Annotated in this window: 60 protein-coding genes (2 of these 60 running past the window's edge); 35 read left to right on the forward strand and 25 right to left on the reverse strand. The window is 68.7% G+C overall.

What is annotated here, in order from left to right; genetic code table 11:
- From Q0581_RS12760 to Q0581_RS12815, 12 genes are all read left to right on the forward strand, one after another.
- Positions 1-460, forward strand: the final stretch of a protein-coding gene (locus tag Q0581_RS12760; RefSeq protein ID WP_298700826.1) for a glycosyltransferase family 9 protein. The gene continues 506 nt to the left of window position 1, outside the view; 460 of the gene's 966 nt are visible here — the last part of the coding sequence; the start codon falls outside the window, past its left edge; it ends in the stop codon at positions 458-460.
- A gap of 113 nt (positions 461-573) precedes the next feature.
- Entirely contained in the window at positions 574-1,095 is a 522-nt protein-coding gene (gene infC / locus Q0581_RS12765; protein WP_298700827.1) for a translation initiation factor IF-3, read from the forward strand.
- Positions 1,096-1,191: 96 nt separating this feature from the next.
- On the forward strand, positions 1,192-2,487 hold the full coding sequence (locus Q0581_RS12770; RefSeq protein WP_298700828.1) for an MFS transporter: 1,296 nt from the start codon (positions 1,192-1,194) through the stop codon (positions 2,485-2,487).
- A gap of 43 nt (positions 2,488-2,530) precedes the next feature.
- Complete coding sequence (locus tag Q0581_RS12775) at positions 2,531-4,471, forward strand: S9 family peptidase (protein ID WP_298700829.1); 1,941 nt, start codon at positions 2,531-2,533, stop codon at positions 4,469-4,471.
- 158 nt (positions 4,472-4,629) lie between these two features.
- Positions 4,630-4,827 carry a 50S ribosomal protein L35 gene (rpmI, locus tag Q0581_RS12780; protein ID WP_029416075.1) on the forward strand — a complete coding sequence of 66 codons (198 nt, stop codon included), beginning with the start codon at positions 4,630-4,632 and terminating at the stop codon, positions 4,825-4,827.
- Positions 4,828-4,933: 106 nt separating this feature from the next.
- Positions 4,934-5,287, forward strand: coding sequence for a 50S ribosomal protein L20 (gene rplT, locus Q0581_RS12785; protein ID WP_298700838.1), 354 nt, complete (start codon positions 4,934-4,936; stop codon positions 5,285-5,287).
- 161 nt (positions 5,288-5,448) lie between these two features.
- Positions 5,449-6,387: a polysaccharide deacetylase family protein gene (locus Q0581_RS12790; RefSeq protein ID WP_298700839.1), complete on the forward strand. Its 939-nt coding sequence runs from the start codon at positions 5,449-5,451 to the stop codon at positions 6,385-6,387.
- Positions 6,388-6,438: 51 nt separating this feature from the next.
- The gene (gene pheS, locus Q0581_RS12795) at positions 6,439-7,515 is read left to right on the forward strand and encodes a phenylalanine--tRNA ligase subunit alpha (RefSeq protein WP_298700840.1); all 1,077 of its coding nucleotides are present in this window, start codon (positions 6,439-6,441) and stop codon (positions 7,513-7,515) included.
- Positions 7,516-7,540: 25 nt separating this feature from the next.
- Positions 7,541-7,942, forward strand: coding sequence for a hypothetical protein (locus tag Q0581_RS12800; protein WP_298700841.1), 402 nt, complete (start codon positions 7,541-7,543; stop codon positions 7,940-7,942).
- Positions 7,939-10,362 (forward strand): phenylalanine--tRNA ligase subunit beta, encoded by a 2,424-nt coding sequence (gene pheT / locus Q0581_RS12805; protein ID WP_298700842.1) that lies wholly within the window; start codon positions 7,939-7,941, stop codon positions 10,360-10,362. The genes Q0581_RS12800 and pheT overlap by 4 nt, the downstream gene beginning before the upstream one ends.
- A 5-nt stretch (positions 10,363-10,367) precedes the next feature.
- Positions 10,368-10,910: a TIGR00645 family protein gene (locus tag Q0581_RS12810; RefSeq protein ID WP_298700843.1), complete on the forward strand. Its 543-nt coding sequence runs from the start codon at positions 10,368-10,370 to the stop codon at positions 10,908-10,910.
- Positions 10,911-11,166: 256 nt separating this feature from the next.
- On the forward strand, positions 11,167-11,772 hold the full coding sequence (locus Q0581_RS12815; protein ID WP_298700844.1) for an EipA family protein: 606 nt from the start codon (positions 11,167-11,169) through the stop codon (positions 11,770-11,772).
- 55 nt (positions 11,773-11,827) lie between these two features.
- Here the strand turns inward: Q0581_RS12815 and Q0581_RS12820 are convergent, their stop codons facing one another.
- From Q0581_RS12820 to Q0581_RS12840, 5 genes are all read right to left on the reverse strand, one after another.
- Positions 11,828-12,151, reverse strand: coding sequence for a hypothetical protein (locus Q0581_RS12820; RefSeq protein ID WP_298700845.1), 324 nt, complete (start codon positions 12,149-12,151; stop codon positions 11,828-11,830).
- Between the two features lie 68 nt (positions 12,152-12,219).
- Positions 12,220-13,074: an NAD-dependent epimerase/dehydratase family protein gene (locus Q0581_RS12825; protein WP_298700846.1), complete on the reverse strand. Its 855-nt coding sequence runs from the start codon at positions 13,072-13,074 to the stop codon at positions 12,220-12,222.
- Between the two features lie 8 nt (positions 13,075-13,082).
- Positions 13,083-14,303 carry an NAD-dependent epimerase/dehydratase family protein gene (locus Q0581_RS12830; protein WP_298700847.1) on the reverse strand — a complete coding sequence of 407 codons (1,221 nt, stop codon included), beginning with the start codon at positions 14,301-14,303 and terminating at the stop codon, positions 13,083-13,085.
- An 81-nt stretch (positions 14,304-14,384) separates the two neighbouring features.
- Complete coding sequence (locus Q0581_RS12835; protein WP_298700909.1) at positions 14,385-15,281, reverse strand: alpha/beta hydrolase; 897 nt, start codon at positions 15,279-15,281, stop codon at positions 14,385-14,387.
- Positions 15,278-15,763: a Fur family transcriptional regulator gene (locus Q0581_RS12840; protein WP_298700848.1), complete on the reverse strand. Its 486-nt coding sequence runs from the start codon at positions 15,761-15,763 to the stop codon at positions 15,278-15,280. Before Q0581_RS12840 ends, Q0581_RS12835 begins: the two co-directional genes overlap by 4 nt.
- A gap of 121 nt (positions 15,764-15,884) precedes the next feature.
- Between Q0581_RS12840 and Q0581_RS12845 the strand changes: the two genes are divergently transcribed.
- Positions 15,885-16,679, forward strand: a complete 795-nt coding sequence (locus tag Q0581_RS12845) for a SapC family protein (RefSeq protein WP_298700849.1) — start codon at positions 15,885-15,887, stop codon at positions 16,677-16,679.
- A gap of 133 nt (positions 16,680-16,812) precedes the next feature.
- On the forward strand, positions 16,813-18,678 hold the full coding sequence (gene recQ / locus Q0581_RS12850) for a DNA helicase RecQ (protein ID WP_298700850.1): 1,866 nt from the start codon (positions 16,813-16,815) through the stop codon (positions 18,676-18,678).
- Here the strand turns inward: recQ and Q0581_RS12855 are convergent.
- Positions 18,675-19,562 carry an alpha/beta hydrolase gene (locus tag Q0581_RS12855; RefSeq protein WP_298700851.1) on the reverse strand — a complete coding sequence of 296 codons (888 nt, stop codon included), beginning with the start codon at positions 19,560-19,562 and terminating at the stop codon, positions 18,675-18,677. The two genes, recQ and Q0581_RS12855, sit on opposite strands and share 4 nt — an antisense overlap.
- Before the next feature lie 116 nt (positions 19,563-19,678).
- Here Q0581_RS12855 and Q0581_RS12860 point away from each other — a divergent pair, with 116 nt between their 5' ends.
- Positions 19,679-20,098: a surface-adhesin E family protein gene (locus Q0581_RS12860; protein WP_298700852.1), complete on the forward strand. Its 420-nt coding sequence runs from the start codon at positions 19,679-19,681 to the stop codon at positions 20,096-20,098.
- A gap of 15 nt (positions 20,099-20,113) precedes the next feature.
- Here Q0581_RS12860 and gyrB read toward each other — a convergent pair whose 3' ends face one another.
- The 12 genes from gyrB to mutM all read right to left on the reverse strand — a co-directional run bounded on the left by gyrB (position 20,114) and on the right by mutM (position 31,092).
- On the reverse strand, positions 20,114-22,540 hold the full coding sequence (gene gyrB / locus Q0581_RS12865) for a DNA topoisomerase (ATP-hydrolyzing) subunit B (protein WP_298700853.1): 2,427 nt from the start codon (positions 22,538-22,540) through the stop codon (positions 20,114-20,116).
- 138 nt (positions 22,541-22,678) lie between these two features.
- Complete coding sequence (locus Q0581_RS12870; RefSeq protein ID WP_298700854.1) at positions 22,679-23,062, reverse strand: type II toxin-antitoxin system RelE/ParE family toxin; 384 nt, start codon at positions 23,060-23,062, stop codon at positions 22,679-22,681.
- A complete protein-coding gene (locus tag Q0581_RS12875; protein WP_298700855.1) occupies positions 23,001-23,288 on the reverse strand; it encodes a type II toxin-antitoxin system ParD family antitoxin in 288 nt (95 codons plus the stop codon). The genes Q0581_RS12870 and Q0581_RS12875 overlap by 62 nt, the downstream gene beginning before the upstream one ends.
- On the reverse strand, positions 23,285-24,415 hold the full coding sequence (gene recF, locus Q0581_RS12880; protein WP_298700910.1) for a DNA replication/repair protein RecF: 1,131 nt from the start codon (positions 24,413-24,415) through the stop codon (positions 23,285-23,287). The genes Q0581_RS12875 and recF overlap by 4 nt, the downstream gene beginning before the upstream one ends.
- A 54-nt stretch (positions 24,416-24,469) precedes the next feature.
- Positions 24,470-24,976 carry a hypothetical protein gene (locus Q0581_RS12885; protein ID WP_298700856.1) on the reverse strand — a complete coding sequence of 169 codons (507 nt, stop codon included), beginning with the start codon at positions 24,974-24,976 and terminating at the stop codon, positions 24,470-24,472.
- A 7-nt stretch (positions 24,977-24,983) separates the two neighbouring features.
- Positions 24,984-26,102 (reverse strand): DNA polymerase III subunit beta, encoded by a 1,119-nt coding sequence (gene dnaN / locus Q0581_RS12890; RefSeq protein ID WP_298700857.1) that lies wholly within the window; start codon positions 26,100-26,102, stop codon positions 24,984-24,986.
- Positions 26,103-26,192: 90 nt separating this feature from the next.
- Positions 26,193-26,531 carry a hypothetical protein gene (locus tag Q0581_RS12895; protein WP_298700858.1) on the reverse strand — a complete coding sequence of 113 codons (339 nt, stop codon included), beginning with the start codon at positions 26,529-26,531 and terminating at the stop codon, positions 26,193-26,195.
- A gap of 7 nt (positions 26,532-26,538) precedes the next feature.
- Entirely contained in the window at positions 26,539-27,945 is a 1,407-nt protein-coding gene (dnaA, locus tag Q0581_RS12900) for a chromosomal replication initiator protein DnaA (RefSeq protein WP_298700859.1), read from the reverse strand.
- Between the two features lie 477 nt (positions 27,946-28,422).
- Positions 28,423-28,692, reverse strand: a complete 270-nt coding sequence (gene rpsT, locus Q0581_RS12905) for a 30S ribosomal protein S20 (protein ID WP_298700860.1) — start codon at positions 28,690-28,692, stop codon at positions 28,423-28,425.
- A 226-nt stretch (positions 28,693-28,918) separates the two neighbouring features.
- Complete coding sequence (locus tag Q0581_RS12910; RefSeq protein ID WP_298700861.1) at positions 28,919-29,707, reverse strand: enoyl-CoA hydratase-related protein; 789 nt, start codon at positions 29,705-29,707, stop codon at positions 28,919-28,921.
- A gap of 56 nt (positions 29,708-29,763) precedes the next feature.
- Complete coding sequence (locus Q0581_RS12915; protein ID WP_298700862.1) at positions 29,764-30,213, reverse strand: hypothetical protein; 450 nt, start codon at positions 30,211-30,213, stop codon at positions 29,764-29,766.
- Between the two features lie 15 nt (positions 30,214-30,228).
- Positions 30,229-31,092 carry a bifunctional DNA-formamidopyrimidine glycosylase/DNA-(apurinic or apyrimidinic site) lyase gene (gene mutM, locus Q0581_RS12920; RefSeq protein WP_298700863.1) on the reverse strand — a complete coding sequence of 288 codons (864 nt, stop codon included), beginning with the start codon at positions 31,090-31,092 and terminating at the stop codon, positions 30,229-30,231.
- 166 nt (positions 31,093-31,258) lie between these two features.
- Here mutM and Q0581_RS12925 point away from each other — a divergent pair, with 166 nt between their 5' ends.
- Positions 31,259-32,026 carry a phosphatase PAP2 family protein gene (locus Q0581_RS12925; protein ID WP_298700864.1) on the forward strand — a complete coding sequence of 256 codons (768 nt, stop codon included), beginning with the start codon at positions 31,259-31,261 and terminating at the stop codon, positions 32,024-32,026.
- A gap of 44 nt (positions 32,027-32,070) precedes the next feature.
- Positions 32,071-32,796, forward strand: a complete 726-nt coding sequence (locus tag Q0581_RS12930) for a class I SAM-dependent methyltransferase (RefSeq protein WP_298700865.1) — start codon at positions 32,071-32,073, stop codon at positions 32,794-32,796.
- On the opposite strand, the gene Q0581_RS12935 is transcribed toward Q0581_RS12930, so the two are convergent.
- Both Q0581_RS12935 and Q0581_RS12940 read right to left on the reverse strand, forming a co-directional pair.
- Positions 32,793-33,899, reverse strand: a complete 1,107-nt coding sequence (locus Q0581_RS12935; protein ID WP_298700866.1) for a methyltransferase domain-containing protein — start codon at positions 33,897-33,899, stop codon at positions 32,793-32,795. The two genes, Q0581_RS12930 and Q0581_RS12935, sit on opposite strands and share 4 nt — an antisense overlap.
- Positions 33,896-34,975: a sugar phosphate nucleotidyltransferase gene (locus Q0581_RS12940; protein WP_298700867.1), complete on the reverse strand. Its 1,080-nt coding sequence runs from the start codon at positions 34,973-34,975 to the stop codon at positions 33,896-33,898. The genes Q0581_RS12935 and Q0581_RS12940 overlap by 4 nt, the downstream gene beginning before the upstream one ends.
- Before the next feature lie 144 nt (positions 34,976-35,119).
- Here Q0581_RS12940 and Q0581_RS12945 point away from each other — a divergent pair, with 144 nt between their 5' ends.
- Complete coding sequence (locus Q0581_RS12945; RefSeq protein ID WP_298700868.1) at positions 35,120-35,941, forward strand: hypothetical protein; 822 nt, start codon at positions 35,120-35,122, stop codon at positions 35,939-35,941.
- Between the two features lie 8 nt (positions 35,942-35,949).
- Here the strand turns inward: Q0581_RS12945 and Q0581_RS12950 are convergent, their stop codons facing one another.
- On the reverse strand, positions 35,950-36,210 hold the full coding sequence (locus Q0581_RS12950; RefSeq protein WP_298700869.1) for a hypothetical protein: 261 nt from the start codon (positions 36,208-36,210) through the stop codon (positions 35,950-35,952).
- Between Q0581_RS12950 and argB the strand changes: the two genes are divergently transcribed.
- The 5 genes from argB to Q0581_RS12975 all read left to right on the forward strand — a co-directional run bounded on the left by argB (position 36,209) and on the right by Q0581_RS12975 (position 41,391).
- A complete protein-coding gene (gene argB, locus Q0581_RS12955) occupies positions 36,209-37,135 on the forward strand; it encodes an acetylglutamate kinase (protein WP_298700870.1) in 927 nt (308 codons plus the stop codon). The two genes, Q0581_RS12950 and argB, sit on opposite strands and share 2 nt — an antisense overlap.
- The gene (locus Q0581_RS12960) at positions 37,132-37,812 is read left to right on the forward strand and encodes a pyrimidine 5'-nucleotidase (RefSeq protein WP_298700871.1); all 681 of its coding nucleotides are present in this window, start codon (positions 37,132-37,134) and stop codon (positions 37,810-37,812) included. The genes argB and Q0581_RS12960 overlap by 4 nt, the downstream gene beginning before the upstream one ends.
- The gene (gene dapD / locus Q0581_RS12965; protein ID WP_298700872.1) at positions 37,809-38,669 is read left to right on the forward strand and encodes a 2,3,4,5-tetrahydropyridine-2,6-dicarboxylate N-succinyltransferase; all 861 of its coding nucleotides are present in this window, start codon (positions 37,809-37,811) and stop codon (positions 38,667-38,669) included. Before Q0581_RS12960 ends, dapD begins: the two co-directional genes overlap by 4 nt.
- Positions 38,670-38,739: 70 nt before the next feature.
- A complete protein-coding gene (locus tag Q0581_RS12970) occupies positions 38,740-40,242 on the forward strand; it encodes a CoA-acylating methylmalonate-semialdehyde dehydrogenase (protein WP_298700873.1) in 1,503 nt (500 codons plus the stop codon).
- A 267-nt stretch (positions 40,243-40,509) separates the two neighbouring features.
- Positions 40,510-41,391 carry a hypothetical protein gene (locus tag Q0581_RS12975; RefSeq protein WP_298700874.1) on the forward strand — a complete coding sequence of 294 codons (882 nt, stop codon included), beginning with the start codon at positions 40,510-40,512 and terminating at the stop codon, positions 41,389-41,391.
- On the opposite strand, the gene Q0581_RS12980 is transcribed toward Q0581_RS12975, so the two are convergent.
- Complete coding sequence (locus Q0581_RS12980; RefSeq protein WP_298700875.1) at positions 41,388-42,560, reverse strand: class V aminotransferase; 1,173 nt, start codon at positions 42,558-42,560, stop codon at positions 41,388-41,390. The genes Q0581_RS12975 and Q0581_RS12980 overlap by 4 nt on opposite strands.
- 132 nt (positions 42,561-42,692) lie before the next feature.
- The gene (gene secA / locus Q0581_RS12985) at positions 42,693-45,539 is read right to left on the reverse strand and encodes a preprotein translocase subunit SecA (RefSeq protein ID WP_298700876.1); all 2,847 of its coding nucleotides are present in this window, start codon (positions 45,537-45,539) and stop codon (positions 42,693-42,695) included.
- 280 nt (positions 45,540-45,819) lie between these two features.
- Here secA and Q0581_RS12990 point away from each other — a divergent pair, with 280 nt between their 5' ends.
- From Q0581_RS12990 to Q0581_RS13010, 5 genes are all read left to right on the forward strand, one after another.
- Complete coding sequence (locus Q0581_RS12990) at positions 45,820-46,233, forward strand: hypothetical protein (RefSeq protein ID WP_298700877.1); 414 nt, start codon at positions 45,820-45,822, stop codon at positions 46,231-46,233.
- A 107-nt stretch (positions 46,234-46,340) separates the two neighbouring features.
- Positions 46,341-47,249 carry a peptidylprolyl isomerase gene (locus Q0581_RS12995; protein WP_324523773.1) on the forward strand — a complete coding sequence of 303 codons (909 nt, stop codon included), beginning with the start codon at positions 46,341-46,343 and terminating at the stop codon, positions 47,247-47,249.
- A gap of 44 nt (positions 47,250-47,293) precedes the next feature.
- Complete coding sequence (argJ, locus tag Q0581_RS13000; protein WP_298700911.1) at positions 47,294-48,613, forward strand: bifunctional glutamate N-acetyltransferase/amino-acid acetyltransferase ArgJ; 1,320 nt, start codon at positions 47,294-47,296, stop codon at positions 48,611-48,613.
- Positions 48,610-49,020, forward strand: coding sequence for a (deoxy)nucleoside triphosphate pyrophosphohydrolase (locus Q0581_RS13005; protein WP_298700879.1), 411 nt, complete (start codon positions 48,610-48,612; stop codon positions 49,018-49,020). Before argJ ends, Q0581_RS13005 begins: the two co-directional genes overlap by 4 nt.
- A gap of 27 nt (positions 49,021-49,047) precedes the next feature.
- A complete protein-coding gene (locus tag Q0581_RS13010) occupies positions 49,048-49,227 on the forward strand; it encodes a Flp family type IVb pilin (RefSeq protein ID WP_298700880.1) in 180 nt (59 codons plus the stop codon).
- Between the two features lie 260 nt (positions 49,228-49,487).
- Here Q0581_RS13010 and Q0581_RS13015 read toward each other — a convergent pair whose 3' ends face one another.
- Complete coding sequence (locus tag Q0581_RS13015) at positions 49,488-50,342, reverse strand: methyltransferase domain-containing protein (protein ID WP_298700881.1); 855 nt, start codon at positions 50,340-50,342, stop codon at positions 49,488-49,490.
- Positions 50,343-50,393: 51 nt separating this feature from the next.
- Here Q0581_RS13015 and Q0581_RS13020 point away from each other — a divergent pair, with 51 nt between their 5' ends.
- The 7 genes from Q0581_RS13020 to Q0581_RS13050 all read left to right on the forward strand — a co-directional run bounded on the left by Q0581_RS13020 (position 50,394) and on the right by Q0581_RS13050 (position 54,578).
- Positions 50,394-51,146, forward strand: a complete 753-nt coding sequence (locus Q0581_RS13020; RefSeq protein ID WP_298700912.1) for a ComF family protein — start codon at positions 50,394-50,396, stop codon at positions 51,144-51,146.
- Between the two features lie 75 nt (positions 51,147-51,221).
- Positions 51,222-51,479, forward strand: a complete 258-nt coding sequence (gene grxC, locus Q0581_RS13025) for a glutaredoxin 3 (RefSeq protein ID WP_298700882.1) — start codon at positions 51,222-51,224, stop codon at positions 51,477-51,479.
- Positions 51,480-52,334: a carbon-nitrogen hydrolase family protein gene (locus Q0581_RS13030; RefSeq protein WP_298700883.1), complete on the forward strand. Its 855-nt coding sequence runs from the start codon at positions 51,480-51,482 to the stop codon at positions 52,332-52,334.
- On the forward strand, positions 52,331-52,762 hold the full coding sequence (locus Q0581_RS13035; RefSeq protein WP_298700884.1) for a DUF1178 family protein: 432 nt from the start codon (positions 52,331-52,333) through the stop codon (positions 52,760-52,762). The genes Q0581_RS13030 and Q0581_RS13035 overlap by 4 nt, the downstream gene beginning before the upstream one ends.
- Positions 52,763-52,770: 8 nt before the next feature.
- Entirely contained in the window at positions 52,771-53,586 is an 816-nt protein-coding gene (locus tag Q0581_RS13040) for a helix-turn-helix domain-containing protein (RefSeq protein ID WP_298700885.1), read from the forward strand.
- Positions 53,587-53,619: 33 nt separating this feature from the next.
- Positions 53,620-54,087, forward strand: coding sequence for a DUF6265 family protein (locus Q0581_RS13045; protein ID WP_298700886.1), 468 nt, complete (start codon positions 53,620-53,622; stop codon positions 54,085-54,087).
- The gene (locus Q0581_RS13050) at positions 54,075-54,578 is read left to right on the forward strand and encodes a GNAT family N-acetyltransferase (protein ID WP_298700887.1); all 504 of its coding nucleotides are present in this window, start codon (positions 54,075-54,077) and stop codon (positions 54,576-54,578) included. Before Q0581_RS13045 ends, Q0581_RS13050 begins: the two co-directional genes overlap by 13 nt.
- A gap of 3 nt (positions 54,579-54,581) precedes the next feature.
- On the opposite strand, the gene ubiG is transcribed toward Q0581_RS13050, so the two are convergent.
- On the reverse strand, positions 54,582-55,092 hold the 3' portion of the coding sequence (gene ubiG, locus Q0581_RS13055; protein WP_298700888.1) for a bifunctional 2-polyprenyl-6-hydroxyphenol methylase/3-demethylubiquinol 3-O-methyltransferase UbiG. The gene runs 293 nt beyond the window's last position; 511 of the gene's 804 nt are visible here — the last part of the coding sequence; its start codon lies off the right edge, out of view; the stop codon is at positions 54,582-54,584.

A 55,092-nucleotide genomic window follows, 5' to 3' on the forward strand; every position in this document is an offset into this window, starting at 1 on the left:
GGGCAAGAGCTGGCCGGCCGACCGCTGGGGCGAACTGGTGCGGCGGCTGAAGGCGGAACCGCGCTTCGACGGCTGGCGCTTCATGCTGGTGGGCGGGCCGGGCGACCATCCGCCGGCGGCCCCGGCCCTGGCCGAGGCGGGCGACCGGGCCATCGACGTCGTGGGCAAGGGCGACATCCTGGCCTCGGCCGCCGCCATCGACCGGGCCGATCTGTTCGTCGGCAACGATTCGGGCCTGATGCATGTGGCCGCCGCCGCCGGTCGGCCCACCCTGGGCCTGTTCGGGCCGACCGAATGGTGGCTGTACGGTCCGTGGGGGCCGAAGACCCGCACCGTGGCCTCGAACGAGACGCGCGGACAGTTCGCCCCGATCGAGGCCTTGAGCGTCGATCACGTCTTCGATGGTGTTCTGGCGCTACACGACGCCTACATAACGGCGCCGGACGCCCGCCAGCCTTGAATTTCAGCCGTTCCGGCGGCATATGAAGCGGCTGGGGAACGCGACCGCGGGTCGCGGGCTTTACCCTGCCAGACATGTAAACAGCCAAGGAAACGACGCCCATTCGCCGTCCGATGCAAACGCCGCCCGTCAAGGACGGGCCGCCCATGAACAACGACATCCGCGCCTCTCGCGTGCTTCTGATCGATCAGAACGGCGAGAAACAGGGGGTCATGCCGCTGTCGGCGGCCCTGGAGGCCGCGGAGGAAGTCGGACTGGATCTGGTGCAGATCGTCGCCAGCGCGGACACGCCCGTCTGCAAGATTCTGGACTACGGCAAATTCCGCTTCCAGGAACAGAAGAAGAAGGCCGAGCAGCGCAAGCGCCAGAAGGTGGTCGAGCTGAAGGAAATCAAGCTCCGCCCCAACATCGACACCCACGACTATGAGGTGAAGGCCAAGGCCATGCACCGCTTCTTCGAGGAGGGCGACAAGGTCAAGGTGACCCTGCGCTTCCGGGGCCGCGAAATGGCTCACCCCGAACTGGGCATGAAGCTGCTGAACAAGGTCCAGGCCGACTTCGACGAAGTGGCCAAGGTCGAATATGCGCCCCGCATGGAAGGGCGCCAGATGATCATGATCCTGGCTCCGCGATAAGCGTCGGCGATCAGCAAGAGACAGAACGGGCGGTCGGACATCCGGCCGCCCGTTTTCGCATCGCCAGCGGACGCTGCGACCGCTAATCAGTCTCGCATGAGCCAGAACGTCGCACCCCCCGCCGCCGGACGCCCCCAGACCCCGGCCCTGGTCGTGCTGTTCAGCGTGGTGTTCATCAATCTGGTCGGCTTCGGCCTGGTGGTGCCGCTGCTGCCGTTCTTCGCGGCGACGCTGGACGCCGCGCCGTGGCAGATCACCCTGATGTTCTCGGCCTATTCGCTGGGCCAGTTCTTCGCCGAACCCTTCTGGGGCCGGCTGTCGGACCGGATCGGCAGGAAGCCGGTTCTGCTGATCACCCTGGCCGCCAATGCGGCGGGTTATCTGGCCCTGGCCTTCGCCCCCGACATCTGGAGCGCAGTGGCCATCCGCCTGTTCACCGGCCTGGGCGCGGGAAACATCTCGACGGTCCAGGGCTATGTCGCCGACGTCACCCCGCCCGAGCGGCGGGCCGGACGCATGGGGCTGATCGGGGCCGCCTTCGGCCTGGGCTTCATCGTCGGGCCGGGCCTGGGCGGGCTTCTGACCCAGCCGCAGCTGGGCCATGTGGGCTATATGCTGCCCATCTTCACGGCGGCGGGCCTGGCGGCCCTGGCGGCGGTCGGGGTGGCGGTCTTCCTGAAGGAAAGCCGGGCCAAGGCCGATCCGGCCGCGCCCCGCCCCGCCTTCCTGTCGGGCCTGAGCGAAGCGCGGGCCAATCCGGTGGTGTCACGGGTGCTGCTGGTGACCCTGATCTATATGGCGGGATTTTCGGCCATGGAGAGCGTCTTCGGCCTGTGGGCCGAGGCCCGTTACGCCTGGGGCGCGCGCGAAGTGGGTCTCAGCTTCATGATCGTGGGCGTGGTCTCGGCGTTGAACCAGGGCATCTTCGCCGGCCGGCTGGCGCGCCGGTTCGGGGAAGCGCGAGTGCTGACGGTCGGCATGCTGATGTTCGGCGCCTCGCTGGTGCTGCAGGTGATCGCCCCGACCGAATGGTTCCCGGCGCTGCGGCTGGACCTGGGCCTGTTCACCCTGCCGCTGCCGCAAGGGTGGGTCATTCCGCTGGTGATGATTCTGGGGGCCGGGGGGATGTCCCTGGCCATGCCCAACATCTCTGCCCTGATCTCGCGCGCCACGCCGCCGGATCGCCAGGGGGCGATGCTGGGACTGAACATGGCGTCGGGGTCCATCGCCCGTATCTTCGGCCCCATGTTCGCCGGCGCCCTGTTTTCCGGGCTGGGCCACGACTGGCCCTTCCTGGTCGGCGCCGCCCTGACCGTGCCGGCGGCCATCATGGCGGTGAACGCCGGACGGGCGGCGAAGCGGAACAACAAGGCTCAGCTTGCAAGTCAGTAATGACCTGATATTTTTCTACAAAAGCAACAATAGGTTGTGAGCCATGCTTCGTTTCGCCGTCAACGCCATCGCTGCGATCGCCGTCGTGGTGGGCACGGGAGCCGCGGCTCAGACGTCGTCCACCCCCTCGACGCCCGCCTCCGTACAAGCCTATGCCGCGCTGCCGATCATGGAGAGTCTTTCTGTCTCGCCAGACGGATCGCGTCTGGCCTGGATCGACCGTTCAAACGGCGGTTTGCGGGTGCGGGCTCTGGACCGCGCCAGCAATGAGATGCTGATCGACGTCGATGTGTCGGACCGAACGGTACGCGATGTCTTCTGGGCCTCGGCCGATCACGTCGGCGTCGTGACGACCGTGCTGGATCAGACTCCGCTGGGATATGGGCAATGGGCGTTGATGGACACCATCAATGTACGCACCGGCCGCGCCGCCCGGGTGATGCATGAGGCCGACCGTCGCGCCTTCCCGCTGATCGGCAGCTATTCGCGTGGGACCTACCGTGGGGAGCCGGTGCTTTACGTTCGCGCCGTGGGCGAAGTGATCCGCGGGGGCTACGCTTACAATCTCTACCGGGTCAATCTGGACAATGGCCGGGGCCGCACCCACGAAGAAGGCGTCGAGAACGTCCAGGATTATTTGCTGCGCCCCGATGGAACCGTGGCCGCGCGCGTCACCTACAACACCGACGATGGGCGCTGGCGCCTGGCGGCGCGCACGGGAGCGGGCTGGCGCGAAGTCCATTCCGAACGGGCTCCCCTGGACCCGCCGGCTCTGCTGGGCTTTGGCCGGACCCCCGACACCGTCGCCTTCGCAGGTGAGGTGGATGGCAAGGCTGTCGTGTCCCATGTCGGCCTTCTGGCGGACCATGCGGTCGAGCCGATCGTCCTGCCGGACCAGCCCAACGCCGTGTTCCGTGATGTGAATCGCACCATCACGGGGCTGGGCTTCTATGGTTCGGGCCAGCAGTATGTCTTTTTCGATCCCAACACCCAGGCTGCATGGTCACGGGTAGCTGCGGCCTTCCCCGAGAAGCAGGTCGTCATCGGATCGACCAGCGACGATCAGACGGTCTTCACCCTGCACGTTTCTGGACCGGCCGAGCCTGGCTCCTGGTACCTGTACGATGCGGGACGGGGCGCCATGTCATTGATCCGCCGCACACGGCCTGACGTGACCCAGGTGGCCGAGGTGCGGCCCGTCAGTTACGCCGCGGCCGACGGAACGCAGATCGAGGCCCTGCTGACGCTGCCGCCGGGGCGCGATCCGCGCAACCTACCCGTCATCATCTTTCCGCATGGCGGGCCGCAGTCACAGGACACCATCGGTTTTGACTGGTGGGCTCAGGCCATGGCGGCGCGGGGCTATGTCGTGTTCCAGCCTAACTTCCGCGGTTCGGACGGCTATGGCCGCGCCTTCGTCGAAGCGGGCTTCGGCGAATGGGGCCGCAAGATGCAGTCCGACCTGTCCGATGGTCTGCGCTGGCTGACCCAGCAGGGGATCGCCGATCCCGCTCGGGCCTGCATCGTCGGCGCCAGTTACGGCGGGTACGCCGCCCTGGCCGGCATGACACTGGACGCAGGCGTCTATCGCTGCGGCGTGTCGGTCGCGGGAGTGTCGGACCTTCGGGCCATGTTGCGCGAGGAGCAGCGCCAGGGCGCATTGGGCCGTCGTAATCCGGCCATTCGTTACTGGAACCGCTTCATGGGCGGAACGGGACCGGGCGACCGCAGTCTGGACGCCCGCTCGCCAGCCATGCTGGCGGACAGGGTCCAGGGGCCTCTGCTGCTGATCCATGGCCGCAACGACACCGTTGTGACCTATGAACAGAGCGAGATCATGGAACGTGCGATGCGGGCGGCGGGCAAGCCGGTGGAAATGGTGCCGCTGGACGGTGAAGATCACTTCCTCACCTACGCCGCCACCCGACGCCAGATGCTGGACGCCACCATCGCCTTCCTGGAACGCAACAATCCCCCGCAATAGGGGAGCGCTGCTTGCCTTTGGCGCGGGTCTCCTTTAGAAGCCGCGCCTTCGCGTACTGACCGCCGGGCGAACAGGCATGCCTGGGCGGTCTTTCAACGGCGACCTTCTGTGGGCTCAAGTAGCCGATAGGCGGTAGCTCAAGCAAAAAGAGAGAGAAAATGCCGAAGCTGAAGACGAAGTCGGGCGCCAAGAAGCGCTTCAAACTGACGGCCACTGGCAAGGTGAAGGCCGGCGTTGCGGGCAAGCGTCACCGCTTGATCAGCCACAACTCCAAATACATCCGCCAGAACCGCGGCACCTCGGTCATGGCCGACGCCGACGCCAAGAAGATCAAATCCTACATGCCCTACGCCTGATCGGCGCACGGCAGGAACGAACTTCACAACACACCCAGTTTGAATCGGGCCTCAAGCAGCGAGCGACCGCGTCGCGAGCGTTAGGCCCTTCCGAAGGAAACACATCATGGCTCGCGTCACTCGGGGCGTTACGTCCCACGCCAAGCACAAGAAGGTTCTGAAGCAGGCCAAGGGCTTCTACGGCCGCCGCAAGAACACCATCCGCACGGCCAAGGCCGCCGTGGACCGCGCCGGGCAATACGCCTATCGCGACCGCCGCAACAAGAAGCGCTCGTTCCGCGCCCTGTGGATCCAGCGCATCAACGCCGCCGCCCGCGCCGAAGGCTTCACCTATTCGCAGTTCATCCACGGCCTGTCGAAGGCCGGCATCGAACTGGACCGCAAGGTCATGGCCGCCATCGCCGCCGACGAAACCGGCTTCAAGGCCATCGCCGACAAGGTCCGCGCCGCCCTGGCCTGACCCTTGGGCCGCGATCAGAAGGCTCCGCCTTCTCGACCCGACGCGACCTCGCGCTCAAGTAGCGAGCGACCGCGTCGCGAGCATTAGCGCATAAGAAGACAAACGCCCGTCCCGGTCACCGGGGCGGGCGTTTTCGTTTTGGGTCGTGATAGGCTCCCGCCATGATCCGTCTCGTCCCGCTGCTCATCGGCCTGCTGTTGACCGCCACGCCCGTCGCCGCCCAGCAGCGCATGGTCGCCGTCACCTTCGACGATCTGCCCTACCAGGCCTCGGCCGAGGCGCTGTGCGATCCCGAGACGGCGTTGCGTCTGACGACCGAGTTCCTGGCCATGCTGGCGCCGCTGGACACGCGCGGCACGGCCTTCGTCAACGAGGGCAAGGGTTGCGACGCGACTCGCGCCGAACTGATGCCGACGATCCTGAACGCCTGGCTCGACGCCGGGCTGGACCTGGGCAACCACACCGCCAGCCACATCAACATCCATCGCAATACGGTCGAGGCCTATCTGGCCGACGTCGACGCCGGCGCTCCCTATACCCGCGCGGCGCTTCAGGCGCGGGGCGGTCGCCTGCACTGGTTCCGCCACCCCTATCTGTGGACCGGCGAGACCGTCGAAAAGAAGTCCGCCATCGCCGAGGGCCTGGCCGCGCGCGGCTATGACGTCGCGCCCGTCACCATCGACAACAACGACTGGATGTTCGGCGGCGCCTATCGCAAGGCCGAGGCGGCCGGCGACGAAGCGCTGAAAACCCGCATCGGACAGGCCTATGTCGCCCACATGACGACGGTGCTGGATCATTTCGAACCCTATTCGACCGAACTGACCGGCGGGCGCGAACCGGCCCAGATCCTGCTGCTGCACGCCAACAGCCTGAACCGCGACTGGTACCCGCAGATCCACGCCCTCTATCTGGCGCGCGGCTATCGCTTCGTGACGCTGGAAGACGCCCTGGCCGATCCGATCTACGACCATCCCGACGCCTATGTGCGAGCCAACGGCATTTCCTGGCTGCATCGCTGGGCCCAGACCGAGGGCCGACCCATCCGCTGGGAGCCGGACCCGCCCCAGTGGGTCGCCGACCTGAACAACGCACCCTGATCGTCTCGCGGGCTTTGCTCCGCCTCGCCCGTCCGCTAGACGAAGCGCGACATGACCGACCTCGCCCAACTCGAACTCGACCTGATCAACGCCGTCGGCGGCGCCGAGACCGTGGCCGCCCTGGAGGATGTGCGTGTGGCCGCCCTGGGCAAGTCCGGGGCCATCTCGGGCCTGCTGAAGGGCCTGGGCGCCATGAGCCCCGACGAACGGCGCGAGCAGGGCCCGGCGATCAACGGCCTGCGCGACCGCGTCACCAGCGCCATCGCGGCCAAGAAGACCGAGCTTGAGGCCGCCGAACTGGACGCCCGCCTTCAGGCCGAACGTGTGGATCTGACCCTGCCGGCCCGGCCGCGCCGCAAGGGCGGGGTGCATCCGACCATGCAGGTGATGGACGAGATGATCGCCATCTTCGCCGGCATGGGTTTCGCGGTGGCCGAAGGCCCGGACATCGAGGACGACTTCCACAATTTCACCGCTCTGAATTTCCCGCCCAAGCACCCGGCGCGGGAAATGCACGACACCTTCTTCCTGAAGCCCGACCCTGAAACCGGCGAACGCAAGGTCCTGCGCACCCACACCAGCCCGGTGCAGGTGCGCACCATGCTGAGTCAGCAGCCGCCGATCCGCATCATCGCGCCGGGCCGCACCTTCCGTAAGGATTCGGACGCCACCCACACGCCGATGTTCCACCAGATCGAAGGTCTGGTGATCGACCGCGACATCCACATGGGGCACCTGAAGACCACGCTTCAGACCTTCATCGCCCGCTTCTTCGAGCTGGACGACGTCCAGGCGCGGTTCCGCCCGCACCATTTCCCCTTCACCGAGCCGTCGGCCGAGATGGACATCCGCTGCGACCGTTCGGGCGGCAAGCTGGTGCTGAACACCGGCGACGACTGGCTGGAGATTCTGGGCTGCGGCATGGTGCATCCGAATGTGCTGCGGGCCTGCGGCGTCGATCCGGACCAGTGGCAGGGCTTCGCCTTCGGCATGGGCGTCGACCGCCTGGCCATGCTGAAATACGGCGTGCCGGACCTGCGGCCCATGTTCGAGGCCGACACCCGCTGGCTGGCCCACTACGGCTTTTCGGCCCACGCCGTTCCCAATCCCGCGTCCGGCCTGAGCTGACGCCCCCTATCCGACGAGACCGATGATGACCGACGCCAAACCCGCCGCCACCGCCGACCAGCTGGTCAGCCTGACCACCTTCGAGAAGGCCGCCATCTGGCTGCCGCGCATGGCGCTGGAGCATCTGCGCCAGGGCCTGACCTTCATCGAGGGCAAGACCTTCACCGACTGCACCCTGGAAGGACCGGCCGTGGTGCTGATGGGTGACGGCGTGGCCATGGACGGCTGTCACATGGGCGTGGCCTCGGACCCGTCGATGCTGCTGCTGCGTCCGGTCGGCACGACCGTGAACGGCGTCATCGGCTTCAAGAACTGCAAATTCATCCGCTGCCGCTTCGCCCAGGTCGGCTTCGTCGGCGACGACCGCTTCATCGCGGAATTCCAGCAGAATGCGGCCAACGGTCGTCCGGCGAAGGGCGACCAGTGAAATTCACCCTCGGCTGGCTGAAGGACCACCTCGACACGACCGCCGATGCGGCGGCCGTGGCCGACGCCATGACCATGGCGGGGCTGGAGGTCGAACACGTCCATGACCCCATCGCGGCCCTGGCGCCCTTCACCGTGGCGAAGATCGTCTCGGCCGAACGGCACCCCAACGCCGACCGGCTGCAGGTCTGCCAGGTCGAGACGGTGGACGGGATTAAGGAGATCGTCTGCGGCGCCCCCAATGCGCGCGCAGGCCTGACCACCATCTACGCCCCCATCGGCGCTTATGTGCCCGGCCTGGGGGTGACCCTGGTCGAAAAGCCGGTGCGCGGCGTGGTGTCCAACGGCATGCTGTGCTCGGGCGCCGAGCTGGAGCTGGCCGACGACAGCGACGGCATTCTGGAGCTTTCCGACGATCTGGCGGTCGGAACCCCCGCCGCCGGCGTCTTCGGCGCCGAGCCGGTGATCGATTTCGAGGTGACGCCGAACCGCCCCGACTGGCTGGGCGTCGCCGGCATCGCCCGCGACCTGGCCGCCGCCGGTGTCGGAACCCTGACCACCCCCGCCATCGACGCCGTACCGGGCGCCTTCCCCTGCCCCGTCTCTGTGCGCATCGAGGCGCCGGAGCTGTGCCCCGTCTTCGCCGGGCGACTGATCCGGGGCGTCAAAAACGGTCCGTCGCCCGACTGGCTGAAGCACCGGCTGACGGCCATCGGCCTGCGCTCGATCAACCGGCTGGTCGATGTGACCAATCTGATCGCCTATGACCGCGCCCGGCCGCTGCACGTCTATGACCGCGCCAAACTGGTCGGCGACCAGATCGTGGTGCGCGCCGGCCAGGCCGCCAAGGACACGGGCGAACCCGAACATCTGATCGCCCTGGACGGTAAGACCTACACCGTGTCGGCCGCCGACTGCGTCATCGCCGATGCGTCGGGCGAACGGCCCATCGGCCTGGGCGGCGTCATGGGCGGCGAATCCACCGGCTGTTCGGACGAGACGACGGACGTCTTCCTGGAAGCCGCCTGGTTCGACCCCCTCGTGATCGCCCAGATGGGCCGCAGCCTTGGGATCAGTTCGGACGCCCAGTATCGGTTCGCGCGCGGCGTGGATCCGGCCTCGCTGGTTCCCGGCATCGAACTGGCCACCCGCCTGATCCTGGATCTGTGCGGCGGCGAGGCGTCGGACATCGTCGTGACGGGCCAGGCCCCGGCAGACCCGGCCGGCTTCGCCTTCGACCCGGCCCATGTGAAGCGGCTGTCGGGCCTGGATCTGGCCGACGACCGTATCGCGAAAATCCTGACCGACCTGGGCTTTGTCGTCATGCGCGGTTCGCCCTGGACCGTCACCCCGCCGTCGTGGCGGCGCGATGTCGAAGGCCCGGCCGATCTGGTCGAGGAGGTGGCGCGGATCGAGGGCTTCGACGCCCTGCCGGACGCCCCCCTGCCCGGCGCCGGCGCCTCGTCGCGCGGCGTGCTGAACCCGCGCCAGAGCCGCGTGCGGATCGCCCGGCGCGCCCTGGCGGCCCTGGGCTATGCCGAGGCCGTGACCTGGTCCTTCACCCGGCGCGAGACGGCGGCCCTGTTCGGCGGCGGCGACGAAACCCTGGTGCTGGAAAACCCCATCGCCAGCGATCTGGACTGTATGCGGCCCTCGGTCCTGCCGAACCTGATCCAGGCCGCCGCCCGCAACGCCGCGCGCGGCCACGCCGATGCGGCCCTGTTCGAGATCGGCCCCATCTATCTGACCGACCAGCCGGACGGCCAGCGCACGGTCATCGCCGGCCTGATCGCGCCCCATGCCGCCCGCCACTGGGCCGGGCCGGCCGAAGACGCCCTGTTCGCGCTGAAGGCCGATCTGACGACGGTGCTGGACGAGATCGGCGCCCCGACCGGGTCGCTGCAACTGGTCCAGGGCCAGAACCGCGACTGGTGGCATCCGGGCCGCTCCGCCCGCCTGCAACTGGGGCCCAAGGTCGTCATGGCCGAGTTCGGCGCCCTGCATCCGCGTGTGCTGAAGGCGCTGGACGCCGACGGGCCGATGCTGGGCTTCGAGATCGTGCTGGACGCCGTGCCCGAGCCGCGCGGCCCAAAAAACAAGAGTGGGGCAACCAAGGCGCGCGGCGCCGCCGACCTGCCCAATCTGATGCCGCTGAGCCGAGACTTCGCCTTCCTGGTCGACGACGGCCAGGCGGTGGGCGATCTGGTGCGCGCGGCGACGGGCGCGGACAAGGCCCTGATCCGCTCGGTCGGGGTGTTCGACGTCTATCGTGGTCAGGGCGTGCCCGACGGCATGAAGTCGGTGGCGCTGGAGGTCATCATCCAGCCGCGCGAGGCGACCCTGGCCGAGGCCGAGATCGAAGCCTTGAGCGCCCGCATCGTCGCCGCCGTCGAAAAACTGGGCGCCCGGCTGAGGAGCTGACCACCATGGGCCTGAAACCCCGTATCGAGACCGCGTTCGAGCGCGGCCTGTTCCGCAGCCGCTGGCTGATGGCGCCCTTCTATGCGGGCCTGGCCCTGGCGCTGGCCATGCTGCTGGTCGTCTTCCTGCGCGAGCTTTTCTACTATCTGCCCCAGGCTTTCACGGCCGGGCGGGGCATGGCGCCGAACGACGCCATCCTGGCGGTGCTGACGCTGGTGGACCTGTCGCTGACGGGCAATCTGCTGCTGATCGTGCTGTTTTCCGGCTATGAGAATTTCGTCTCCAAGCTGGATCTTGAGGGCGAGACCGACCGGCCGCCGTGGATGGGCACGGTCGACTTCTCGGGCCTGAAGATGAAGCTGATCGCCTCGATCGTGGCCATCTCGGGCATCCAGCTGCTGAAGACCTTCATGAACATCGGCAAGGACGGCTATCCGCTGAACGAGACCGAGGCGATGTGGGGCGTCATCATCCACCTGGCCTTCGTCGCCTCGGGCGTGCTGCTGGCGCTGATGGACTGGCTATCGGCGCGCACGGAGAAGCATTGAAGGCGTGGCGAGTGGTCAGTGGTCAGTGGTCAGTGGTCAGTGACGAAATTTCGCGTCGTCCGCTTCCAGCAGCCCGCGCCAGACCAACCAGGTCGCCAATCGGCCCCACTGACCACTGACCACTGACCACTGACCACTGACCACTGACCACTGACCACTGACCACGGCAATCTCCCGTTAACCTTGCCGCCGCAAGGCTGACGCAAACGCAGCGGAGGTTCGCAATCGAACCGATTCGCCGCCGGGAGCCGACGCCATGCATCGCCGCCAACTGATCGCCACGGGCCTCGCCGCCGCCGGACTGCCGGCCCTGGCGGCATGCGGGGGACGCGCCGCCGACCCCAATTATCCGATCCGTTCGGACCGCACCGCCCCGACCTATTCGGCCGACGAACTGGTCGCGGCCGGATCGCGCGAACTGGGCATCGCCGCCGAGGCCATGGGCGGCGCCATCGAGCGCATCTTCGCCGACCAGGGCGACCGCCCGACCGCCTATATCGCGGGCGAAGAGGCCGCCGGCGCGGCGGGCGTGGGCCTGCGCTACGGCCGCGGCGCCCTGCATATGAAGGATCTCAGCGCCAGCCAGGAAGTATTCTGGCAGGGCATTTCGATCGGCTGGGACGTGGGCGGCAACGCCAGCCGGGTCTTCACCCTGGTGTATGGCCTGTACCACCCCGACATGATCTACCGCCGCTATCCTGGGGTGGAGGGGTCGGCCTATCTGGTCGGCGGCCTGGGCGTGAACTATCAGCGCGCGGACGGCATCATCCTGGCGCCGGTGCGCACCGGGGTCGGCCTGCGCCTGGGCGCCAATGTCGGCACCATGGCCTACAGCCGCCAACGGAACGTGCTGCCGCTCTAGGACCGGCCGATTTCGGACGGTGCGGCCGAGTCTGCTGACGACCCAAACCCGACGTTCAGGAAGCGATCTTCGCCCGCCTGTCAAAGGGGCTGAATCGCTTAAGATTCAAACCGCATTTGCTGCACCTTGAGACAGGCCACAGGTCGTTTAAGAACCAGAAAGATCGTTGATAGACATTTCGACCGCAGCGGGGACAGGCTGTCAGCGCCCAGCCAAGTACCGCAAATCCCAATAAAGTCGGAACAAGCGTCCATTCAAACGTGTGCTGCCACGGAAGAACGTTCGCTGTCGCGGCGGCGATCGCCAGCGCGCCAAACAGGATGAGGAAGCGTCCCGGCAGCATGAACCAGCCCCAAAAATAGACGCTCGGCCAACGCATGACATCGTCTCCTTCCAGGAACGACTGTCCCACAATGGATGTCTGCTAACCACCCCGGCAGACGGATCTCAGGTCTGCTGCGCGATCAGGGCCTCGATCCCCTCGCGGTACGACGGATATTTCGGCCGCCAGCCCAGTTCGGCCTTGGCGCGGGCGTTCGAGACGCGCTTGGAGTCCAGATAGAAGCGCCGCATCCCCTCCGACACCGACGGGTCGGTCCAGTCGACTTCGGGCGGCAGGGGCAGGCCCAGGCGCCGCGCGCTCCAGGCCGTGACCACATGGGCCGGGGCCGGCTCGTCGTCGACCAGATTATAGGCGCGGCCGGGGTTGGGCCGGTCCATCGAGGCGAACAGGCCGGACACCACATCGTCGGCGTGGATGCGGTTGAACACCTGACCCGGCTTTCGCACCATCCGCGCTTCGCCGTTCCTGAGGCGATCCAGGCCCGAGCGGCCGGGGCCGTACAGGGCCGGCAGTCGGAACAGATGCACCGCCAGGCCCAGCGTCCGGCCGGTCTCCAGCCAGTCCTGCTCGGCTCGCACCCGGCGCGCGCCCTGAAGCGTGGCGGCGTTCAGGGCGTCGTCCTCGAACGCCCAGCCGCCCGCCCGGTCGCCATAGACGGCGGTGGACGAGACATAGCCGATCCAGCCGGGGCGCCGTCTTTCTGCCGTCAGCAGGGGCGCCAGGGCGGCATGGCCGGGGCAACCCTCGGCCGTCGGAGGCGCGGTGATGACCACGGCGTCGGCCGTGGCCAGGGCGGCGTCCTGCGCCGCCGCATCGGCCGGATCGATGGCCGTCAGTCCCTGCGCCTTCAAGGCTTGGCGCGTGTCGGCGTCGCGCGACGTGGCCGCGACCACACCCCCGCGCCTTACGGCCTCGGCCCCGATGGCGCGGCCCAGCCAGCCGCCGCCGAAGATCAGCATAGAAGCGTTCACGCCGTGCGGGCGGCGGCGGGGGCGGGCGCCGCCGGTTCGGCCAGGGCCTCGGCCCGGCGGCCGTTCCAGGCCGAGACGCACGGGATCTTGGTCCGGTCGGCCCGGTCCGCATAGCGGCGGGCGATCTCGGTCACGTCCTGCATCAGCCCCTCGGCCAGGGTGATGGGTTTCAGCCCCAGCTGCTTGAACTGGTCATTGGCCACGACCAGTTCGTTCTCGTCCGCCTCCTGGCGCGGATTGGCGACATATTCGACCTGGGCGCCGGTCATGTCGGCGACCATCAGGGCCAAGTCGCGGACGCGGCGGCTCTCGGTCATCTGGTTCAGGATCTTGACCCGGTCGCCCGACTTGGGCGGGTTCTTCAGCGCCAGTTCCACACAGCGCACCGTGTCCTGAATATGGATGAAGGCCCGCGTCTGGCCGCCCGAGCCGTGCACCGTCAGAGGGTATCCAACCGCCGCCTGGATCAGGAAGCGGTTCAGCACCGTGCCGTAATCGCCGTCATAGTCGAAGCGGTTGACCAGCCGGTCGTCCTTGCGCGTCTCTTCGGTCTCGGCGCCCCAGACGATGCCCTGATGCAGGTCGGTGATCCTGAGGCCGTCGTTCTTGGCGTAGAACTGGAACAGCAGGGCGTCCTGGGTTTTGGTCATGTGATAGATGCTGCCCGGGTTCGGCGGGAACAGGATCTCCTGTTCGGCCGGGCCGAAGTCGGTGTCCACCGTGACCTTCAGATACCCCTCGGGGATGCGCAGCCCGGCGGTGGTGTAGCCATAGACGCCCATGGTCCCCAGATGCGCCAGATGCACGTCGCGCCCGCTCTCGACGATGGCGGCCAACAGGTGGTTGGTGGCGTTCAGATTGTTGTCGACGGTGTAGAGCTTGTGCCGCGCCGACTTCATCGAATAGGGGGCCGCCCGCTGTTCGGCGAAATGGACCACGCTGTCCGGCGCCCAGTCGCGGATCAGGGCGACCAGGCGATCAAACTCCTTGCCGACCGTCATATTGACGAAGTCGATGGTCTTGCCGCTGACCTCTTTCCACGCGGCGATCCGCTCGCCCATGGTGCGGATGGGGGTCAGGGACTGGACCTCCAGTTCGTTGTCGATATTCCGGCGGCTCAGGTTGTCGACGATGGTCACGTCCCAGCCGCGCGCCGACAGGTGCAGCGCCGTGGGCCAGCCGCAGAAGCCGTCCCCGCCCAGAACCAGTACGCGCATCTTTCCTACCCCGTCTGTGGTCTTGTCGGCCCCTTGCCTAGCCCAAGCGGCGCCGGGGGCAAAGCGGCGCCATGACGCGGGTCAGGCGGGGCCGGTCGCCTCCAGCATGGAGGCCAGGGCGTCTCGCACCAACTCCGGATGGAGCATGGGCAGGAAATGGGTTCCGCCCGGAACCGTCTGGACCCGCACCTGGGGGCGGCGGGAGGACGGGGTGACGCGGCAGGTCGATCCGGTCTCGGCCTTCAGGATGTGGATCGGGGCGGTGATCCGCGCCATGGCCCGCCAGGGATCGTGCCCCTGGGCCGCATAGTTGGACGCCTCCCAGTCGGCGTCGCAGGTCAGGACCAGGCCGCCCTCGGGCGCCGGGACCAGGCCGTCGGTCAGATAGTCGGCCAGGACGTCGTCCGGCCAGCCTTTGAAGGCGCCGCGGCCGCGATAGGCGGACATGGCCTGGTCGCGGCTGTCGAACCGCGCCCGGCGGCGGCGGGCGGCGGCGACCAGGGGAATGCGTTCGGGCAGGCCGCGCAGCAGCGGCGCGTTGAAGGCCAGGACGGCCGGCCGGCTCCAGATCACCGGGTCGGCCAGGACCAGGCCGCGCACCCGATCCGGCCGGTCGGCGGCGGCCAGCAGGCCCGAGGTCCCGCCCATGGAATGGCCGGCCAGGACCGCCGGCGGGCCGTCGATCCGGTCCAGCAGGGCCGCCAGGTCGCCGGCGTGGTCGGACCAGCCGCGCCGGCCCGTGATCGGCGTCGGCAGGCGGGTCGCCCCATGACCGCGCAGGTCGGGGGCCCAGACCCGGAACCGGTCGCCCAGGGGCGCCAGAAGCGCGCGACAGGTCAGGGCGTTGAACCCGTTGGCGTGGGCGAAGACCAGGTCGACCGGCCGGCCGGGGTCACCCCATTCCAGCACGGCCATGGCGCCGCCGCGCGCGGGCAGGTCGACGGTCAGGCGGCGCGGGTCGGTCAAGGCTGGGCTCAGGCCGGAACGCGGCAGTCGGGACACCGCCCGTGCGCCTCGATCGTGGTGCGGTCGATGACATAGCCGGCGCCTTCCGCCGCATGGCGCAGGCCGTCGCTCAAGGGGGCGGCGATCTCCTGCGCTGCGCCGCAGCAGTCGCAGATCAGAAAGGCCGCCGCATGGTCGTCGGCGCCGTGGCTGCACGCCACATAGGCGCTGATGGAGGCGATCCGGTGCGCCAGGCCGCGCCGTTCCAGAAACTCCAGCGCGCGATAGACGGTGGGCGGCTTGGCCGCCTGGCCGTCCTGGCCGAACTGGGCGATCAGATCATAGGCTTTCATCGGCTCGCCCGCCCGCAACAGCAGGTCCAGCACCCGCCGGCGCGGCGCGGTCATGCGTTCGCCATCGGCCGCACAGGCCGTTTCGGCCGCATCCAGGGCCTGAAGCGTGTCGGCTTCGTTCAGACCCGAGGCGGCGTGATCGTGATCGCAGGAGGCGCCCATGAGCCACAGCTAGTGCCCCATTCCCCGCGCTGCAACCGCCCGCGCGCATCGGCGGGTTTGCGGCGAAGGCGGCCATGGGATAGAAGGCCCGACTTTCCCGTTTTCCGAGCCCCGTCTCTTCATGACCGACACGACCCAAGCGCCCGGCCAGATGTCCGGCAACGTCCTCTTCTACAACCAGCCCGAGCCGCTGAACCTGGAGCAGCACGGCAAGCTGGGCGTCACGGCCGTCGACAAGCCCTATGGCTTTGTCGGCACGTCGAACCTGGTGCCGCTGACGGTGACCGAGTTCGCGCCGGCGGCCCTGTCGTATCCGGTGATCTTCATCGGCGAGACCCAGAAGCAGCCCGTCGCGGTCATGGGCCTGCGCGCCGGCGAAAACTTCTACATCGAGGACAACGGCCAGTTCCGCGCCGACGCCTACATCCCCGCCTATGTCCGTCGCTATCCGTTCGTCTTCGCCAATGACGACGTGCAGAAGCGCCTGATCCTGTGCATCGACCGCACCGCGTCCTTCCTGACCGAAGGCGGCGACACCCCGCTGTTCGTCGATGGCCAGCCCAGCGACTACACGAAGCAGGCGATGGAGTTCTGCAACAATTTCGAACAGGAGCGTCAGCGCACCGACAGCTTCGTCAAGCTGCTGACCGATCTGGACCTGTTCGAGGTGCGCGAAGCCAACTTCACCCCGCGCAACGCCGATGGCACGGCGGGCGAGCCTCAGAAGCTGGCCGAGTATTTCGCCATTTCGGAAGACAAGCTGAAGGCCATGCCGGCCGAGAAGCTGGCCGAACTGCGCGACAACGGCGCCCTGGGCCAGATCTACGCCCATCTGGTGTCGCTGCTGGGCTGGGATCGTCTGATCGCCCTGGCCTTCACCCGCGCCGCCCAGACGCCTGCGGCCGCCAACGCCTGATCCAGGCGAAGGCCCAAAGAACAAGCGCCCCGTCGGTCCCCGGCGGGGCGTTTTTCGTATCCATCCTTTTCCCGCGGGCGGGGGAGGGATCGCTGGCGTGACACCCCGGAACAAATCAGGCACTTAGCCCCCCATGCCCGCCGACTCGTCCACCCTGCCCGCCGCCGACGATCTGGGCGCGGCGCGCGATCTGCTTCGCCGCGTGTGGGGCCACGGCGACTTTCGCGGACTGCAGGCCCAGGTGGTGGCCCAGGCCCTGGCCGGGCGCGATGTCCTGGCCGTACTGCCGACCGGCGGGGGCAAGAGCGTCTGCTATCAGATTCCCGCCATCCTGCGATCCGGCCTGGGTCTGGTGGTGTCGCCGCTGATCGCGCTGATGACCGATCAGGTCGAGGCGCTGAAACAGCAGGGGGTGCGCGCCGCACGGCTGGATTCCGGCCTGTCGATGGACGACCGCGCCGCCGTCTGGCGCGCCGCAAGGGCTGGCGAACTGGACCTGCTGTATGTCTCGCCCGAGGGCCTGGCCCAGCCGCATACCCAGGACCGGCTGCGCGACCTGCCTCTGTCGCTGATCGCCATCGACGAGGCCCACTGCGTGTCTCAGTGGGGTCATGATTTCCGCCCCGACTATCGCACCCTGGGGCGTCTGGCCGAACTGTTCCCAGGCGTACCGCGCATGGCGGTGACGGCCACGGCGGATCAGAGGACGCGCGACGACATCCTGGCCTCGCTGCGCCTGACCGAGGCGCGGGTCTTCGTCGACAGCTTCGCCCGCCCGAACCTGCAACTGTCGGCGGTCCCGAAGGAAAGCGCATCGCGCGCCCGCGCAGACGCCGCCGTGGTCGATCTGGTGCGCGAACGCCGGGGCAAGGCGGGGGTGGTCTATTGCGGCAGCCGCGACGGCTGCGAGCGGGTGGCCCAGGCGTTGAGGGACGCCGGGGTCAACGCCATCGCCTATCACGCCGGCCTGGACGGGACCGAGCGCGACCGGCGGCTGGAGCGGTTCCTGGCCGAGGATGCGGCGGTCATGGTGGCCACCATCGCCTTCGGCATGGGGGTGGACAAGCCGGACGTCCGCTTCGTTATCCACGCCGATCCGCCCGGATCGCTGGAAGCCTATTGGCAGGAGATCGGCCGCGCCGGGCGTGACGGCGACCCGGCCGAGGGCATCACCCTGTACGGCCCGTCCGACATCGCCTGGAGCCTGCGCCGGCTGGAGGGCCGGGCCATGGACGAGGCGGTCAAGGCCGCCCAGGTGCGCAAGGTGCGCCAGCTGTTCGCCATGCTGGACGGCGCGACCTGTCGGCCCCAGGCGGTCAGGCGCTATTTCGGCGAGACCGACGCCGAACCGTGCGGCGTCTGCGATATCTGCGGCGAGCCGCCGGCCTTGGACGACGCCACCGTGCCCGCCCAGAAGGCCCTGGCGGCGGTGCAACGGCTGGGTGAACGCTATGGCCGGGGCCGGGTGATCGACCACCTGACCGGCCGCACCAAGGACGTCCAGCCGTGGGAGACGGCCCTGTCGACCTGGGCCATCGGCGCCGATCTGGACCTGGCCGCCTGGCGCGCGGTGATCGATCATCTGATGTTCGAGGGGCTGCTGCTGGAAGACCCCAATGAAGGCAAGCCCATCCTGCGGCTGGGCGAGGCCGATGACGTCCGCGCCGTCTATCGCGGCCAGCGCGCCATTCAGGTGCGGCGGCCCCGCGCCCGCCCGGACCGCGCCGACCGGCCGCGCCGCAACGCCGGGCGGAACCTGGCGGCCGAGGCGCTGGACGCCGACACCCGCGCCCGGTTCGAGGCGCTGCGGGCCTGGCGCCGTGAACGGGCGGCCGAACAGCATGTGCCGCCCTATGTCATCTTCCAGGACCGCACCCTGGTCGAGATCGCCGCCGCCCCGCCGCGCGACCTGTCGGCCCTGGCCCGCATCCCCGGCGTCGGCGCCGGCAAACTGGAGCGCTATGGCAAGGCGGTGCTGGATGTGCTGGCCGCGCTTTAGCCTTGGGGCGTCAGAAACCGCTCCAGCGCCGCCTGGAAGCGGACGGGCTGATCGACCATGACCATGTGTTCGGCGCCTTCGATCCGCTCGAACCGGGCCGGCGCGCGCAGGTTGCGGTAACCGGCGCGGAACAGGGCGTCGACCTGGGCGCGGGGGTTCATTTCATTGGCGCTCCAGCCATAGACGACGGTCACCGGCGCGGTGATGTCGGCCAGACGACGGCGCAGGTCGGCGGTCATCACCTCATACAGCCCCTGGGCCAGAACCCGGCGGTCGCCGCCCTGCCAGCCTAGGGCGCCGAAGACGACGTCAGAGGCCCCGCCCAGTTCCGCCCCCAGGCTGCGCGCCTGGTCGGCCAGAACCTCGTCGCCCAGAAGCAGCAGGGTCGAATAGGCGATGCGCGCCAAGGGCTCGATGTCCTGGGACCGGACGTCGGAACGGACCAGCGACGGAAAGAAGGGCGAAGCGTCCACCACCATGACCCGGCCGATGCCGCCACGGCCATCCGCCGCCACGCGCAGCGCGATCTGCCCCCCCAGCGAATGTCCGATCAGGGCGGGCCGCTCCAGCCGGTTCTGGGTGATGTAGCGGCGGATTTCGGCTGCCGCCGGGGCGCTGATCGCGCCCTGGGCGTTGGCGCCGGCCGGGATGGCGCCGAAACCGCGCACCGTGACCAGATGCACGCGATAGCGGTCGTCCAGCCGATCCGCCGTGCGCCGCCACAGATCGGAGGTCGAGGCCAGACCCGGAATCAGGATGACGTCGGGCCCCTGGCCCCGGCTTTCCACCAGGATACGGTCGGACCGAAAGGACGTGGCGGCGCCCGCAGGCGCCCCAAGGGCTAGGACGGCGACCGACAGGATCAGGATCAGAGCGCGCAGCATCCGTTCATACTGTCGCAGGATCGGGGCCAAGTGGCGGCGAATGGTTGAAATCCACGCTGTGATCGTGTGACAAACTCGAAATCTTCATGGCCGCTCGGGGTAGTTTGATGAAAACCATGATCCGCATCGCCATCGCGGCCGCCGCGATCGCCACCGCTGGAACCGCCGCCGCCGAGGACTGGAACCCGATCTCGCGCAGCAGCCAGTACATCTATCTGGCCGACGGGGATTCGGTCGTCCAGACCGGAAACGACACCACCATCAAGGTCGCCCGCGCGCCCGTCGCCGGGTCCAGCCGCGCCTATCGGGTCCAGACCTATGCCTTCAACTGCGCCGACCAGCGGTTCCGCCTGGTCCGCACCGCCGAATACGACAATGGCGCCGAGATGGACGCCTATGACGAAGACGGCGCCGAGTACGAGGCCGTGCCGCGCAACAGCCTGATCGAATCGATCAAGGAAGTCGCCTGCGACGGCAACCGCGCCGATCCGCCGACCTGGCCGTCGATGGCGGCCTATCTGGCCAGCCTGCGCTAACCCCGCAGGACGCCTTTAGGCGTCCACGGCCGCGTCCAGGGCGTTCTCCTGGATGAACTCGCGGCGCGGTTCGACCACATCGCCCATCAGCTTGGCGAACAGATCGTCGGCGTCGTCGGCGTGGTCCACCTTGACCTGCAACAGGGTGCGGGCGTTGGCGTCCAGCGTCGTCTCCCACAGCTGTTCGGGGTTCATCTCGCCCAGGCCCTTGTAGCGCTGGATGGTCAGGCCCTTCTTGCCGGCGTCCAGCACGGCGTTCAGCAGGTCGATCGGACCACGAATGGTCACCGACTTGTCCTTGCGGCGGAACACGGCCGGGGCGTCGAACACCCCGTCGAAGCCCACCGCCCGTTCGGCCAGGCGCCGCGCGTCCAGCGAACGGATCAGCGTCTCTTCCAGCACGATGCGCTCGGTCACCGCCCGGCGCGACCGGGCGAAGGCGATCGCGCCCTGGGCCGCCGTCTCGCCCGCCCAGGGGCCGTCGCCCTCTTCGGCATACAGGTTCAGGCGGGCCGCCGCGCGGGCCGCATCGCCGCCCTCTTCGGCGAACAGTCCGGCCAGGGCCGCCTGTTCGATGGCGAAGGCCGGGGCCCGCTGGCTGAGGCGATCAACACCGGCGCGGAAGGCCTTGGCCTCGCGCACCAGGGCCTGCAGATCCATGCCGGTGCGACGTTCGCCCGAGGGCAGGTCCAGCTCGGCCTCGGACACACCCTCTTCGATCAGATAGGCGTCCATGTCCGCCTGATCCTTCAGATAGCGGTGCTGCTTGCCCTTCATCACCTTGTAGAGCGGCGGCTGGGCGATGAAGACATGCCCGCGCTCGATCAGTTCCGGCATCTGGCGATAGAAGAAGGTCAGCAGCAGCGTGCGGATGTGGGCGCCGTCCACGTCGGCGTCGGCCATCAGAATGATCTTGTGATAGCGCAGCTTGTCGGCGTTGAAGTCGTCGCGCCCGATGCCCGTGCCCAGGGCCAGGATCAGGGTGCCGATCAGGTCCGACGACAGCATGCGGTCGAACCGCGCCCGCTCGACGTTCAGGATCTTGCCGCGCAGGGGCAGGACCGCCTGGTTCTCGCGGTTGCGCGCCTGTTTGGCGCTGCCGCCGGCGCTGTCGCCCTCGACGATGAACAGTTCGGACTTGGCCGGATCGCGTTCCTGACAATCGGCCAGCTTGCCCGGCAGGCTGCTGATCTCCAGCGCCGACTTGCGCCGGGTCAGTTCGCGGGCCTTGCGCGCCGCCTCGCGCGCGGCGGCGGCCTCGACGATCTTGGAGACGATCATCTTGGCCTCGACCGGATGCTCCTCGAACCATTGGGCCAGGCCTTCCTGGCACAGGCCCTCGACCGCCGGGCGCACTTCGGACGAGACCAGCTTGTCCTTGGTCTGGCTCGAAAATTTCGGATCGGGCACCTTGACCGACAGCACGCAGGTCAGGCCCTCGCGCGCGTCTTCGCCGGTGACGCTGACCTTCTCCTTCTTGGCGGCGCCGGCCTGGTCGATATAGCCGCCCATGACCCGCGTCAGGGCCGCCCGGAAGGCTGACAGGTGCGTGCCCCCATCCCGTTGCGGGATGTTGTTGGTGAAGCACAGCATGGTCTCGTGGTAGCCGTCGTTCCACCACAGGGCCAGATCCAGTTCGATCCCGTCCTTCAGGCCGCGAATGACGATGACGTCCTTCAGGATCGGCGACTTGGACTTGTCCAGGTGGCGCACGAAGGCCTCGACCCCGCCCTCATAGTGCAAAATCTCCTCGAACGGTTCGGCCCCGCGATGGTCGGCCAGGCGAATGCGCACGCCCGAGTTCAGGAAGGCCAGCTCCCGCAGGCGGTGCTCCAGCGTCTTCAGGTCGAAATCGATGTGGCTGAAGGTCGTCAGCGACGGGAAGAAGGTGACCTGGGTGCCGGTCAGCGGCTGGCCCGCCTTGTCGCCCGTCTCGCGGATCGGCGCCGTGCCGGTGACCTCCAGAGATTTGGCCGTGTCGCCGCGCTCAAAGCGCATCTCGTGCACCTGGCCGTCGCGGAAGATCTTCAGCGTCAGCCAGTCCGACAGGGCGTTGACCACCGAAACGCCCACGCCGTGCAGGCCGCCGGACACCTTGTAGCTGTTCTGGTCGAACTTACCGCCGGCGTGCAGCTGGGTCATGATGACCTCGGCAGCCGAAACGCCTTCTTCGGCGTGGATGGCGGTGGGAATGCCGCGCCCGTTGTCGGTGACGGTGACCGAACCGTCGGCGTTCAGGATCACCTCGACCAGATCGGCGTGCCCGGCCAGAGCCTCGTCGATGGCGTTGTCCACCACCTCATAGACCATGTGGTGCAGGCCCGAACCGTCGTCGGTGTCGCCGATATACATGCCCGGCCGTTTGCGAACGGCATCCAGCCCTTTGAGAACCTTGATGGAATCGGCGCCGTATTCGGGCGAGGCGGCGGTTTCGTCGGTCATGAAATCGTCGGTCAAAGGTCCCGCGTCGGGACGGCCAGGGGCGGCGATCAGGCCGCACGAATCGACACCGGAAACCCCGGCGCCGAACGCCTCGAAATATAGGAAATCCGGGCCGAAATTGCGAGCCGAAAGGGGGGGCTAGTCCACGTCGTCCATCAAGGCGTTCGGCACGTCCCGATGTCCGTGCAGGAAGCGCACGATTTCGACCCCGGCGTCGCCGTCCAGATAGAGGACCTGATACGGAAAACCCGCGACCTTCCAGACGCGCAAGCCGTCCATCGCCATCTGTCGGCCAAGGTCAGGCGCGCCTATGCTTGGCGCATCCGCGATCAGGGCATGGGCGTCCTCGACCGCGTCGAGAAATCGCTGGGCGATCCCTGGGCCGGCCTCCAGCAGATATCGGTCCAACGCCTCGTCGAATTCCGCATCGGCCCTGGGCCGGATGAAAAGGATTTGCCGCTCATCCGGCCTTCTTGATCGCCTGCCTGATGCGCGCCCGCTTGCCCTCGAACCAGGCCTCATCCATCGGGATGGTCGGGCCGGACTCCAGTCCTTCCTGAACCAGCGCCCGCAGCTTGGCGACCGCATGCGCCTTGCGCACCAGCGAGCGGATGTATTCGCTGCTGGTCATGAAGCTGTGTTCCGCGACCTGCTGGTCAATGAATTCCTTCAGCTCGTCGGGCAGGGAGATGTTCATCGTGGCCATGCGGCCAGGATGCGCGCCATGGCAAGAAATGGCAAGGATCACCCGGCCTGGAACGCCCCGCCCGCCACCTGAACGAACTGGGCCCGGCCTTCCAGCGCCTCGAACAGGGGCCGTTCGGTACCGGTCAGGACGGCGGGCAAACCCAGGGCCGCGATCTCGTCGAACAGGGCCGCGCGCCGGCCGGCGTCCAGATGCGCCGGCGCCTCGTCCAGCAGCAGGACGGGGGCCGCCGCCTGATCCTTCAACCGCGTCGCCTGGGCCAGGATCAGGTTCAGGGCCAGGGCCTTCTGCTCGCCTGACGACCCCTCGGCGGCGGGGCGGTTCTTCTCGCGGTGCAGGGCGGTCAGGTCGCTGCGGTGCGGCCCATACAGCGACCGCCCGGCCGCCGCGTCGCGGCCCCGGCTGCGCGCCAGGCCCTCGCCGATCACCGCGATCAGGTCCGCTTCGTCAGCGCCCTCGCCCGCCATCCGCTCGGCCTCGCCGTACAGGCCCAGATCGGCCTGGGGAAACGGCCGGTCCGCCCGCGCGTCGATGGCCGCCTGCAGGGCCGTCAGCGCCCCGGCCCGCGCGGTCGCTGCCCGCGCGCCCGCCTCGGCCAGACGTTGCTCCAGCGCATCCAGCCACAACGGGTCCGCGGCCCGGCCTTCGGCCCCTTCGGTCAGCAGCCGCAGACGTTCGCGCAGCGCCTTCTCATAGGCGGCCACCGTCGCCGCATGATCGGGGTCCGCCGCGAACACCAGCCGGTCGAAGAATTTCAGCCGCGCGGCCCGCGCGTCGGAAAACAGCCGGTCCTGCTCCGGCGTCGCCCAGACGGGCCGCAGGAAGTCCAAGAGCCTCCCCGGCTGGGCCGTCTCGCCGTCGATCCGCACCACCCGCCGCGCCGCGCCCGCCGCCTGCACGCCCGTGCCCAGCCTCGCCTCGCCGTCCCCCGTCTCCAGCGTCAGGGCCACGGCCCAGGCCCGCCCGACCGCCTCGCCCGGCTCCCGCCGCCCGATCTCGGCCGCCGTCGCCCCGCGCAAGCCCTTGCCGGGCGTGAACAGGCTTAAGCCCTCCAACACATTGGTCTTGCCCGCCCCATTGGCCCCGAACAGCACCAGCGGCTGACCCGTCAGCGCCAGCGACGCCCCGGCGTAGGAGCGGAAGTCGGTGAGGGTCAACGCCGCAATCATGCCTCCACGCATACTGGCGACCCTATCGCTTGATAAGAGGGCGTCGCTGCGATCTCAGCTATAGCGGCGGCGCCAGTCTTCCATCAAAGCCACCATCTCCTCAGGCGACCGGCCCAGATAGGTCGGCAGACTGCCGTCGATATCGCCCACGAGGCGGACCAGGCGTGAGGTCATTCCATCCCTGTGTTCAGAGTCCGGCTTCAATCGCCATGCGGGTTGCGGCGGAACCTCGCCATGTCCATCCGCGTCGGGCGGGCTGGAGAACACGACAAAGGCCTCTACGTCGCTCCAAGCCACAAGGCCGACAGGGATCATGCCCTCGATGGCGAACCCTTCGGGCGTCAGAACGAGGCGCGACGGACGAAACGTCTGGATCAGGGCGGCTATGGCGCCCAGCCCCAGCGCCAGAACGCCGATCCAGCTCCAGGCCGCCGTCCAGCCGTCATCGGTCATGCCGATGACCCACAAGCCGACAGCCAAGGCGGCCAACAGAACCGCCAGAACCAGCAGCAGCTTCAGCCGCGATGCGACCAGGACCAGACGTTCAGGATTTGCGGGCAAGACCCGATCACACCCTCAGCGGCATCAGCACATACTGGACGCCCGGATCGCCCGGATCCAGCACCAGGGTCGGCGAGGCCGGGTCGGCGAATTTGAACATGGCCGTCTCGCCGGTGATCTGGCCGGCCACGTCCAGCAGATAGCGGGCGTTGAAGCCGATCTCGAACGGCTCCTCGGAATAGCCGATCTCGACCTCTTCCTCGGCCTGACCGGCCTCCATGTTGCGTACGGTCAGCTTCACCCGGTCGTTGTCGAAGGCCAGTTTCACCGACCGGCTCTTCTCGGCCGAGATGGTGGCCACGCGATCGACGGCCGAGGCGAAGACGGCGTTGTCGATGTCGGCCTGTTTGTCATTGCCCTTGGGAATGACGCGCAGATAGTCGGGGAAGGCGCCGTCGATCACCTTGGACGTCAGGGACGCCTCGCCGAACTCGAAACGGATCTTCTGGGCCGAGACCTGGACCTCGACCGGGCCCGAACCGTCGTCCAGCAGGCGGCGGACCTGATCCACCGTCTTGCGCGGCACGATGACGCCGGGACCGCCGGCCGCGCCTTCGGGCGCCGGGGTTTCGGCCAGGGCCAGACGGTGGCCGTCGGTGGCCACGGCGCGTAGCAGCGGCACGCCGCCTTCGGCCACCGTGTGCAGATAAAGGCCGTTCAGATAGTAGCGCGTCTCCTCGGTCGAGACGGCGAAGCGGGTCTTGTCGATCAGGCGGGCCAGATCGTCCTTGGCCAGGCTGAAACGCACGCCCGAGGCGTCGGCCGACATGACCGGGAAGTCGCCGGCCGGCAGGACCGGCAGGTTGAATTTCGACCGCCCCGCCGACACCACCAGCCGCGGATCGTCGCCCGAATAGGTCAGCGACACCTCAGCCCCGTCGGGCAGTTTGCGCACGATTTCATACAGGGTGTGGGCCGGGGCCGTGATCTGGCCCTCGACATTCACCTGGGCCTCGGCCTCGTCGACCATCTCCATGTCCAGGTCGGTCGCGGCGAACGACAGGCGGTCGCGTCCGGCGCTGAGCAGCACATTGGACAGGATCGGAATGGTGTTGCGGCGTTCGACCACGCTCTGCACATGGCCCAGGGCCTTCAGGAGCGCGGATCGTTCGATGGTCAGCTGCATGTGTCGTCTTCGCCCGTGCCGACGACTCAAAACCGTCGCCGTATATTAAGGGCCTAGGACACTAGCGGATTGGGCGCAGGGGGCAACGGGTCAGGTCTCGCCCAATTCGGTTAGCCACAGACGCGCCCGCCTGGGTTCGCCCGGAATATTGTCTCCGCGCAGCCCGCGTTCATGCATCAGACGCTGATGCAGCGGGAAGGCTTCGGCCACGCCCAGGGTCAAACGGAGGCTCGCGATCCGGTCGCCCAGGGCCTCCAAGGCTTCGGCTTCCGGCGGCCGCAGGCGCGCCATGACCGGATCGGCGGGATCAACGTCGTTCAGCAGGCCCCAACGCCCGGCGGCGCAGGCGCGCAGGGCCGGTATCAGAAGGCTCCGATATTCCGCCTCCAGCGCCGCCAGCCGGATCTCGGTCCGATCATGGCGGCTCACGACGCCATCAGCCCCGCAGCTTGCGCGTCAGCGCCTCGACGTCGCGCGCGATCTGTTCGTCGGCGGCCATCAGCTCCTCGATCTTGCGCACGCCGTGCAGGACCGTGGTGTGGTCGCGCCCGCCGAAACGGCGGCCGATGTCGGGATAGGAGCGGGTCGTGTGCTGTTTGCACAGATACATGGCGATCTGGCGCGGGCGGGCGACCGAGCGGGTGCGCCGTTCGCTCAGCAGATCGGCCTGCTTCAGGGCGAAATGCTCGGCCACCGTCTTCTGAATCTCGTCGACCGTGATGCGGCGCTCCGGCCCGCCGCGCAGGGCGGCGCCCAGCAGGGCCTGGGCTTCCTCGACCGTCACGTCCGACAGGCGGCGCCCGACGGCGGCGGCCAGGGTGTTCACCGCGCCTTCCAGCTCGCGCATCGAGCCGGGGGTGCGGTCCACCAGACGATCCAGAACCTCGGGCTGGGCCTCGCCGGTCACCACGCCCAGGCCGGCCAGGGCCGACAGGCGGTTGCGGGCCACGGCGATCTTCAGGTCGCGGCCGCCCGGCTCGATCGGGCAGGTCAGGCCGGCGGCCAGGTGGCTGCGCAGGCGCGGCTCGATCTCGCTCATGGCCGTGGGCGGGCGGTCGCCCGACAGGACGATGCGTTTGCCGTCCTCGATCAGGGCCGTCAGGGTGGACAGCAGTTCTTCCTGAGTGCTGGCCTTGCCGCCCACGAACTGCACATCGTCCAGCAGCAGCATGTCGGCGCCGCGCAGGCTTTCCTTGAAGGCGGCGGTGGCCCGGTCCTGCATCGCCTTGACGAAGGTCGACAGGAAACGCTCGGCCGTCAGATAGACCACCTTGGCGTCGGGGCGCAGGCGCTGGGCCTCCCAGGCGATGGCGTTCAGCAGGTGGGTCTTGCCGTAGCCATAGGGGCCGCAGAAGAAGATCGGGTTGAAATGGCCGTCGGCCCAGCTGGCCGTCTGGCGCGCGATGGCCAGGGCGAAGGCGTTGCTGTCGCCCTGAACGAAGCTGTCGAAGGTCAGCCGGTCCTGCAGGCCCGCCGCGCGCACGGCGCGGGCGCCGTCGGTGACCGGGGCCGAGATCGGGCCAGACAGGGCCATCGGCTGAAGGCCCGCGGGCGCGGCGGCGGCCATGGCGGCGGCCGGCGGGGCCGACCCCACCTCGGCCCGGCAGCGCACGTCCAGCCGGCGGTTCAGGCCGTCCAGGCCCAGCCACAGCTCGTTCATGCGGCGCAGGGCGTTCTTGCGCACCCAGTCGCGGGCATAGGCGGTGGGCGTGACCAGCACCAGCTGGCCGGCGCCGTCCACGCGCACGGCGGACGGGGCGATATAGGAGCTGAAGGGCCCTTCGCCGATCTCGGCGCGCAGGCGCGTGGCGGCCTCGCTCCAGATGCGGTCGGGATCCGTCATTCCAGACATCGCCGTAGCCCCCGTCATGGTCACCCGCCCTCCAGCGCAGAAAGTCATCCAACCGAACCGACGCGCCTTCGAGGACCGATCCGCCGGGGACGACTTCTCCTGTCCGGCGAAACGGGTTTCGCCGGCGGGGCCGTACTCTCGAACAGACAATCCCCCGCGACGCGAAACATCGTTCCGCGCCGTCTTCATCCGTAGGAGGATGGAAGGGCGTTAGAGGCTCAACTTACGCCCGGCGGGAGAGCGGTCAACGCAGATTCTCGACCTGATTCGAAGTTAAATTTGTTGACTCCGGTAAAGCCCCCGACGGCTTGGGAAAATGTCTCTTTCGCCACATTGGCGAGTACGATTTTCAGGTCGAGCGCTTAGACGCGGATGTGCGAACGGCGAGGGAGCCGATGCGCCCTCGCCGTTGAAATCATTCGACTTTCATGTGACCGGCCGGTGAAGGCCCGTCCGCAGGCGGCCGGATCAGGCGGCGGCCATTTTCTTCAGCTGAGCCGCCAGACGCGACACCTTGCGCGAGCCGGTGTTCTTGTGAACCACGCCCTTGGAGACGGCGCGCATCAGTTCCGACTGGGCCTCGACGAAGGCGGTCTTGGCGGCCGCCTGGTCGCCGCCCGAAACGGCTTCCTGGAACTTACGCAGGAAGGTGCGGACGCGCGTACGGCGCGCCTTGTTCACTTCGGTGCGGGCTTCGATCTTGCGGATCGCTTTGCGGGCGCCGGGGTTGTTGGCCATCAGTCAAACCTTCGAACGGAAAACGCCGTAGACCACACGTCCACGGCGCAGAAATCTCAAGAGCGCGCGGCTATAGCGGAATGGGGCGCGGGGATCAAGGGTCGGAAGAAGGTCGTAGGTCTTAGGCAGAAGGCAGTAGGCAGTAGGAGGTTGCGGCTCTGACCGTGGCGGGTGTTCGCAGGCGGGGCCGCATCGTCCCTACTGCCTAAGACCTACTGCCTACCGCCTACCTGCCTTTGAACGCCGGCTTCCGCTTCTCGACGAAGGCCGCCATGCCTTCCTTCTGGTCCTCGAAGGCGAACAGGCTGTGGAACAGACGGCGCTCGAACTGGACCCCTTGCGTCAGGGTGGTCTCCAGGGCGGCGTTGATCATCTCCTTGTTGGCCATGATCGCCAGCGGGCTTTGCGCCGCGATGCGGGCGGCGATCTTGCGCGCCTCGTCCATCAGGGTGTCGTGCGGGAAGACGCGGCTGGCCAGCCCCGCCCGTTCCGCCTCGGCCGCGTCCATCATCCGAGCGGTCAGAACCATGTCCATGGCCTTGGACTTGCCGACCAGGCGGGTCAGCCGCTGCGACCCGCCGATGCCCGGCGCCACGCCCAGGTTGATCTCCGGCTGGCCGAACTTGGCCTTGTCCGAGGCGATGATGAAGTCGCACAGCATGGCCAGTTCGCACCCGCCGCCCAGGGCGAAGCCGTTGACCGCGGCGATGATCGGCTTCCTGAACCGCGTGATCCGGTCGTGGCCCAGGGCGAAGAAATTGCCAGAATACATCTGGGCGTAGGTCTGGTCGGCCATCTCCTTGATGTCGGCGCCGGCCGCGAACGCCTTGTCGCCCGAGCCGGTCAGGATCAGGCAGCGGACGCTGTCGTCCTGCTCCACCGCATCCAGAAAGGCCGCCAGATCGGCGAACAGGGCCGAGTTCAGGGCGTTCAGCGCCTCGGGCCGGTTCAGCGTCACCACCGCATAGCCGTCGGCGTGCCGTTCGATCAGCAGGGTGTCATAGGCGTCGGTCATGGGGGCCTCCTGTTTCGCGCGCCCGGTCTAGCGGCTCGTGGGCGGCGGGGAAACCGTCAGCCGCGCGGCATCAGCGCCAGGGTCAGGCCGGCGCGGGTCAGTTCGGCGATCACCACCATGGCCAAAAGGGCGTTGGCCAGCACCGCCTGGCCACGCGCGGCGCCCAGACCCAGGTCCGCCCCCATGCCTGCCGCGATCGCCAGCACCGCCGCCGCCAGCAGGACCAGGCCGACCAGCAGCATCAGCGCCACATGCCCGGCCTTCAGCGCGGCCATCAGGGTGGGGCCGTCGTCCAGCGCCCGCATGCGTCGCCGCAACAGCCAGGCGACCGCGCCGCTCAGCACCGTCTCGGCCACCAGCACCACCGCCAGAGCGCCCACGAACCAATAGACCAGCCCGCCCACGTCTCCGTCCCGAACGGCCAGGGCGACGCGCGCGAAATAGGCGCCCCAGACCAGAACGCCGACCAGCAGGCTGATCCAAAGATGAAGGCGGCGACGGTTCACGGTCTGATCCCTTTGTCAGGCCTTCTGGCAGGTCGGGCAGAAGAAGGTCGACCGACCGCCCTGCACGATCCGCGCCACCGCGCCGCCGCAAGCCGCGCCGCGGCACGGCTGGCCCTCGCGGCCATAGACGTCGAAATTGTGCTGGAAATAGCCCTGACCGCCCTCGGCGTTGGCGAAGTCGCGCAAGGTGGACCCGCCCGCCGTGATGGCGTCGTTCAGCACGTCGCGGATGGCGACCACCAGTCGTTCCAGCTTCGGCCGAGACACCGCGCCCGCCGCCGTCAGGGGCGAAATCCCCGCCCGATACAGCGCCTCGCACACATAGATGTTGCCCAGGCCCGCCACGATCCTCTGGTCCAGCAGGCTGACCTTGACGTTCTGCCTGCGCCCCTCGAACGCCTGCGCCAGATGCGCGGCCGAAAAGCCGTTGCCCAGCGGCTCCGGTCCCAGGCTCGAGAACCAGGGATGGGCCGAAACCGCATCGGTGGGGATCAGTCCCATGAAGCCGAACCGGCGCGCATCGGCATAGCCGACCCGCGTGGTCGCCGCCGTCGTTGCGGCGCACAGGCTGAGGTGTTCGTGCTTGGCGCCGATGGGGGCGTCGTCCTCGAACTCGCCCACCTCCTGACCGTCCAGGGTGAAGCGGCCGGTCATGCCCAGGTGGGTCACCCAGGTTTCGCCGGTCGACAGCGGGAACAGCAGATATTTGGCCCGCCGGTCCAGCCGCAGAACCGTGGCCCCGTCCAGCCGTTCGGTGAACCGCTCGGGAAAGGGAAAGCGCAGGTCCGGCCGGTTCTGGCGCACGCGGCCCAGCCGGGCGCCCGTCAGAACAGGCTCCAGGCCCCGGCGCACGGTTTCGACTTCGGGAAGCTCGGGCATGGCGTCGATCTAGCGCCTTCATCAACCCGCGCCAAACCCGGGACGGGCACGGACGGGATTTGACCGATCGGTCGCCGGAGTCTCGCACGGCCTAAACGGAACGGTGGTCGGGACGTCATTCAGACGCGCCAACCTGTCGGCACGCCACCGGGGGGTAGCGACCGACATGACCACCACGCCGATTGACGCGGCGGCCGCCGCGCGACCGTTCCGCCTGCCGCGCGCGGGGGCGCCGCTTCTGGCCCTGTGCGCCGTCGCGGGCTTCAGCGCGCTTTTCGTCCTGTTTCCACAGATCGACATCGCCGTCAGCGGCCTGTTCCACGATCCAGCCCAGGGGTTCGCGGCGTCGCACATGCCGGGGCTGAAGCTGCTGCGCAAAAGCTCGACCTGGGTGATGGCCGTTTTGCTGGGCCTGGCGCTTTGGCGGCTGTGCCGGGCCTGTCGCGGCGCGGCGGGATCGCGGCTCGGCGTCATGCGGCCGGCCCTGTGCGTCATGGCCGGGCTGGCGTTGGGGCCGGGACTGCTGGTCAATGCGGTGCTGAAGGAATGGTGGGGCCGGCCGCGTCCGATCCAGGTCGATCTGTTCGGCGGCGACGCCCCCTTCGCCGCCGCCTGGCGCATCACCGACGCCTGCGCCAGCAACTGCTCCTTCGTCTCGGGCGAGGCCTCCTCGGCAGCCTGGATGGCCGGGGCGGTGCTGATCCTGGCGCCGGGGCGCATCCTGCTGGCGTCGGGCGTGGCGTTGTATGGGGCGGCCCTGTCGTTGAACCGGCTGGCCTTCGGCGGGCATTTCCTGTCGGACATCCTGCTGGCCTGGGCCATGACGGGACTGGTTCTGGCGATCCTGCACCGGCTGACGGTCGCCGAAGCCGGGCGAGGCCACGTCGGTGATTTCCGCGCCCGCTTTCTTGCCTCGACGGCGCCCAGAGCCTAGGCAGGGCCGTCGCCGGGGGGCGGCAAGGCCTGTCGGAGGATCACATGTCGCTGAGGGAAACGGACGCCGACTGGGCCATCCTGGGCGATGACGAACCCTTCTTCGGCGTGCTGACCCACGAGAAATTCCTGCGCCGCAACCTGACCCCCGAAACCCTGGCCGAGTTCTGGGCCTCGGGCGAGGAGGAGATCCAGTATCTGCGCCGCGTGCTGGTGCGCCATTTCGGAGAGTTCGAGGCCGGGCACGCCGTCGATTTCGGCTGTGGCGTCGGGCGGCTGGCGCGGGCGCTGGCCCAGGTGGCGGACCGGGTGACCGGCGTGGACGTCTCGCCCGGCATGCTGGCCGAGGCCAACCGCCACCGCCTGGCCAACATCACCTATGTCGACCGGCTGACGGACCAGCGGTTCGACTGGATCAATTCGGTCATCGTGTTCCAGCATATTCCGCCGCCGCGTGGATACGCCCTGTTCGCCGACCTGCTGGGCCGGCTGAACCCCGGCGGGGTGCTGTCGGTGCAGTTCACCCTGTTCAAGGACGAGACCTTCATCGGCCATGCGCTGCAGACCGCCCGCCGCGCGGCCTGGGACGGCGAGACCCTGAGGGTGCTGGACGAGGCGCCGCATCCGCCCGGCGCCATGATGATGTACGACTATGACCTGAACCGTCTGATGGCCATGATGACCGACCACGGGATCGAGCAGGTCCTGCTGGAGCACACCAACCACGGCGGCTGCCACGGCGCGCGCATCTTCGGGCGCAAGGTCGGTTAGTCGACGGCCGTGAAGGCGTAGACGGTGGCGTAATGGCTATCGCTGCTGGGGTGTTTGACGCCCTGGAATCCGGCCCGCGCGAACAGATCGAACAGATAGGGCTCCTGGAACCCCAGCTCCATCCAGCCCCTCTGGCGCATGATGGCCACGTTCTCGGCGTCCATCCGCACGCCCCAGGCATAGGGCGTGATCGGGTCGTCGGTCGGCAGAATCGGCTCGCCGCCCAACAGGATGCGCCCGCCGGGTTTCAGCAGGGTCTTCAGCTTCGGCAGGACGGCGTGAACGTCCAGGCAGTGATGGAAGCTCTCGTAGAAATAGATCAGGTCATAGGCCGCCGCCTGACCGGCCGGATTGTCGCCAAAGGCGCCGACATGGGCCTTCAGCTCGACCTGATACCGCGCCGCCAGCTGGTCCACCGCCGCACAGAAGGCGGGGTTCACATCGACCGTATCCACCCGCACGCCGGTGCGGGCGAAGGCCAGGGCGATCTGGCCGAAACCGGCGCCGTATTCCAGCGCCCGGTCGCCGGCGCGCAGATCGGCCAGCTTCAGCAACCGGCCCATGCCCATCAGGTGATCGCCGGCGATGGCGCTGCTGCGGGTGGCGTAGAAGGCGGGGCGCAGAACGGCGTCCATGGCCCCGATCTCGGGGGTGTCCTCGTCGCTGGCGGCGTCATAGTCGGCCCGGCCGGTGATGCGCGACCACAGGGCCAGCTGCTGCGCCCGATGCTCGGGTCCGTCGGGGTCCAGGTCCAGGCGGAAACCTTCGGGCAGGCGGAACACCGCGCGCTTGACCGCCGGGGCCCAGGCCGGGTCGTTCAAGGCGGTCCAGGCGGCGTCGATCTGATCCAGGTCCAGCAGGGGCCGGGGGCCGGTCAGCAGCCACTGACGATGCTCTTCGCTGTCTCGGAAGGCGGCGCACAGATCGTCGAAATCCAGCCCCTGGGCCACACGTTCGGTCCAATAGGCCAGGCCGCCTTCGTCCGCTTCGCGCCCCAGAAAAGCGTCGTAGCACAGGGCCACATCCGACGGCTGGGCCGGCGCCGCATCCGGCGCGGCGCGACGGGCGCGCAGGGCCTGGGCCGAGGGCGACAGGCCGATCATTGCAGGGTTCCGGCAGGGCCTGCAGGAACCGCATCCTCGACATCGAAATCCAGCCGTCCGGGCGCCACCGCCTTCAGCGCCTCGACCACGCCCTTGACGTCCTGGGCGCGGTTCAGGTCGCAGACCAGCACGGCGTCCTTCTCGACGATGATGGCCAGGTCGCGCACGCCGACGGCGGCGACCACCATGCCTTCGGGCGCGCGGATCAGGCAGTTCTCGCCGTCCAGCACCAGCTGGGTTCCGGCCGAGCCGGCGCCGGTGGCGGCGATGGCGTCCCAGGCGCCCAGGTCGGACCATTCGAAATCCACCTCCAGCACGCTGGCGGCGTCGGTCTTCTCCATGACCGCATAGTCGATGGAGATCTTGGGCGCGGCGCGGAAGACGTCGGTCAGGGCGGTGGCCTCGCCGTCCGGCAGGGCGGCCTGGGCGGCGGCCAGAACCTGGGGCGCATGGCGGTTCAGCTGATCCACCAGAGTGGCGGCCGAGACGATGAAATTGCCGCTGTTCCACAGATAGCCGGCGCCGATATAGGCCTCGGCCGTCGCCGCATCCGGCTTTTCGACAAAGGCGTCCACGGCGCTGAGGCCCCGCCCGGCCGGCTTGATATAGCCATAGGCCGACGACGGATCGCGCGGCCGCACCCCCAGGGTCACGATGCGGGCGGCCGCGGTCGCCGCCTCGGCCGCCTCGCGCACGGCGCGGCGGAAGGCGTCATGGTCGGGGATGAAATGGTCCGAGGCGACGAAGGCGGCCACGCCCTGCGGATCGCGCGCGGCGATCCAGGCGGCGGCGGCGGCCATGGCCGGGGCGGAATCGCGCGGTTCCGGCTCCAGCAGCACGGTCGCCTCGACGCCCAGATCGGCCAGCTGACGGTCGATCCAGCCGGCATGGGCGACGCCCGCCACCACCACCAGACGCCCGGCGCCGGACGCCAGGGGCGCGCATCGGGCCACCGTCTCCTGGAACAGCGAGCGTTCGCCCACCAGGGCCAGGAACTGCTTGGGCCGCGACGGGCGCGAGGCGGGCCACAGACGGGCGCCGGCGCCGCCGCACATGATGACGGGATAAAGAGCCATCCGGCCTTCTACTCCACCTGGCATATCGGGCGAAAGACGATGACGCCCCATGGGCGTGTTGCACGGCCGGCCCACGTCTGCGATCAGGCGGGACGCACGGGGTCTCACTCAGGGGCCTCACTTAAGGGGCGCGCGGGAGGACCCATGACCGAGCGGACGGCCTATGTGGTGCTGGGCATGCACCGCAGCGGAACCTCGTCGGTCGCCGGCACGCTGGCGCTGCTGGGCGCCGCCGCGCCGCGCACCCTGATGGGCCCGGCCCAGGATAATCCCAAGGGCTTCTGGGAAAGCCAGGTGGTCACCGCCTTCAACGACCGGCTGCTGGCGACGGCGGGGTCGGCGTGGGACGACTGGCGCGCGCTTGATGCGACGGTTCTGGCCGATCCCGCCTGGGCCGAGGAGGCCGGACGGGTGCTGGCGGGCGAGTTCGGCGACGCCCCGGCCGTGGTGCTGAAAGACCCGCGCCTGTGTCGCTTCTTCCCCTTCTGGCGCCGGGCGCTGGAGACGGCGGGATACGCCCCGGTCATCGTCATGCCCGTGCGCGACCCGCGCGAGGTCGCCGCCAGCCTGAACGCCCGCAACGGCATGGCCCCGGCGCGGGGCCTGCGCCTGTGGCTGCGGCATGTGCTGGAGGCGGAACGGTCCAGCCGGGGCCTGCCGCGTCATCTGATGGGCTGGGACGACTTCATGGCCGACTGGCGCGGACAGGTCGCGTCGATGGCCCAGCGCCTGGGCCGACCGCTGGCCCCGACACCGGATCAGGCGGCGGCGGTGGACGCCTTTCTCAGCCCCGAACTGCGGCGTCAGGACGCCGGGGCCGCCCGCGCGCCCGATCTGGTCGCGCGCGTTCATGCCGTCCTGCTAGACCTGGCCCGTCATGGCGAGCACGCCGACCTGCACAGGTTGCTGGACGCCCTGCATGCCGAATTCCAGCGCGCCGGGGCTCTGTTCCCCGACGCCGATTAGGACGCGGGTCAGCCGCCGCCCGTCCGGCCCACGGCCTTGCCGGTCCCTTCGCAGACCGGACAGGTTTCGCCGGTCGGCAGGACGGCCGCCCCCTGGCATTCGGGACACAGGGTGGCGTCCACATGCTGCAGGCTGGCCGGGTCCGTCGGGTCGGACGGCGTCAGGTCGCGGTCGTCGATCTCGGTTTCCTTCATGCCGAAGTGAACGGCCCGGAACCGCCCCGGTTTCATCGTGACTTCGCCATCGGGCGGCGCTATCGCACCGATCATGGAAGAGACCGAACGCCAATCCGAGGAACGGGGCTGGGCGACCGCGCGGACGCTGGCCGAGGCCCTGCCCTATATCCAGGTCTATGACCGCGAGACCGTGGTCATCAAATACGGCGGCCACGCCATGGGCGAAAGCGCCGTGGCGCGCCAGTTCGCGGCCGATGTGGTGCTGCTGAAGCTGATGGGCGTGAACCCTGTCGTGGTCCACGGCGGCGGCCCGCAGATCAGCGCCATGCTGGACAAGGCGGGGGTGAAATCCAGCTTCGTGGACGGCCTGCGCGTCACCGACGCCGACACCATGCAGGTGGCCGAGATGGTCCTGTCGGGCGCCGTGAACAAGGAGATCGCCCACTGGATCACCGTGGCGGGCAAGGAGGCCGATGTGCGCGGCGTCGGCCTGTCGGGCAAGGACGCCGGCCTGCTGACGGTCGAAAAGACCAAGCGCACCCGCCGCGACCCGGACAGCATGATCGAACATGAGGTCGATCTGGGCTTCGTCGGCGAACCGACCAAGGTGGACGCCAAGCTGATCGAGCGGCTGATCGTGTCCGACGCCGACTGGGTGCCGGTGATCGCTCCGATCGGGGTGGCCGAGGATGGCCAGACCTTCAACGTCAACGCCGACACCGTGGCCGGGGCCGTCGCGGGCGCCCTGAACGCCAAGCGCATGCTGCTGCTGACCGATGTGCCGGGGGTGCGCGGCGCCGACGGCCAGATCATCCGCCAGATGACGATCAATGACGCGCAGGCGCTGATCGACACGGGCGTGGCCACCGGCGGCATGATCCCCAAGCTGGAGACCGCCATGGCCGCCGTGCGCGCGGGCGTCGAGGCCGTGGTCATCCTGGACGGGCGCCGCCCCCACGCCATGCTGGTCGAGCTGTTCACCGAACACGGCGCAGGCACACTGGTGAAGGCGTCTTGATCGACCTGTCGCCCCCCCGTCTGGATCACGTTACGGCCTGGGTGTTCGACATGGACGACACCCTGTACCCGCGCGAGCAGGGGCTGATGAATCTGGTTCAGGCGCGGATCAACGCCTATGTCGTCGAGGCCGTGGGCCTGGACCCCGACAGCGCCCGTGTACTGCAGCGCCAGTTCCTGGACGAGCACGGCACCACCCTGGCCGGGCTGATGGCCAACTACACCATCGACGCCGACCATTTCCTGCATGACGTCCACGATGTGCCGATGGATTCGCTGGAGCCCAACCCCCGCCTGGCCGAACAGCTGATGCGCCTGCCGGGCCGCCGCTTCGTCTTCACCAATGGCGCGCGCGACTATGCCCACCGCGTTCTGGCCCGCCTGGGGGTGAGCGACTGTTTCGAGGGGGTCTTCGCCATCGAGGACGGCGATCTGACGCCCAAGCCCGCGCCGTCCGCCTATCGCCGGATGATCGAACGCTTCGGCTTCGAGCCGCGCCAGGCGGCGATGTTCGAGGACACGCCCCGCAATCTGGAGGCCGCCAAGGCCCTGGGCATGGCCACCGTCCTGATCGGCGACGGCCACGGCAAGGTGATCGGCGACCATGTCGACCACGTCGCCCCCGACCTTCTGGATTTCCTGACCGACCTTTCCCTGCCTGAGGACGCCGCCGCATGACCGATATCGCTCGCCTGGAATCCGTCATCGAGACCGCCTGGGACGGTCGCGCCGACCTGTCGCCCGCGACCCAGGGCGAGGCGCGCCACGCCGTCGAACAGGCCCTGGCCCTGCTGGATTCGGGCCAGGCGCGGGTCGCCTCGCGCGGCGCCGACGGCGTCTGGACCACGCATCAGTGGCTGAAGAAGGCGGTGCTGCTGTCTTTCCGCCTGAACGACAATCATCGCATGGCGGGGCCGGTCGATGTCTTCATGGGACTAAGCGATCCCACGCCCGGTCCCTATTGGGACAAGGTTCCCGGCAAATGGTCGCGCTGGACCGAGGCCGATTTCGAAAAGGCCGGCTTCCGGGCGGTTCCGGGCGCGGTGGCGCGCCAGGGCGCCTTCATCGGCCGCAACGTCGTGCTGATGCCCAGCTTCGTGAATATCGGCGCCTATGTGGACGAAGGCTCCATGGTCGACGCCTGGGCCACGGTCGGCAGTTGCGCCCAGATCGGCAAGAATGTGCACCTGTCCGGCGGTGCCGGGATCGGCGGGGTGCTGGAACCCTTGCAGGCCAATCCGACCATCATCGAGGACGGCTGTTTTATCGGCGCCCGCGCCGAGGTGGCCGAGGGCGTGATCGTGCGCGAAGGCGCCGTCCTGGCCATGGGGGTCTATCTGTCGGCTTCGACCAAGATCGTGGACCGGGCGACGGGCGAGGTGTTCCGCGGCGAGGTGCCGGCGTATTCGGTCGTGGTGCCCGGCTCCCTGCCCGATCCGAACGGCGGCCCCAGCCTGTATTGCGCCGTCATCGTCAAACGCGTGGACGCCCAGACCCGCGCCAAGACCGGCGTCAACGAACTGCTGCGGGACTAGCCCCCGAACAGACGCGGGTCTAAACCGCGCCCAACAAGAACACGTCCGTTTCCAGGGAGGACGCTCGATCATGCGCGACATCAACCATTTCATCGACGGCGCGGGCTTCACCGGCGCCTCGGGCCGGTTCTCGGACGTGTTCGACCCCAACACCGGCGCCGTCCAGGCGCGGGTGCAACTGGCCACGGCGGCCGAGGTGGATCGCGCGGTCCAGTCGGCGCAAGCCGCCTTCGAAGGCTGGTCGTCCACCAATCCCCAGCGCCGCGCGCGGGTGATGTTCGAGTTCAAGCGCCTGGTCGAGGCGAACATGGACGAGCTGGCGGCCCTGCTGTCGTCGGAACACGGCAAGGTCATCGCCGACAGCAAGGGCGACATCCAGCGCGGGCTGGAGGTGATCGAGTTCGCCTGCGGCATCCCCCATGCGCTGAAGGGCGAATACACCTGGGGCGCCGGGCCGGGCATCGACGTCTATTCGATGCGCCAGCCGCTGGGCGTCGTGTCGGGCATCACCCCGTTCAACTTCCCGGCCATGATCCCGATGTGGATGTTCGGCGTGGCCATCGCCGTGGGCAACACCTTCATCCTGAAGCCGTCCGAGCGTGATCCGTCCGTGCCGGTGCGCCTGGCCGAACTGATGATGGAGGCGGGAGCGCCCGCCGGGGTGCTGAACGTGGTGCATGGCGACAAGACGGCGGTGGACGCCATCCTGACCCATCCGCTGGTTCATGCCGTCAGCTTCGTCGGTTCGTCCGACATCGCCCACTATGTCTATCAGACCGGCGCGGCCAACCATAAGCGGGTCCAGGCCATGGGCGGGGCCAAGAACCACGGCATCGTCCTGCCCGACGCCGACATGGACCAGGTGATCAAGGATCTGTCGGGCGCCGCCTATGGCTCGGCCGGCGAACGCTGCATGGCCCTGCCGGTCGTGGTGCCGGTCGGCAAGAAAACCGCCGACGAGCTGCGCGAACGCATGGTCGCCGAGATTCCGAAGATGAAGGTCGGCGTTTCGACCGACGCCGAGGCCCACTATGGCCCGGTGGTCACCGCCGCCCACAAGGCCCGCGTCGAAGGCTGGATCGCCAAGGGCGTGGAAGAGGGCGCCGAACTGGTGGTCGACGGGCGCGGCTTCACCCTGCAGGGCCACGAGAACGGCTATTTCGTCGGCCCGTCGCTGTTCGACCATGTGAAGCCGGGCATGACCTCGTATCACGAGGAGATCTTCGGCCCGGTGCTGCAGATCGTGCGCGCCGAGACCTTCGAGGAGGCCCTGGCCCTGCCCAGCCAGCACCAGTACGGCAACGGCGTCGCCATCTTCACCCAGAACGGCCGCGCGGCCCGCGACTTCGCCGCCCGCGTCAATGTCGGCATGGTCGGCATCAATGTGCCGATCCCGGTGCCGGTGGCCTATCACACCTTCGGCGGCTGGAAGCGGTCGGCCTTTGGCGACATCAACCAGCACGGGATGGAGGGCGTCCGCTTCTGGACCAAGACCAAGACCGTCACCGCCCGCTGGCCCGACAGCGCGCTGGAGCATGCCGACAGCAGTTTCGTCATTCCGACCATGCGGTAGGATGAGGGTTCATCCCTCTCCCGCTTGCGGGAGAGGTGGCCCGTTGATCGCGTAGCGATCCAGGGTCGGAGAGGGGAGTCTTCTTTCCTTGGACTTCCCCCATCGTCATGCGTCTCGCTGCGCTCGACGACATGACACTTCCCCCGCAAGCGGGAGAAGGATTTCCGGGGCGAAACCTTCGCCTGTTGGACGTGATGTCTTCGGAACAACGCTTTTTGGTGCTAGGCGTTAACCCCTGCGAACGGTGAAGCTGGAGGGCGCGCGCCCATGCGTCGGTTTTTCGTCTGGTCGGCCCTGGCGGCCCTGATCGGCCTGATCCTGGCGGGCGGGGGCTATTGGGCCTACTGGAATTTCTACGCCCGCTTCCAGCCGGTGACGATCACCCGTCACCAGGCCGAGATCCAGCGCCTGCTGGACGAGGCGTCGTGGGTGTCGGGCGGCGGCGGCGGCCAGCCCCTCTATGTCGTCGGCTACCGCGACAGCGCCGCGACCCAGGCCTATGAGCAGGAAGAAGGCCCCAAGCTGCGCGCCGCCGGGGTCGAGACGCGCGTCATCCTGTTCGCCCGGGAGGACCGCGAGGGTCTGACCCAATCCACCGCCGCCGAACGCGCCACCATCGCCGAGCTGTGGCTGAGCCGCGACTGGACCCTTTATCAACGCTGGACCGCCACCCCCAGCCGCGACTGGACCGCCGCCGGGGTTCCGGCCGCCGACGGCAATCTGGCCCGCTCGGCCGTGGTCGAGGCCAGCCGCCAGTTCACCGACCGCCTGGGCGGCCTGTTGCGCAGCGCGGGCGTCGAGACGCGCTATCCGCTGATCGTCTGGCGCGACCGCCAGGGGTTCCTGAAGGCCTGCGCCTGCACCGACAAGCGCTCCTGGGCCTTCATCCGCGATGATCTGGATGCGCCCGACAGCGTGGATGCGGCCGTGATCGATCCCGACGCCGCGCCGCCCTTCGTCGCGCCCGGCGACGGCAGCCCCGAAAGCCTGCCCTATCCGACCCTGGCGCCTGTCGCGCCGGGCGTCGCGGCTGAAGGCGCAACCGCCCCGGTCGATCCGGTGGTGACGCCCGCCCCGCGCCCGTCCGCGCCGCCGACCCCTCGCGCCCCGCCCGAGGCGAAGAAGCAGGACGACACAACCTTCTTCTAGGGTTTGATCGTCTCGGCGCAGAGGGCGATCAGCCGTTCCACGTCCGCCGCGTCCTGATAAGGGCCGAAGCCGAAACGGATCACGTCGTCGCGCACGTCGGTGACGACGTTCGCCGCCAGCAGGGCCTTCTGCCAGTCGCCGGCCCGCGCATGGCGGAACGCCAGATAGCGCGCCCGCGACCGCCCGTCGTCGATCACGGGGTTCAGCAGCGTCGCCTGTTCCAGACCACCCGCACGACCGTCGCGCACCGCCTGCTGGAACGCGGTCATCAGCTCGCGCGCCTGGGCGGCCATCCCGGCCGTGGTCAGACCGTTCTGCGCCATCATCCGCCGCACGGCGTTGAAACGGTACAGCGCCGTGACATCGAAGGTCGCGCCCCAGAACCGGCCGCCGTCGGCGCGATAGCCGACCCCGCCGGGCGGGCCTTCCAGATCGCCGAACTCGGCGAACCAGCCGGAGACGACGGGCCGGGGGCAGAAGCCGGGCGGGGAATGCAGGAAACAGCACCCTTCGCCCGCCATGGCGTATTTGTAGCCACCGGCCAGATAGAAGACCCGGTCCGCCACCGCCGACAGATCGGTCGGTGTGGCCATGAAGCCGTGATAGCCGTCGATCACCACCCACGGCCCGGCCGGATCGGCCAGATCCGCCAGCGCCGGGATCGCTCCGAACGCCTGGCCCGTGCGGAAGAAGACCTGGCTGACCAGGATGATGTCGTGCCCCCCGGCCTGCGCCGCCGCGACAAAGCGGTCATCGAAGGTGTCGAACGGCGCCAGCGGCACGCGGGTAACCACCGCCTCGCCGGTTTCTTCCCAGCGCTGGGACTGGCGGCGGAAAGAATGGAATTCGCCGTCGGTGGACAGAATCCGCACCGGCTTGCGCTCCACGCCCGACACCAGCCGCACCAGGAAGTCATGGGTGTTGGGCGAAAAGACCAGACTGTTCGGATCGGGCAGGCCCAGCTCGGCCGCCACATGACCTTGCGCTTCCGGCACGACGTCGCCGAACACCAGATCCCATTTGCGGTCGGCGTGACGGTTGGCGTCGTCCCAGGCGGCGCCTTGCGCCTCATAGGCGACGTCGGGCCACAGATGGTGGCTGTGGGCGGCGAAATGCAGCCGGCCGGGCGCGAGGTTCAGCGCGCGCGAGAACAGGGCTTTGACGGTCATGCGACAGCCTTAGCCTGTCCCGCCCCGGTCGTCATCGCCGCCCGCGCTCAAGCCGCGAGCGACCGTGTCGCGAGGGTAGCGCCCAACCCGCGCTCAAGCAGCGAGCGCCCGCGGCGCGAGCGGTAGCGCCACTTAAATGAGCGCCCCGTGGCAATGCTTGAATTTACGGCCCGAGTTGCACGGGCACAGCGAGTTGCGCGGGGTGCGCTCCCACCCCACCGGCAGGGCGCCGACGGGCAGGCGGGCGCGATCGTCGCCGGTCAGCATGCCTTCGGGCGACTGGGCCGCCGGATCGGCCATCTCGTTCTCGCCGGTGCCGGGGTTCAGGTGAATCTCCTGGAACTCGGGCAGTTCGGGCGGCGGCTGGAAGCGGAATTCGACCGTCATCAGCCAGCGCGTGACGTTGTGGCGCAGGTCGTACAGCAGCGTCTCGAACAGGTTGAAGGCTTCGGTCTTGTACTCGTTCAGCGGATCGCGCTGGCCATAACCGCGCAGGCCGATGACGCCGCGCAGATGGTCCAGGTGGGTCAGGTGCTCCCGCCACTGCATGTCGATCATCTGCAGCAGGAATTGCTTTTCCAGGCCGCGGGTCTGTTCGGCGCCGACCAGTTCCAACCGCTCGGCCGCGCGGGCGTCGGCGGCGGCCAGCAGCCGCTCCTCGAACTCCTCGTTCGACACGCCTTCTTCAGCGGCCCAGTCGTGCAGCGGCAGCTCCAGCCCCAGGGTCGAACGGACCTTTTCGTCCAGGCCGTCGATGTCCCACTGTTCGGCATAGGCCTTGGGCGGCATGTAGCGTTCGACCAGGTCGTTGACCACGTCGTTGCGGAACTCGGCCACCAGTTCGGACAGGTCCTCGGCGTCCATGAACTCCTGGCGTTGCTCGAACACGGCCTTGCGCTGGTCGTTCACGACGTCGTCGTACTTCAGCAGGTTCTTGCGCATGTCGTAGTTGCGCTGTTCGACACGCTTCTGCGCCGTCTCGATGGCCTTGTTCAGCCAGGGGTGGGTGATGGCCTCGCCCTCGGCCACGCCGAAGCTGCGCATGATGGAATCCAGCCGGTCGCCGGCGAAGATGCGCAGCAGGTCGTCTTCACACGACAGGTAGAATTTCGAGGTGCCGGGGTCGCCCTGACGGCCGGTGCGGCCGCGCAGCTGGTTGTCGATGCGACGGCTTTCGTGGCGTTCGGTGCCCAGGACGAACAGGCCGCCGGCGGCCAGGGAGATGGCCTTCTGGGTCTCGATCTCGGCCTTGTACTGGGCCTCCATGGCGGCTTCCGCCTCGGGCGTGATCTCGACGGCCATGTTGCGCTGGTCGGTGCGCCAGCGCTGCATGCGCATTTCCAGGTTGCCGCCCAGTTGGATGTCGGTGCCGCGACCGGCCATGTTAGTGGCGATGGTCACCGCGCCGGGCAGACCCGCGTCGGCGACGATGAAGGCTTCCTGTTCGTGCTGGCGCGCGTTCAGGACGTTGTGCGGAATGCCCTTTCCGGTCGCCCATTCGATGTCATAGGCGTCGTCGCCGGCCTTCTGGGCCTCTTTCGGCCGGCCTTCGTATTCGGGCTTAAGCTTGCGGGTCTTGGCGACCTTGTAGTCATAGCCCGACAGCAGTTCGGACAGGGTCTCGGACTTTTCGATCGAGACGGTGCCGACCAGGATCGGCTGGCCGCGCACATGGCATTCGGCGATCTGGGCGCACAGGGCCAGGTTCTTCTCGGCCTCGGTGCGATAGACTTCGTCGTCGAAGTCGATGCGCTGGATCGGGCGGTGGGTCGGCACCTCCAGCACGTCCATCTTGTAGATGTCGTGGAATTCCTGGGCCTCGGTCGCGGCCGTGCCGGTCATGCCCGACAGCTTGTCGTAGAGACGGAAGTAATTCTGGATCGTCACCGAGGCCAGGGTCTGGTTCTCGGGCTGGATCTTGACGCCTTCCTTGGCCTCGATGGCCTGGTGCAGGCCTTCGGACAGACGCCGGCCCTGCATCATGCGGCCGGTGAATTCGTCGATCAGCATGATCTCGCCGGCGCGGATGATGTAGTCCTTGTCGCGCGTGTACAGGGTGTTGGCGCGCAGGGCCTGGTTGGTGTGGTGCACCAGGCTGACGTTGGCGGCGTCATAAAGATCGGTGGTGTCCGGCGCCAGATGGCCGGCGGCGGTCAGCATCTCCTCCATCCGCTCGGACCCCAGTTCGGTCAGCAGCGACTGGCGTTGCTTTTCGTCCAGCTCGAAGGTGTCGGGGTCCTTGATCAGCTCCTTCACCAGGCCGTCCAGCACCATGTACAGGTCCGAACGGTCCTCGGTCGGGCCCGAGATGATCAGCGGCGTGCGGGCTTCGTCGACCAGGATGGAGTCCACCTCGTCCACGATGGCGAAATGGTGGCCGCGCTGGACCATCTCGCGCCGGTCATAGACCAGATTGTCGCGCAGATAGTCGAAGCCGAATTCGTTGTTGGTGCCATAGGTCACGTCGGCGGCGTAGGCGGCCTGGCGCTGGCCCTGCGACAGGCCATTGACGATGACGCCCGTCTCCAGGCCCAGGAAGCGATAGACCCGGCCCATCCATTCGGCGTCGCGCTTGGCCAGATAGTCGTTGACCGTGATGACGTGCACGCCCTTGCCTTCCAGGGCGTTCAGATACACCGGCGCCACGGCGACCAGGGTCTTGCCCTCGCCGGTGCGCATTTCCGAGATGCCGCCTTCGTGCAGGATCATGCCGCCGGCCAGCTGGACGTCATACTGGCGCTGGCCCAGCACCCGCTTGGACGCCTCGCGCGCCACGGCGAAGGCGTCGTTCAGAACATCGTTCAGGGTCTCGCCCGCCGCCAGCCGGTCCTTGAAGGCGTCGGTCATCATGCGCAGCTCGTCGTCCGACAGGGCCGCGTATTTCGGCTCCATGGCGTTGATCTTCTGAACCTGGGCCATGAACTCCTTGACCTTGCGGTCGTTGGAGGAGCCGAACATTTTCTTGGCGAAGCCGAGCATGGGCGATCCGGTAAGGCGATCGAGCGGTTGAAAGCTCTGGACTGGGCCCCGCAAGGGGCGGTGGGCGCCGGGGCCAAGGCCCGATCCCGGGGCGGCCGCCGCGCCCTGAAGTCGGCGCATGCAAAGGGCCGCGCGTAGGATCGAAAACCCCTCGACTTGAGCGCAGGCGGGACTTAAGCACCGGTCTTACCCCTGTCAACGCAAGGGGCTTTTCATAGGCCATAGGCCATGGCCTCGTCCTGGTTTACCGTGACCTTCGGACAACCACGGAGATGTAGGCATGAGCGTCCTGCAAGCGGCATTGAGCCTGGGCATGGCGATAATGGCTGGCAGTCCCCAGGCGGGTGAATGCGAGGCCAATTTCCGGTCGGAAGGCAGCTTCTTTTCTGGCCGTCGCTACACCACCAGCCAAACCTTCCCCGCCCCGGCCGAGGCCGTCTATCGACGCGCCTACGCCGCCATGGTGCAGGAGGGATGGGCCATTCGTTCGTCCGATCGTGAGATGATGGTGATCTCGGCCACGACCGAGGTGTCCTTCGGCAGCGGCAAGACTGCGCCGCTGAACATCATCGTGGAGCCGACCGGCGACGGCAGCCGGGTCAGCATGACCTTTTCCATTTCCGGCGGACTTTCCGCCAGCGATCCCCGCGGCAACATGTGCAGCCTGATGGCCAAATTCACGCCCGCCGGTTAGGCGGCGGTCCCCTTTCCTGAAGTCTTGCACTCATGGTCTCAGCCCCCTCCACAAGCCGGCACATCTCTATCGGACGCCTTGCACAGGCCCTGTTGCTGACCCTGTTCATGGCCCTGTTTCTGACCGCCTGTGGCGGGGGCGGCAACGACCGCAAGCCCGAGCCGGGCGACCGCGCCGTGGCCAAGGTGCAGGACCAGACCATCTGGATGTCCGACGTCCGGCGCGAGGCGGTGGCCCAGGGCCTGATCGGCGAGGGCGAGCCGCTGGACGCCTCGTCGGGCCTGTTCCGGCGCGTGCTGGATGAAGTGATCGACCAGAAGCTTCTGGCGGGCGAGGCGGAACGTCGCGGTCTGGACAACTCCGAACTGGCCCAGCGGCGCCTTCAGGCCACGCGTGAACGCATCCTGGGCGACATGCTGGTCGAGACGGTGGTCAACGGCGCCATCACCGATCAGGCGGTCCAGACCCTGTACCAGGAGCAGCTGCGCCTGGCCCGGACATCCGAAGAGATCCGCGTGCGGCTGATCTTGTCGCGCACCAAGCCCGAGGCCGACGCCGTGATCGGCATGCTGGGCCAGGGCGCCCAGTTCGAGGCCGTGGCCATGGAGCGGTCGGTCGACGAGGCGACGCGCTATTCCGGCGGCGACCTGGGCTATTCGACGCTGGACGTCATGCCGCCCGCCTACGCCACGGCCCTGCGCGACAAGCCGGCCGGATCGACCGTCGGCCCGTTCCAGACCGAAGGCGGCTGGGCCGTATTGCGGGTCGAGGACCGTCGCCGCGAAAGCCCTCCGACCCTGGACCAGGCCAGGCCCCAGATCGTGCGTTATCTGACCTATGACGAGGTGCGGCGCCTGCTGGAGAAGCTGCGCGGCAAGGCCAAGGTCGAGGTGCTGCTGTCGGGCGAGACCGGCGGCGCCTCCGAACCCGCCTCGGCCCCCCCGCCCGCTTCGGCTCCCGCCTCTGTCCCCCCGCCCGCCGCCGCGCCTTCCGTCCAGGGAACACCCAAGTCTTGAGCAACCGACCCGCCGACGCCGCCAAGGCCGCACTCGAAAAAGCCCTGAAACCCCTGACGCGCGGCCGCGCCGCCGAGGTCGCCGCGCCGCCTGCCGCGCCGGGCAAGCCCGGTCTTGAGGTCTCGCCCCTGGCCGTGCCCTTCCCGGTCATTGCGCCGGTCGGCGGGGTCGAGATCGCCACCGCGCGCGCGGGCTTCTACAAGCATGACCGCGCCGATCTGACGGTGTTCCGCTTCGCCAAGGGCACGACCTGTGCAGGCGTGCTGACCCGGCACAAGGTCGGTTCGGCGCCCGTCGACTGGTGCCGCCGCCACCTGGACGCCGAGGGCGGTGGGGGCGACGTACGCGCCCTGGTGGTCAACGCCGGCTGCGCCAACGCCTTCACCGGCAAGGCCGGGGCCGACGCCGCCCGGCGCACGGCGTCCGAGGTGGCCAAGCGGTTCGGCTGTCGCCAGCGCGATGTCATGCTGGCCTCCACCGGGGTCATCGGCGTGGTGCTGGACGACAAGAAGATCGCCGCGCGCCTGCCGGACATCGAGGCCGGGCTGGACGCCGACCGCCCCGCCGCCGACCAGTGGACCGCCGCCGGCCAGGCCATCATGACCACCGACACCTTTCCCAAGGGGTCCTATGCGGAATGCCGCATCGACGGGGTCAAGGTCCGCATCGCCGGCATCGCCAAGGGGTCGGGCATGCTCGCGCCGGACATGGCCACCATGCTGGCCTTCATCGTCACCGACGCCGCCATCGCCCCGCCGGTGCTGCGGGCGCTCTTGGGGGTGCATGTGCGCACCACCTTCAACTCGGTGACGGTGGACGGCGACACCTCGACCAACGACACCTGCCTGCTGTTCGCCACCGGAGCGTCGGGCGCGCCGCGCATCGGCCGGGTCGGGGACCGTCGCCTGAAGGATTTCTCGGCCGCCCTGGACAGGGTGATGCTGGACCTGGCGCACCAGCTGGTGCGTGACGGCGAGGGCGCGACAAAGTTCGTCAAGGTGACGGTCGACGGCGCCGCCAGCCCCGCCTCGGCCCGCAAGCTGGCCAAGTCGATCGCCGACAGCCCCCTGGTCAAGACCGCCATAGCGGGCGAGGACGCCAACTGGGGCCGGGTCGTCATGGCCGTGGGCAAGACCGACGAACCGGTGGACCGCGACCGCCTGGCCATCCGTTTCGGGCCCCATGTCGCCGCCATCGACGGCGCCCCGTCGCCCGCCTATGACGAGGCCAAGATGAGCGCCTATATGAAGCGTCCCGAGATCGACATCACCGTCGATGTCGCCTCCGGCCGCGCCTCGGCCACCGTCTGGACCTGCGACCTGACCAAACGCTACATCGAGATCAACGGCGACTATCGGTCGTGAGCGAGCCGTTGAAGACCGTCCTCGTCGTCGCCGTCGCCCTGATCGACGCCGATGGCCGCGTGCTGATCGCCCAGCGGCCCGAGGGCAAGCAGCTGGCGGGGCTGTGGGAGTTTCCGGGCGGCAAGGTCGATGCGGGCGAACGCCCCGAGGCGGCCCTGATCCGCGAGCTGAAGGAAGAACTGGGCATCGACGTGCAGGAATCCTGCCTGGCGCCCTTCGTCTTCGCCAGCCACGCTTACGAAACCTTTCACCTTCTGATGCCACTGTATCTGTGCCGCAGGTGGTCAGGGCCGGTGATCCGCAAGGAACACGCGGCCCTGAAGTGGGTCAGGCCGAACCAGCTTTCGGACTATCCGATGCCCCCGGCCGATGAACCCCTGGTCGCCTGGCTGCGCGACCTGCTGTAACCGCCGCGCCTTACATGGGAGGGCCGCATGAGACGTTTCATCGCCCGCCTGATGCGCGACGAGGGCGGCGCCACGGCCATCGAATACGGCCTGATCCTGGCGCTGATCTTCCTGGTCATCCTGTCGGCGGTGACGGCGTTCGGCAACACCTCGACCGGGGTGTTCAATGTGGCGATGACCACGCTTCGGAACGCCATGGGCGGCTAGCCCGCGTCGGGTCGGGAGGTCCCGCAGGGCCGACGACCGCGGGCCATAAGACAGGGCCATATGCCAGTTAAGTATTGGCGAATTCGGGTCATTTCAAAAATCACCGCTCATCCCCGCGAAAGCGGGGATCCAGGTCTTTGGGCGATGCAGCGCTGCCTGTGATCCGCATCGTCAGTCCTGAAGCACCGACGTCTCGATAACAGGACTGGATCCCCGCTTTCGCGGGGATGAGCGGATATGCGGGAATAGACTCCCAACAATCAGTCCCCGCCCTGCTCCTTGACCCCCAGGGCGTCCGCCAGCCGCATCTTGGCCGAGCCGCGCGGCAGGGGTTTCTGCTGGCTGTCGTGCGGCGCCCAGCCGGCCAGCTGGACGATCTCGAAGGTGGCGGGGATGCGGCCGTCCGCCTCCGCGTGGCGTTCGGCGTAAAGGGCGGCGGCGCGCGCGGCGATATCGCGGGTCAGCGGTCGGATCGTCCCGGCCAGGGCGTTGGTCTCGCCCATGGCCCGCAGGTCGCGCACCAAGGCGAACAGATCGGGATAACGCACCGTCACCCGGTCCACGTCGGTGACCGGCAGGGCGAAACCGGCCCGTTGCATCAGGGCCGCCGCATCATATCCATCGGCGAAGGGCGACACCCGCGCCTGCGCCCCGCCACGCACCTGAAGCTCCGCCTCGGTCAGCACGCCGCGCAGCTCTTTCAGCGTCCCGGCCCCGAACAGCGCCCCCAGGAACAGGCCGTCCGGCTTCAGCGCCCGTTTGATCTGAGCCAGGGCGCCTGGCAGGTCGTCGGCCCAGTGCAGGCCCAGGATCGAGACGACCAGATCGGCCGATCCGTCCGCCAGGGGCAGGGCCGCCTGCCCCGGCGCGGCCATGACCGCCTGGACCGGCCCGACCCGTTCGCCCAGAGGGGCGACCACATCCGCAAAGACGCCCGCATGCGGCGACAGGTCGACGGCGACCGGAAAGCTGCGCACTATGGCCTCCAGGCTGGCGACGGTCTCGGTCGCGGCGCGGCGGTGCAGGAAGTCGGCGTCCGCGAACCGCCGCCCGGCCCGCCTCAGGCGCGCGGCGCGGCGGTCGGGGTCGAACAGGCGGGGCGGAGCGGAGGTCATCGGGTGCACAATGGGGGCTGGGGCCAGGCTTTGAAAGGCGCGGGCCGGCATATGGGCCTGCAACTGCGCCGCCTGGGCCGGGGCGCGGCCGATCTGATCCTGCCGCCCATGGCCCACGACAGCCGTCAGGCCACCGCCTCGGCCGGACTGACCCCCGACGCCTGGAGCCGGGTGGTGTTCCTGGAGGCGCCGGTGTGCGACGGCTGCGGCGCGGCGTTCGAGGCTGACGGCGGGGTCTTCGCCGCCGACCGTTGCGCCGCCTGCACGGCCCAGCCCTATGCCTTCGCCCGCGCGCGCGCCGCCTGCGTCTATGACGAGGCCAGCCGCACCCTGATCCTGCGGTTCAAGCACGGCGACCAGCAGCAATTCGGCCCCCTGTTCGCGCGCTGGATCAGTCGCGCCGCCGCCGATCTGGTGGATCAGGCCGATGCGATGGCGCCGGTTCCCCTGCACCCGTCACGCCTGTTGGCCCGGCGCTTCAACCAGGCGGCCGAGATCGCCCGGCCGCTGGCGGGGGCGGCGGGCCGCGACTATCTGGCCGACGCCCTGGTCCGCGCCAAACCCACCGACAGCCAGGGCGGCAAGTCCGCGCGCGGACGGCGCGAGAATGTGCGCACGGCCTTTGCGGTGACCGAGGCCGGCGCCCGGCGTGTGCGCGGCCGACGCATCCTTCTGGTCGATGATGTGCTGACCACCGGCGCCACGGCCGAAGCCTGCACCAAGGCCCTGCTGGCCGCCGGGGCGCGGGCGGTCGATCTGGCCGTCGTCGCGCGGGTGCGAACCGCGCGGGAAGTGGTTATGTAGGCCCTATATGCAGGCCCTATCGCTCGCCGCGCGGCGGCTCTCTGCTTTAGGGCGTTTTTATTCTGGAGATCTGATTTGGCCGACGTCGTCATCTACACCAAACCCGGTTGCCCCTACTGCTATGCGGCGCTGGGCCTGCTGACCAGGAAGGGTGCGCAATTCACCGAGATCGTGGCCTCGAACGACCCGGAGAAGAAGGCCGAGATGATCCAGCGCTCGGGCGGCCGCGCCACCTTCCCGCAGATCTTCATCAACGGCGAACACATCGGCGGATCGGACGACATGCACGCCCTGGACCGGGCCGGCAAGCTGGACGCTCTGCTGGCCGCCTGAATGGACCGCCGGCTGGACATCGCCCTGATCCAGACGCGCACCCCGGCCACGGCCGAGGCGGGGCTGGCCCATGTCGAGCCCCTGATCCGTCAGGCGGCGGCGGGCGGGGCGCGGTTCATCCTGACGCCCGAGGGGACCAACCTCTTGGAACAGCGCCGCGACCGGCGCGGCGAAGCGATCCACGACGAGGCCGACGATCCATGCGTCCAGGGCCTGTGCGCCTTGGCGGCCGAGCTGAAGGTCTGGCTGCTGGTCGGGTCGGCCATCGTCAGATCGGGCCATGTCGGCGACGACCGGGCGGCGAACCGCAGCCTGCTGATCGACGACCAGGGCCGGATCACCGCGCGCTATGACAAGCTGCATGTCTTCGACGTCGATCTGCCCAATGGCGAGACCTATCGCGAGAGCGCCAACATCCGGCCCGGCGACGGCGCCGTGGTGGCCGAAACGCCCTGGGGCGGGCTGGGGCTGACGGTCTGCTACGACGTGCGGTTTCCGCACCTGTTCCGGCAGTTGGCCAAGGCCGGCGCCGCCCTGATCGCCGTGCCCGCCGCCTTCACCCGACCGACCGGCGAAGCCCACTGGGAGATCCTGCTGCGCGCCCGGGCCATAGAAACCGGCGCCTTCGTCCTGGCCCCCGCGCAAGGCGGCACGCACGAAGACGGCCGCCACACCTGGGGCCGATCCATCGTGGTGGGGCCGTGGGGCGAAGTGATCGGTCGGCTGGACCATGACGAGCCGGGGGTGCTGTTCGCCACCCTGGACCTGGACGCGGTCGACAAGGCGCGGCAGGCGGTGCCCGCCCTGAGCCACGACCGCGATTTCGCGGCGCCTGCATCGGCGGCCGCCCCATGATCCGCTATGCCCTGATCTGCGATCACGACCATGGTTTCGAGGCCTGGTTCGCCTCGTCCGCCGACCATGACGACCAGGCGGCGCGCGGCCTGGTGCAATGCCCCGCCTGCGGCTCGACCGCCGTTCGCAAACAGGTGATGGCCCCGGCGGTGTCGGGAACCAAGAAGGCCGCCGCGCCCGAGACGAGCGCGCGGATGCAGGACATGGTGATGCAGGCCGCCCGCCAGGTGCGGGACCATGTCGAACAGAATTTCGACTATGTCGGCGACGCCTTCGCGCGCGAGGCCCGCGACATCCACGAGGGTCGGTCGGAAAAGCGCGACATCTATGGCGAGGCCACCCCCGCCGAGGTCAAACGGCTGAGGGATGACGGCGTGCCCTGCGCGCCCCTGCCGTCCGCCCCGCCCGATCCGGCCAAGCTGAACTGACCGGCGTCATGAGCGGCGGGGAACGGTATCAGGAATTCGATCCGCCCCCGGCGCTGAGGCCCTGGGTGCGGGTGATCTGGACATACGCCGCGCCCGAACCCAGCCGCACGGTCCAGCGCATCGCCCCGGACGGCTGTCCCGAACTGGTGGTCGATGTCGGCGATCCCTACGAAGAACTGCACGACGATGGCGTGTTCCGGCTTCAACCGCCGCGCATCTTCGCCGGCCAGATGACCCGGCCCCTGGCCATCCGTCCGGTCGGGCCGGTCGAGCTGGTGGCCGTGCGGTTTCATCCCGACGGCGCGCGCGACTGGCTGGGCGCGCCCCTGTCCGCCGCCACCGATCGGCGCCTGGACATGACCGGGCGGACGACGGACCTGTGCGTGCCGCCGGGCGATGCCGAAGGCCAGGCGGCGGCCGTCGTCGCCTGGCTGGATCGGCAGCGCCGAACAGGCGACTGGTCTATCGACCCCCTGGTGCGGGCCGAGGTGGAGGCCCTGCAGGCCGAACGACCGACGCCGCCCCGCGATGCGGCCGCCTTGCGCGCCCTGCAACGGCGGTTTTTGGACCGGGTCGGAGTTTCGCCCCGCGCCCTGAAATCGGTGTTCCGGTTCCGCCGGGTGTTCGACCATGCAGCGGAGGATCAGGCGGCCGGGTGGCTGGAGGCCGGTCTGGCGGCCGGCTATTTCGACCAGCCGCAGATGGCGCGTGACTTCCGCCGCTTCCTGGGCTGCACCGCCACCGACTGGGCGCGCGAACAGGTCGAACTGGCGCGGGCCATCGCGTCGCAATCCTACAAGCCGCCGAGCGCGGCGGACGCCTAGGGTCCGCCCGGACAGACCATAGAGAAACCCGCCATGCCCATCCTGCCCGCCCTCGCCGCCGCCCTGATGTTGCAAAGCCCGGCCGCCACGGCCGATGATCTGGGCTGGATGGCCGGCTATTGGCTGGACTGTTCGAACGGGCGCGAGGCGGCCGAGGCGTGGAGCGATCCGCGCCAGGGCCTGATGGTCGGCTGGGCCCTGACGGTGCGGGGCGGCCGCGCCGGGTTCGAGGCGTCGCAGATCAAGGCCGACCCCGAGGGCCGCCTGGGCTATTTCGCCCAGCCGGACGGCGCGCCCCCGACCCTGTTCCTGCTGGCCGAGCAGTCGGCCGGGCGGGCGGTGTTCCAGAACACGGTGGCCGACGACTATCCGGCCCGGATCATCTATGCTCGCGACGGCGACCGCATGACCGCCCGCATCGAAGGCCAGATCAACGGCCGCGAGCGCAGCGCGGCCTGGACCTTCGAGCGCAAGGAGCTGAACAGCCGATGCCCGAGCTGAATTGGCGGCCGATGCGGGAGGGCGACCTGGACGGGGTCGTGGCCGTCGCCCGCCTGGCCTTTCCGAACCACCTGGAAGATCGCGCCTGTTTCGCCGAGCGGCTGGACCTGAACCCGGGCGGCTGCTTCGTGCTGGACGGCGCGGAGGGGGTGCGCGGCTATCTGGTCGCCTATCCGTGGCGACGCGAGGCGGCCCCGGCGCTGAACAGCCTGATCGGCGCCCTGCCTGACGACGCCGATGTGATCTATCTGCACGACCTGGCCCTGCACCCCGAGGCGCGGGGCGGCGGCCACACCCGCCCGATCGTCGAACGTCTGGCCGCCCAGGCGACGGCCGACGGCTGGCCCGATATCGCCCTGGTGGCGGTCAATGACGCCGCCGCATTCTGGAACCGGCTGGGGTTTCAGGCCGTCGACAGCCCGGCCATGGCCGCCAAATTGGCCAGCTATGGCGCCGACGCCCGCTATATGGTCCGGCGGCTTCAGGCCTGAGTTTCAGTCGCGATAGGCGGTCATCATGAAGTTGACGTCCGCATCGGCGCCTTCGATCCAGCGGTCGTTCAGCAGATCATAGGCCAGGCCGAACGGGCCTTGGACCGACAGGCCCGTGTCGTCCAGCATGGCGGCGATCTCGGCCGGTTTCAGGAACTGGCGCCAGTCGTGGGTGCCCGCCGGCACCCAGCGCAGGACGTATTCCGCCGCCACCTTGCCCAGGGCCAGCGACTTCAGCGTGCGGTTCAGGGTGGCGACGCCCATCATCCCGCCCGGCTTCACCAGGCCCGCCGCCGTCTTCAGGAAGGCGGCCGGATCGACCACATGTTCGACCACCTCCAGCGTCAGGACCACATCGAACGGCCCGGCCCCTTCGGCCGCCATCTGTTCGACCGTGGCGTTGCGATAGGCGATGTCCAGGCCGACCATCTCGGCATGGGCCCGGGCCGTGCCGATGTTCTCGGCCGAGGCGTCCAGGGCGGTGACGGTGAACCCCATGCGCCGCATCGGCTCG

Source organism: uncultured Brevundimonas sp. (assembly GCF_937863155.1).
Classification (GTDB): domain Bacteria; phylum Pseudomonadota; class Alphaproteobacteria; order Caulobacterales; family Caulobacteraceae; genus Brevundimonas.

Coding starts and splice junctions, on each gene's coding strand:
- infC (WP_298700827.1), top strand. CDS start 574: ATGCAAACGCCGCCCGTCAAGGACGGGCCGCCCATGAACAACGACATC.
- Q0581_RS12770 (WP_298700828.1), top strand. CDS start 1,192: ATGAGCCAGAACGTCGCACCCCCCGCCGCCGGACGCCCCCAGACCCCG.
- Q0581_RS12775 (WP_298700829.1), top strand. CDS start 2,531: ATGCTTCGTTTCGCCGTCAACGCCATCGCTGCGATCGCCGTCGTGGTG.
- rpmI (WP_029416075.1), top strand. CDS start 4,630: ATGCCGAAGCTGAAGACGAAGTCGGGCGCCAAGAAGCGCTTCAAACTG.
- rplT (WP_298700838.1), top strand. CDS start 4,934: ATGGCTCGCGTCACTCGGGGCGTTACGTCCCACGCCAAGCACAAGAAG.
- Q0581_RS12790 (WP_298700839.1), top strand. CDS start 5,449: ATGATCCGTCTCGTCCCGCTGCTCATCGGCCTGCTGTTGACCGCCACG.
- pheS (WP_298700840.1), top strand. CDS start 6,439: ATGACCGACCTCGCCCAACTCGAACTCGACCTGATCAACGCCGTCGGC.
- Q0581_RS12800 (WP_298700841.1), top strand. CDS start 7,541: ATGACCGACGCCAAACCCGCCGCCACCGCCGACCAGCTGGTCAGCCTG.
- Q0581_RS12810 (WP_298700843.1), top strand. CDS start 10,368: ATGGGCCTGAAACCCCGTATCGAGACCGCGTTCGAGCGCGGCCTGTTC.
- Q0581_RS12815 (WP_298700844.1), top strand. CDS start 11,167: ATGCATCGCCGCCAACTGATCGCCACGGGCCTCGCCGCCGCCGGACTG.
- Q0581_RS12820 (WP_298700845.1), bottom strand. CDS start 12,151: ATGCGTTGGCCGAGCGTCTATTTTTGGGGCTGGTTCATGCTGCCGGGA.
- Q0581_RS12825 (WP_298700846.1), bottom strand. CDS start 13,074: ATGCTGATCTTCGGCGGCGGCTGGCTGGGCCGCGCCATCGGGGCCGAG.
- Q0581_RS12830 (WP_298700847.1), bottom strand. CDS start 14,303: ATGCGCGTACTGGTTCTGGGCGGGGACGGCTTCTGCGGCTGGCCCACG.
- Q0581_RS12840 (WP_298700848.1), bottom strand. CDS start 15,763: ATGGGCGCCTCCTGCGATCACGATCACGCCGCCTCGGGTCTGAACGAA.
- Q0581_RS12845 (WP_298700849.1), top strand. CDS start 15,885: ATGACCGACACGACCCAAGCGCCCGGCCAGATGTCCGGCAACGTCCTC.
- recQ (WP_298700850.1), top strand. CDS start 16,813: ATGCCCGCCGACTCGTCCACCCTGCCCGCCGCCGACGATCTGGGCGCG.
- Q0581_RS12855 (WP_298700851.1), bottom strand. CDS start 19,562: ATGCTGCGCGCTCTGATCCTGATCCTGTCGGTCGCCGTCCTAGCCCTT.
- Q0581_RS12860 (WP_298700852.1), top strand. CDS start 19,679: ATGATCCGCATCGCCATCGCGGCCGCCGCGATCGCCACCGCTGGAACC.
- gyrB (WP_298700853.1), bottom strand. CDS start 22,540: ATGACCGACGAAACCGCCGCCTCGCCCGAATACGGCGCCGATTCCATC.
- Q0581_RS12870 (WP_298700854.1), bottom strand. CDS start 23,062: ATGAGGCCTGGTTCGAGGGCAAGCGGGCGCGCATCAGGCAGGCGATCA.
- recF (WP_298700910.1), bottom strand. CDS start 24,415: ATGATTGCGGCGTTGACCCTCACCGACTTCCGCTCCTACGCCGGGGCG.
- dnaN (WP_298700857.1), bottom strand. CDS start 26,102: ATGCAGCTGACCATCGAACGATCCGCGCTCCTGAAGGCCCTGGGCCAT.
- dnaA (WP_298700859.1), bottom strand. CDS start 27,945: ATGACGGATCCCGACCGCATCTGGAGCGAGGCCGCCACGCGCCTGCGC.
- rpsT (WP_298700860.1), bottom strand. CDS start 28,692: ATGGCCAACAACCCCGGCGCCCGCAAAGCGATCCGCAAGATCGAAGCC.
- Q0581_RS12910 (WP_298700861.1), bottom strand. CDS start 29,707: ATGACCGACGCCTATGACACCCTGCTGATCGAACGGCACGCCGACGGC.
- mutM (WP_298700863.1), bottom strand. CDS start 31,092: ATGCCCGAGCTTCCCGAAGTCGAAACCGTGCGCCGGGGCCTGGAGCCT.
- Q0581_RS12925 (WP_298700864.1), top strand. CDS start 31,259: ATGACCACCACGCCGATTGACGCGGCGGCCGCCGCGCGACCGTTCCGC.
- Q0581_RS12930 (WP_298700865.1), top strand. CDS start 32,071: ATGTCGCTGAGGGAAACGGACGCCGACTGGGCCATCCTGGGCGATGAC.
- Q0581_RS12935 (WP_298700866.1), bottom strand. CDS start 33,899: ATGATCGGCCTGTCGCCCTCGGCCCAGGCCCTGCGCGCCCGTCGCGCC.
- Q0581_RS12940 (WP_298700867.1), bottom strand. CDS start 34,975: ATGGCTCTTTATCCCGTCATCATGTGCGGCGGCGCCGGCGCCCGTCTG.
- Q0581_RS12945 (WP_298700868.1), top strand. CDS start 35,120: ATGACCGAGCGGACGGCCTATGTGGTGCTGGGCATGCACCGCAGCGGA.
- argB (WP_298700870.1), top strand. CDS start 36,209: ATGGAAGAGACCGAACGCCAATCCGAGGAACGGGGCTGGGCGACCGCG.
- Q0581_RS12950 (WP_298700869.1), bottom strand. CDS start 36,210: ATGATCGGTGCGATAGCGCCGCCCGATGGCGAAGTCACGATGAAACCG.
- dapD (WP_298700872.1), top strand. CDS start 37,809: ATGACCGATATCGCTCGCCTGGAATCCGTCATCGAGACCGCCTGGGAC.
- Q0581_RS12970 (WP_298700873.1), top strand. CDS start 38,740: ATGCGCGACATCAACCATTTCATCGACGGCGCGGGCTTCACCGGCGCC.
- Q0581_RS12975 (WP_298700874.1), top strand. CDS start 40,510: ATGCGTCGGTTTTTCGTCTGGTCGGCCCTGGCGGCCCTGATCGGCCTG.
- Q0581_RS12980 (WP_298700875.1), bottom strand. CDS start 42,560: ATGACCGTCAAAGCCCTGTTCTCGCGCGCGCTGAACCTCGCGCCCGGC.
- secA (WP_298700876.1), bottom strand. CDS start 45,539: ATGCTCGGCTTCGCCAAGAAAATGTTCGGCTCCTCCAACGACCGCAAG.
- Q0581_RS12990 (WP_298700877.1), top strand. CDS start 45,820: ATGAGCGTCCTGCAAGCGGCATTGAGCCTGGGCATGGCGATAATGGCT.
- Q0581_RS12995 (WP_324523773.1), top strand. CDS start 46,341: ATGGCCCTGTTTCTGACCGCCTGTGGCGGGGGCGGCAACGACCGCAAG.
- Q0581_RS13010 (WP_298700880.1), top strand. CDS start 49,048: ATGAGACGTTTCATCGCCCGCCTGATGCGCGACGAGGGCGGCGCCACG.
- Q0581_RS13015 (WP_298700881.1), bottom strand. CDS start 50,342: ATGACCTCCGCTCCGCCCCGCCTGTTCGACCCCGACCGCCGCGCCGCG.
- Q0581_RS13020 (WP_298700912.1), top strand. CDS start 50,394: ATGGGCCTGCAACTGCGCCGCCTGGGCCGGGGCGCGGCCGATCTGATC.
- Q0581_RS13030 (WP_298700883.1), top strand. CDS start 51,480: ATGGACCGCCGGCTGGACATCGCCCTGATCCAGACGCGCACCCCGGCC.
- Q0581_RS13035 (WP_298700884.1), top strand. CDS start 52,331: ATGATCCGCTATGCCCTGATCTGCGATCACGACCATGGTTTCGAGGCC.
- Q0581_RS13040 (WP_298700885.1), top strand. CDS start 52,771: ATGAGCGGCGGGGAACGGTATCAGGAATTCGATCCGCCCCCGGCGCTG.
- Q0581_RS13045 (WP_298700886.1), top strand. CDS start 53,620: ATGCCCATCCTGCCCGCCCTCGCCGCCGCCCTGATGTTGCAAAGCCCG.
- Q0581_RS13050 (WP_298700887.1), top strand. CDS start 54,075: ATGCCCGAGCTGAATTGGCGGCCGATGCGGGAGGGCGACCTGGACGGG.